This is a genomic window from Streptomyces sp. NPDC002588, from assembly GCF_040295925.1.
Lineage (GTDB): Bacteria > Actinomycetota > Actinomycetes > Streptomycetales > Streptomycetaceae > Streptomyces.
Map to the genome: position 1 here is coordinate 1 of NZ_JBEOWF010000049.1, position 57,331 is coordinate 57,331.

General features: G+C 71.2%; 50 protein-coding genes (1 of these 50 cut by a window edge). 22 read left to right on the top strand and 28 right to left on the bottom strand.

All coding sequences use genetic code 11. From position 1 onward, the window contains the following. The first annotated feature begins 228 nt into the window (after positions 1-228). Positions 229-1,707 carry an aldehyde dehydrogenase family protein gene (locus ABT057_RS39765; protein WP_352348804.1) on the top strand — a complete coding sequence of 493 codons (1,479 nt, stop codon included), beginning with the start codon at positions 229-231 and terminating at the stop codon, positions 1,705-1,707. A 31-nt stretch (positions 1,708-1,738) separates the two neighbouring features. Here ABT057_RS39765 and ABT057_RS39770 read toward each other — a convergent pair whose 3' ends face one another. Both ABT057_RS39770 and ABT057_RS39775 read right to left on the bottom strand, forming a co-directional pair. Then, positions 1,739-2,500, bottom strand: a complete 762-nt coding sequence (locus ABT057_RS39770; protein ID WP_352348805.1) for an enoyl-CoA hydratase — start codon at positions 2,498-2,500, stop codon at positions 1,739-1,741. Between the two features lie 6 nt (positions 2,501-2,506). Continuing rightward, positions 2,507-3,679, bottom strand: a complete 1,173-nt coding sequence (locus ABT057_RS39775) for a thiolase family protein (protein ID WP_352348806.1) — start codon at positions 3,677-3,679, stop codon at positions 2,507-2,509. Positions 3,680-3,777: 98 nt separating this feature from the next. Between ABT057_RS39775 and ABT057_RS39780 the strand changes: the two genes are divergently transcribed. The 3 genes from ABT057_RS39780 to ABT057_RS39790 are packed head-to-tail and all read left to right on the top strand — an operon-like array spanning position 3,778 to position 6,463. Next, on the top strand, positions 3,778-4,905 hold the full coding sequence (locus ABT057_RS39780; RefSeq protein ID WP_352348807.1) for an acyl-CoA dehydrogenase family protein: 1,128 nt from the start codon (positions 3,778-3,780) through the stop codon (positions 4,903-4,905). Between the two features lie 24 nt (positions 4,906-4,929). After that, the gene (locus ABT057_RS39785) at positions 4,930-5,694 is read left to right on the top strand and encodes an SDR family NAD(P)-dependent oxidoreductase (protein WP_352348808.1); all 765 of its coding nucleotides are present in this window, start codon (positions 4,930-4,932) and stop codon (positions 5,692-5,694) included. A 7-nt stretch (positions 5,695-5,701) separates the two neighbouring features. After that, a complete protein-coding gene (locus ABT057_RS39790) occupies positions 5,702-6,463 on the top strand; it encodes an SDR family NAD(P)-dependent oxidoreductase (protein WP_352348809.1) in 762 nt (253 codons plus the stop codon). A 70-nt stretch (positions 6,464-6,533) separates the two neighbouring features. On the opposite strand, the gene ABT057_RS39795 is transcribed toward ABT057_RS39790, so the two are convergent. From ABT057_RS39795 to ABT057_RS39810, 4 genes are all read right to left on the bottom strand, one after another. After that, on the bottom strand, positions 6,534-7,274 hold the full coding sequence (locus ABT057_RS39795) for a hypothetical protein (protein ID WP_352348810.1): 741 nt from the start codon (positions 7,272-7,274) through the stop codon (positions 6,534-6,536). Positions 7,275-7,303: 29 nt separating this feature from the next. Next, positions 7,304-7,876: a flavin reductase family protein gene (locus ABT057_RS39800; protein ID WP_352348811.1), complete on the bottom strand. Its 573-nt coding sequence runs from the start codon at positions 7,874-7,876 to the stop codon at positions 7,304-7,306. After that, a complete protein-coding gene (locus ABT057_RS39805) occupies positions 7,873-9,054 on the bottom strand; it encodes an acyl-CoA dehydrogenase family protein (RefSeq protein ID WP_352348812.1) in 1,182 nt (393 codons plus the stop codon). The genes ABT057_RS39800 and ABT057_RS39805 overlap by 4 nt, the downstream gene beginning before the upstream one ends. A 368-nt stretch (positions 9,055-9,422) precedes the next feature. Next, entirely contained in the window at positions 9,423-9,977 is a 555-nt protein-coding gene (locus ABT057_RS39810; RefSeq protein ID WP_352348813.1) for a cysteine hydrolase family protein, read from the bottom strand. Positions 9,978-10,117: 140 nt separating this feature from the next. On the opposite strand from ABT057_RS39810, the gene ABT057_RS39815 reads away from it, so the two are divergent. After that, positions 10,118-10,789 carry a TetR/AcrR family transcriptional regulator gene (locus ABT057_RS39815; protein WP_352348814.1) on the top strand — a complete coding sequence of 224 codons (672 nt, stop codon included), beginning with the start codon at positions 10,118-10,120 and terminating at the stop codon, positions 10,787-10,789. An 88-nt stretch (positions 10,790-10,877) separates the two neighbouring features. Beyond that, complete coding sequence (locus ABT057_RS39820; RefSeq protein WP_352348815.1) at positions 10,878-11,918, top strand: LLM class F420-dependent oxidoreductase; 1,041 nt, start codon at positions 10,878-10,880, stop codon at positions 11,916-11,918. A 254-nt stretch (positions 11,919-12,172) separates the two neighbouring features. Here ABT057_RS39820 and ABT057_RS39825 read toward each other — a convergent pair whose 3' ends face one another. From ABT057_RS39825 to ABT057_RS39845, 5 genes are all read right to left on the bottom strand, one after another. Beyond that, positions 12,173-12,790 (bottom strand): GTP-binding protein, encoded by a 618-nt coding sequence (locus ABT057_RS39825; RefSeq protein ID WP_352348816.1) that lies wholly within the window; start codon positions 12,788-12,790, stop codon positions 12,173-12,175. Next, positions 12,771-13,145: a DUF742 domain-containing protein gene (locus ABT057_RS39830; RefSeq protein WP_352348817.1), complete on the bottom strand. Its 375-nt coding sequence runs from the start codon at positions 13,143-13,145 to the stop codon at positions 12,771-12,773. Before ABT057_RS39830 ends, ABT057_RS39825 begins: the two co-directional genes overlap by 20 nt. Then, on the bottom strand, positions 13,142-13,579 hold the full coding sequence (locus tag ABT057_RS39835) for a roadblock/LC7 domain-containing protein (RefSeq protein ID WP_352348818.1): 438 nt from the start codon (positions 13,577-13,579) through the stop codon (positions 13,142-13,144). Before ABT057_RS39835 ends, ABT057_RS39830 begins: the two co-directional genes overlap by 4 nt. After that, the gene (locus ABT057_RS39840; RefSeq protein WP_352348819.1) at positions 13,576-16,032 is read right to left on the bottom strand and encodes a sensor histidine kinase; all 2,457 of its coding nucleotides are present in this window, start codon (positions 16,030-16,032) and stop codon (positions 13,576-13,578) included. The genes ABT057_RS39835 and ABT057_RS39840 overlap by 4 nt, the downstream gene beginning before the upstream one ends. A 581-nt stretch (positions 16,033-16,613) precedes the next feature. Next, positions 16,614-17,438, bottom strand: coding sequence for an SDR family oxidoreductase (locus ABT057_RS39845; RefSeq protein WP_352348820.1), 825 nt, complete (start codon positions 17,436-17,438; stop codon positions 16,614-16,616). A 224-nt stretch (positions 17,439-17,662) separates the two neighbouring features. On the opposite strand from ABT057_RS39845, the gene ABT057_RS39850 reads away from it, so the two are divergent. The 4 genes from ABT057_RS39850 (at position 17,663) to ABT057_RS39865 (ending at position 24,154) form a co-directional block, all read left to right on the top strand. Continuing rightward, positions 17,663-18,364 carry a TetR/AcrR family transcriptional regulator gene (locus ABT057_RS39850; RefSeq protein ID WP_352348821.1) on the top strand — a complete coding sequence of 234 codons (702 nt, stop codon included), beginning with the start codon at positions 17,663-17,665 and terminating at the stop codon, positions 18,362-18,364. Positions 18,365-19,397: 1,033 nt separating this feature from the next. Then, positions 19,398-20,609 carry an ABC transporter substrate-binding protein gene (locus ABT057_RS39855; RefSeq protein WP_352348822.1) on the top strand — a complete coding sequence of 404 codons (1,212 nt, stop codon included), beginning with the start codon at positions 19,398-19,400 and terminating at the stop codon, positions 20,607-20,609. Between the two features lie 30 nt (positions 20,610-20,639). Continuing rightward, a complete protein-coding gene (locus ABT057_RS39860) occupies positions 20,640-23,426 on the top strand; it encodes an ABC transporter permease subunit (RefSeq protein ID WP_352348823.1) in 2,787 nt (928 codons plus the stop codon). Then, the gene (locus ABT057_RS39865; RefSeq protein WP_352348824.1) at positions 23,423-24,154 is read left to right on the top strand and encodes an ABC transporter ATP-binding protein; all 732 of its coding nucleotides are present in this window, start codon (positions 23,423-23,425) and stop codon (positions 24,152-24,154) included. The genes ABT057_RS39860 and ABT057_RS39865 overlap by 4 nt, the downstream gene beginning before the upstream one ends. A gap of 128 nt (positions 24,155-24,282) precedes the next feature. Here ABT057_RS39865 and ABT057_RS39870 read toward each other — a convergent pair whose 3' ends face one another. From ABT057_RS39870 to ABT057_RS39925, 12 genes are all read right to left on the bottom strand, one after another. Continuing rightward, a complete protein-coding gene (locus ABT057_RS39870; protein WP_352348825.1) occupies positions 24,283-25,629 on the bottom strand; it encodes an ABC transporter permease in 1,347 nt (448 codons plus the stop codon). Then, complete coding sequence (locus tag ABT057_RS39875; RefSeq protein ID WP_352348826.1) at positions 25,626-26,348, bottom strand: ABC transporter ATP-binding protein; 723 nt, start codon at positions 26,346-26,348, stop codon at positions 25,626-25,628. Before ABT057_RS39875 ends, ABT057_RS39870 begins: the two co-directional genes overlap by 4 nt. Further along, positions 26,345-27,742: a peptidoglycan-binding protein gene (locus tag ABT057_RS39880; protein WP_352348827.1), complete on the bottom strand. Its 1,398-nt coding sequence runs from the start codon at positions 27,740-27,742 to the stop codon at positions 26,345-26,347. The genes ABT057_RS39875 and ABT057_RS39880 overlap by 4 nt, the downstream gene beginning before the upstream one ends. A 52-nt stretch (positions 27,743-27,794) precedes the next feature. Then, entirely contained in the window at positions 27,795-28,733 is a 939-nt protein-coding gene (locus ABT057_RS39885) for a hypothetical protein (protein ID WP_352348828.1), read from the bottom strand. Between the two features lie 51 nt (positions 28,734-28,784). Then, complete coding sequence (locus ABT057_RS39890; RefSeq protein ID WP_352348829.1) at positions 28,785-29,744, bottom strand: DUF3152 domain-containing protein; 960 nt, start codon at positions 29,742-29,744, stop codon at positions 28,785-28,787. Positions 29,745-29,912: 168 nt separating this feature from the next. After that, complete coding sequence (locus tag ABT057_RS39895; protein WP_352348830.1) at positions 29,913-30,641, bottom strand: alpha/beta fold hydrolase; 729 nt, start codon at positions 30,639-30,641, stop codon at positions 29,913-29,915. 43 nt (positions 30,642-30,684) lie between these two features. Next, entirely contained in the window at positions 30,685-31,380 is a 696-nt protein-coding gene (locus tag ABT057_RS39900) for a maleylpyruvate isomerase family mycothiol-dependent enzyme (protein ID WP_352348831.1), read from the bottom strand. Then, positions 31,377-32,210, bottom strand: coding sequence for a fumarylacetoacetate hydrolase family protein (locus tag ABT057_RS39905; RefSeq protein ID WP_352348832.1), 834 nt, complete (start codon positions 32,208-32,210; stop codon positions 31,377-31,379). The genes ABT057_RS39900 and ABT057_RS39905 overlap by 4 nt, the downstream gene beginning before the upstream one ends. After that, positions 32,207-33,337, bottom strand: a complete 1,131-nt coding sequence (locus tag ABT057_RS39910) for a cupin domain-containing protein (RefSeq protein ID WP_352348833.1) — start codon at positions 33,335-33,337, stop codon at positions 32,207-32,209. The genes ABT057_RS39905 and ABT057_RS39910 overlap by 4 nt, the downstream gene beginning before the upstream one ends. Then, positions 33,327-35,000, bottom strand: a complete 1,674-nt coding sequence (locus ABT057_RS39915) for a (2,3-dihydroxybenzoyl)adenylate synthase (protein WP_352348834.1) — start codon at positions 34,998-35,000, stop codon at positions 33,327-33,329. Before ABT057_RS39915 ends, ABT057_RS39910 begins: the two co-directional genes overlap by 11 nt. A gap of 11 nt (positions 35,001-35,011) precedes the next feature. Further along, complete coding sequence (locus ABT057_RS39920) at positions 35,012-37,054, bottom strand: acetate--CoA ligase family protein (RefSeq protein WP_352348835.1); 2,043 nt, start codon at positions 37,052-37,054, stop codon at positions 35,012-35,014. Continuing rightward, positions 37,051-38,547 carry an FAD-dependent monooxygenase gene (locus ABT057_RS39925; protein ID WP_352348836.1) on the bottom strand — a complete coding sequence of 499 codons (1,497 nt, stop codon included), beginning with the start codon at positions 38,545-38,547 and terminating at the stop codon, positions 37,051-37,053. The genes ABT057_RS39920 and ABT057_RS39925 overlap by 4 nt, the downstream gene beginning before the upstream one ends. Positions 38,548-38,748: 201 nt before the next feature. On the opposite strand from ABT057_RS39925, the gene ABT057_RS39930 reads away from it, so the two are divergent. After that, positions 38,749-39,555 (top strand): PaaX family transcriptional regulator, encoded by an 807-nt coding sequence (locus tag ABT057_RS39930; protein WP_352348837.1) that lies wholly within the window; start codon positions 38,749-38,751, stop codon positions 39,553-39,555. Between the two features lie 90 nt (positions 39,556-39,645). On the opposite strand, the gene ABT057_RS39935 is transcribed toward ABT057_RS39930, so the two are convergent. Continuing rightward, positions 39,646-40,428 (bottom strand): IclR family transcriptional regulator, encoded by a 783-nt coding sequence (locus ABT057_RS39935; RefSeq protein WP_352348838.1) that lies wholly within the window; start codon positions 40,426-40,428, stop codon positions 39,646-39,648. A gap of 323 nt (positions 40,429-40,751) precedes the next feature. Here ABT057_RS39935 and ABT057_RS39940 point away from each other — a divergent pair, with 323 nt between their 5' ends. Genes ABT057_RS39940 through ABT057_RS39960 form a run of 5 tightly spaced genes read left to right on the top strand, consistent with a single transcriptional unit; the run spans position 40,752 to position 46,583 of the window. Next, positions 40,752-41,738, top strand: a complete 987-nt coding sequence (locus ABT057_RS39940) for an amidohydrolase family protein (protein ID WP_352348839.1) — start codon at positions 40,752-40,754, stop codon at positions 41,736-41,738. A 16-nt stretch (positions 41,739-41,754) separates the two neighbouring features. Further along, positions 41,755-43,305, top strand: a complete 1,551-nt coding sequence (locus ABT057_RS39945; RefSeq protein ID WP_352348840.1) for a bifunctional 3-(3-hydroxy-phenyl)propionate/3-hydroxycinnamic acid hydroxylase — start codon at positions 41,755-41,757, stop codon at positions 43,303-43,305. Next, a complete protein-coding gene (locus tag ABT057_RS39950; protein WP_352348841.1) occupies positions 43,302-44,594 on the top strand; it encodes an MFS transporter in 1,293 nt (430 codons plus the stop codon). Before ABT057_RS39945 ends, ABT057_RS39950 begins: the two co-directional genes overlap by 4 nt. Continuing rightward, on the top strand, positions 44,591-45,703 hold the full coding sequence (locus ABT057_RS39955) for a maleylacetate reductase (protein WP_352348842.1): 1,113 nt from the start codon (positions 44,591-44,593) through the stop codon (positions 45,701-45,703). Before ABT057_RS39950 ends, ABT057_RS39955 begins: the two co-directional genes overlap by 4 nt. Further along, positions 45,696-46,583, top strand: a complete 888-nt coding sequence (locus tag ABT057_RS39960) for a hydroxyquinol 1,2-dioxygenase (protein ID WP_352348843.1) — start codon at positions 45,696-45,698, stop codon at positions 46,581-46,583. The genes ABT057_RS39955 and ABT057_RS39960 overlap by 8 nt, the downstream gene beginning before the upstream one ends. Before the next feature lie 73 nt (positions 46,584-46,656). Here ABT057_RS39960 and ABT057_RS39965 read toward each other — a convergent pair whose 3' ends face one another. The 4 genes from ABT057_RS39965 to ABT057_RS39980 form a co-directional block, all read right to left on the bottom strand. Beyond that, positions 46,657-47,772 carry a substrate-binding domain-containing protein gene (locus ABT057_RS39965; protein WP_352348877.1) on the bottom strand — a complete coding sequence of 372 codons (1,116 nt, stop codon included), beginning with the start codon at positions 47,770-47,772 and terminating at the stop codon, positions 46,657-46,659. 162 nt (positions 47,773-47,934) lie between these two features. Further along, complete coding sequence (locus ABT057_RS39970) at positions 47,935-49,149, bottom strand: ABC transporter permease (protein ID WP_502974042.1); 1,215 nt, start codon at positions 49,147-49,149, stop codon at positions 47,935-47,937. Further along, on the bottom strand, positions 49,149-50,717 hold the full coding sequence (locus tag ABT057_RS39975) for a sugar ABC transporter ATP-binding protein (RefSeq protein ID WP_352348844.1): 1,569 nt from the start codon (positions 50,715-50,717) through the stop codon (positions 49,149-49,151). Before ABT057_RS39975 ends, ABT057_RS39970 begins: the two co-directional genes overlap by 1 nt. Before the next feature lie 202 nt (positions 50,718-50,919). Next, positions 50,920-51,714: an IclR family transcriptional regulator gene (locus ABT057_RS39980; RefSeq protein ID WP_352348845.1), complete on the bottom strand. Its 795-nt coding sequence runs from the start codon at positions 51,712-51,714 to the stop codon at positions 50,920-50,922. Positions 51,715-51,895: 181 nt separating this feature from the next. Between ABT057_RS39980 and ABT057_RS39985 the strand changes: the two genes are divergently transcribed. From ABT057_RS39985 to ABT057_RS40010, 6 genes are all read left to right on the top strand, one after another. After that, positions 51,896-52,855: a cyclase family protein gene (locus tag ABT057_RS39985; protein ID WP_352348846.1), complete on the top strand. Its 960-nt coding sequence runs from the start codon at positions 51,896-51,898 to the stop codon at positions 52,853-52,855. Further along, entirely contained in the window at positions 52,855-53,943 is a 1,089-nt protein-coding gene (locus ABT057_RS39990; RefSeq protein WP_352348847.1) for an NAD(P)-dependent oxidoreductase, read from the top strand. Before ABT057_RS39985 ends, ABT057_RS39990 begins: the two co-directional genes overlap by 1 nt. After that, positions 53,940-54,893 carry an NAD(P)-dependent oxidoreductase gene (locus ABT057_RS39995; RefSeq protein WP_352348848.1) on the top strand — a complete coding sequence of 318 codons (954 nt, stop codon included), beginning with the start codon at positions 53,940-53,942 and terminating at the stop codon, positions 54,891-54,893. The genes ABT057_RS39990 and ABT057_RS39995 overlap by 4 nt, the downstream gene beginning before the upstream one ends. 3 nt (positions 54,894-54,896) lie before the next feature. After that, on the top strand, positions 54,897-55,793 hold the full coding sequence (gnd, locus tag ABT057_RS40000; protein ID WP_352348849.1) for a phosphogluconate dehydrogenase (NAD(+)-dependent, decarboxylating): 897 nt from the start codon (positions 54,897-54,899) through the stop codon (positions 55,791-55,793). A gap of 177 nt (positions 55,794-55,970) precedes the next feature. Beyond that, entirely contained in the window at positions 55,971-56,855 is an 885-nt protein-coding gene (locus tag ABT057_RS40005; protein ID WP_352348850.1) for an NAD(P)-dependent oxidoreductase, read from the top strand. Further along, positions 56,852-57,331, top strand: partial view of an SDR family oxidoreductase gene (locus tag ABT057_RS40010; protein ID WP_352348851.1) — the 5' portion only. The gene runs 294 nt beyond the window's last position; only the first 480 of its 774 coding nucleotides appear in the window; it begins with the start codon at positions 56,852-56,854; its stop codon lies off the right edge, out of view. Before ABT057_RS40005 ends, ABT057_RS40010 begins: the two co-directional genes overlap by 4 nt.

The following is a 57,331-nucleotide window of genomic DNA, read 5'->3' on the forward strand; positions in this document are numbered from 1 at the left end:
CCTCTTTCGAACCTCGTCGTTCGCGCCAGAACCCGACCCGCGGATGAGGCCGAAGTTAGCTGTACCGACCGGTCCAGTCAATGATTCAGCATGCGGATTACCGCTCCAGCCGCACCCGAAAGCCGTCAGACCCCTGACATGAAGCCGACCACCCGCCACAGCTTCCACGAGGGGCATAATTCAGTACACTCAAATGGACAGGTCGGGCAGGCGATCAGGAGACGGCACATGACGACGGCGTACGCGTTCTCTTCGCAGCTCTACATCGACGGGCGCCGGACCGACGGCCGGTCGGACACCCCGATCCTCGTTCGCAATCCTGCGACCGAGGAGACGGTCACGGAAGTCCCGGGCTCGTCACCGGCAGACGTGCGGCAAGCCGTCGAGGCGGCCCGGCGCGCCTTCGACGAGGGCCCCTGGCCCCGGATGAAGCCGGCGGAGCGGGCCGCGGTCCTGCTGCGCATGGCCGAGGAGATGGAACGCCGGCTGCCCGAGCTCGTGGCGGTCAACATGGCCGAGGCGGGCTCGGTCCGGTCGCTGGCCGAGACCCTGCAGACCCGGGTCCCGGTGGCGCATCTGCGCGACATGGCGGAGCGGGTCATGCCGGCCTTCGCCTGGGAGCACCCGATGGACCCGACGATCACACCGGGTATCGGCGTCTTCCAAGGGGTGCTGCGCCGCGAGGCGTTCGGCGTGTGCGCCCTGATCTCCGCCTACAACTTCCCGTTCTTCCTCAGCATGATGAAGGTGATCCCGGCCCTCGCGGCGGGCTGCACCGCCGTACTGAAACCGGCGCCCGCGACTCCCCTGGAGTCCCTGCTGATCGGCGACTTCGCCGATGCCGCCGGCCTGCCGCCGGGTGTGCTCAACATCGTCACCGGTGACATCGAGGCGGGCCGGGAGCTGACCACGCACCCCATGGTGGACCTCGTCAGCTTCACCGGCTCGGACGCGGTGGGACGTGCGGTGTACGCGCAGGCCGCGGCCTCCCTGAAGAAGGCCGTCCTCGAACTCGGCGGCAAGTCCGCCAACATCGTCCGCGCCGACGGCGACCTCGCCGGCGCCGTGCGCTCCGCGCTCGCGGGCATCACCACCCACGCCGGACAGGGCTGTTCCCTGCTCACCCGCACCCTCGTGCACGCGTCCGTCCACGACGAGTTCGTCGACCGGCTGAACACGGCGCTCGACGCGGTCAGGGTCGGTGATCCGGCTGACGCGTCCACCACCATGGGTCCGTTGATCAGCGAGGCACAACGGGACAAGGTCGAGAAGCTGATCCGGGTCGGCGAGGAGGAGGGCGCGCGTCTCGTCCGCGGCGGAAGACGCCCCGCAGGACTCGATCGGGGCTACTTCGTCGAGCCCACCCTCTTCACCGGCGTCGACAACCGCATGGCCATCGCACGCACGGAGTTCTTCGGACCCGTGGGTGTCGTCATCCCGTTCCGCACGGACGAGGAGGCGGTACGGATGGCGAACGACAGCCCGTACGGCCTCGCCGGCGCGGTCTGGAGCGCCGACACCGTGGCCGCGTACGAGATGGCCTCCCGCATCCGGGCCGGCGGAGTCACGATCAACGGCGGCAGCGCCGGGGTGAACCCCAGGGCCGCGTTCGGCGGATACAAACAGAGCGGACTCGGCCGGGAGTGGGGGCGGTTCGGGCTCGACGAGTACCTGCAGACGAAGACCGTCAGCTGGGCCGCGCGCTGAGCGGCCGCCCCGTCCGGTCGGTGCGCACCGGTCACGGCCGGTCCGTTCGCGCCGCGAAGCGTCGCGCCACGTCGGCCACGTCGTGACGCCGCCGCAGCTTCGCCTGCGCCTCCAGCGCGAGCGCGTGGGCGAGGCTGGTGTCCTCTCCGGCCGCGAGCAGTCCGAGCGTCTCCGCGACGGCGCCGGGGTGCGCGGCGCGGATGAGACCGGCGATCTGACGCGCCCGGTCGAGCAGACTGCGGTGCGCCACGACTTCGGTCACCAGGCCCGCACGCAGCGCCTCTCGGGCATCGATCGGCTCGCCGGTCAGCATCATGCGGCGCGCGAGGCGCACGCCGACCGCTCGCGGCAGCAGCGCGCTCATCCCCCAGCCGGCGGTCAGCCCGATGGCGGCGTGGGTGTCCGCGAACCGGGCCCGGTCGGAGGCGATGAGGAACGAACACGACAACGCCAGCTCCAACGCGCCTGTGTAGCAGAGGCCGTTGACCACCCCGAGCACGGGCGTCCGGCACGCCCGCACCACCTCGGCGGGGTCGGTGCGCGCGCCCCGGGGGGAACCGGTGCCGTTGCCCAGCGCCTCCTTGAGGTCGATGCCGGCCGAGAACGCGGGATCGGTGCCCGTGAGGACGACCAGCCGGGTCTCCGCGTCCGCGTCGGCCGCCCGCACCGCCTCGATGAGCCCGCGTCGCATGGCGATCGTGAGTGCGTTGCGTGCCTGCGGCCGGGCCAGCGTCACCCACAGCACGCCGTCCGTCCAACGGCAGTCCAGTCCCTCGGCTCCGGTCTCGATCACCGTCGTTCAGACCGTGAGGACCATGGCCGAGCCCATGCCGCCGCCCGCGCACATGGCGGCGACCGCGGTCCCGCCGCCCCGGCGGCGCAGTTCGTGGGCGAGGGTGACGACCATGCGTGTGCCGGTGGTGGCGATCGGGTGGCCGAGGCTGCAGCCGCTGCCGTACGGGTTGACCCGCTCGGGGTCGAGGCCCAGTTCGCGGGTGGTGGCGACGGCGACCGCGGCGAAGGCCTCGTTGACCTCGAACAGATCGATGTCGTCGATGCCGAGCCCGGCACGGTCGAGGGCCTTGCGGATCGCGGCGATCGGCGCGAGCCCGGTCTCGACGGGGTCGACGCCCACGCTCGCCCAGGACCGTACGGTCGCGATGGGGGTGAGTCCGTGTGCGGCGGCCACGTCCGAGCCGGCGACGACGACCGCGGCCGCGCCGTCGTTGACGCCGCTGGAGTTGCCCGCCGTGATGGAGAAGCCCTCGATCTCGGGGTGCAGCACCTTCAGAGCGGCCAGCTTCTGCGCGCTGGTGTCCCGCCGTGGATGCTCGTCCGTGTCGAAGACCGAAGTGGCTCCGTCCCGGCCGGTGACCTCGACGGGCACGATCTCGTCGCCGAACCGCCCTTCGTCGATGGCCCGTACGGCCCGCTCGTGGGAGCGCAGCGCCCAGCCGTCCATCTCTTCTCGGGTGAGGCCGGTCAGCCGGGCCGTGTTCCAGCCGACGAGGACGGCCATGTCGTCGTTGGGCGCCTCGTAGGTCGGGACATGGGTCGGCGCCATCCAGGGGTCCTGCCAGTCGTCGGTGCCGGGGATCCGGCGCCGGGCCACCGGTGCCGTCGACGACGAGTGCGTCCCGCCCGCGATCACCGCACGGTCCATCCCGGCCCGCACGCTCGCGGCGGCGGTGGCCACGCTCGCGAGTCCGGAGGCGCAGTGCCGGTTGTGCGCCAGGCCGGGGACGTGCGTCAGCCCCGCCCGGAGCGCCGCGTACCGGGCGATGTCGCCGCCTCCCGCGAGGGATTCACCGAGGACGACGTCGTCGATCGTCTCGGGAGGCAGTCCACTGCGCCGCAGGGCCTCACGGACGACGGTCGTGGCGAGTTCGAAGGCGTCGGTGTCCCGAAGGGTTCCTCGGCGGGCGGTTCCGATCGCGGTTCGGCACGCGGAGAGAAGAACGGCATCAACCATGTAATTCAGAGTACTTAAATAAGAGAAGCAAGAACAGACTAGCCGCCTCTTCCGGCCAACACCTCGACCAGGCAAGGAATAGAGGATACCTTGTTCTGGTGAACTTCGAGCTCAGTGAGGAGCAGGAGATGCTGCGCGAGGCTTCGCGCGACCTGCTGTCGGACCGGGCCCCGATCGAGCATGTACGGACGTGGGCGGATCGGGACGAGGACGTCGACCCCGAGGTGTGGCGGCTGACGGCCGACCTCGGCTGGCCCGGTCTGGGGCTGCCCGAGGAGTACGGCGGCACCGGCCAGGGCCTGGTGGAACTCGCGCTCGTCGCCGAGGAGATGGGGCGAGCGCTCGGGCGGGGTCCGTTCGCGCCGACCGCGATGGTCGGACGGGCGCTCGCCGAGACCGGGCCGCCCGAGCTGCGGGCCGAGGTGCTGCCCGCGCTCGCCGCGGGATCGGGCTGGGCCACCTGGGCTTTCGCCGAGCCGCACGCGCCCTGGTCCCTCGACGGTGTCCGGGCCACCGCCCGAACCGACGGGGACGCGGTCGTCCTCGACGGGGTCAAGACCGCGGTGCAGGATGCGGGGGGCGCCCGCTGGCTGCTCGTCACGGCACGCCACGACGGCGTCCCGGCGTCCTTCCTCGTCGACCGTACGGCCCCCGGCGTCGCCGTACGCCGGCAGCAGGTCCTGGACCTGACCCGCTCGTTCCACGAGATCCGGTTCGAGGGCGTACGCGTCCCGCGCGAGCGCCGCCTGACGGCCGCCGGACCCGACGAGATCCAGCGGCTGCTCGACGAGGCGTCGGTGCTGCGCTGCGCAGACGCGCTCGGCGTGATGCAGCGCATGCTGGACCTCACGGTCGAACACACCAGGTCCCGGGTGCAGTTCGGGCGGCCGATCGGAACGTTCCAGGCCGTCAAACACGCGTGTTCCGACATGGCGATGCTCGTGCACGGCACCCGCGCGGCCACCTACTACGCGGCGATGGCCGCCGACGCGGGCACCGACGACGCCGCCCGCGCGGCCTGCGCCGCCGCCGCGTACACGGCGGCGGGGGCCGGCGAGGTGGCGGCCCGGGCGCTCCAACTGCACGGCGGCATCGGCTTCACCTGGGAGCACGACCTCCACCTCCATCTGCGCCGCGCCCGGACCGACAGCGTGCTGTACGGCGACGCCGCCGTGCACCGCGACCGGCTGTGCACCCTCCTGCGGCAGTCTCCCGTGTCCGCCTGAGCGACAAGATCCGAAAGGTTCCCGATGGAGATCAAGGGCAAGAAGGCCGTGGTGTTCGGCGGCGCCTCCGGCATGGGCCGGGCCACCGCCGAACTGCTCGCGGCCCGCGGCGCCGACGTCGCCGTACTGGACCGTCCGGCGTCGGCGGGGGCGGAGGTCGCCGCCTCGCTCGGCGGGAGCTTCCATCCCGTCGACGTGACCGACTTCGAGGCGACGCAGAGCGCGCTCGAGACCGCCGTGGACGCCCTCGGTGGCCTGCACGTGTCGGTCACCACCGCGGGCGGCGGCAGTGTACGCCGCACGCTCGGCAAGGACGGTCCGCACGACCTGGAGACCTTCCGCCGGGTGCTCGACCTGAACGCCGTCGCCACCTTCAACATCAGTCGGCTGGCCGCCGCGCACATGAGCCGCAACGAGCCGGAGGAGCCCGACGGTGAACGGGGGGTGATCGTCAACACGTCGTCGATCGCCGCGTTCGAGGGGCAGATCGGCCAGGTCGCCTACTCGGCGGCCAAGGCGGCGATCGCCGGGATGAGCCTCACCATGGCCCGCGACCTCGGCTCGCTCGGCATCCGCGTGGTCGCCATCGCGCCCAGTCTGTTCGAGACGGGCGCCACCGAGAAGATCCCCGCCGAGACGCGGGCCGCGCTGGTGAAGGACGCCGCGTTCCCCAGGCGGCTCGGCCGCCCCGAGGAGTACGCGAAGCTCGCCCTCGCCGTCGTCGACAACCCGATGCTGAACGGCCAGTGCCTCCGGCTCGACGCCGGCCAGCGATTCGGCCCGAAGTGAGGTTCTGATGCGGAACGACACCACAGAGCACCAGGGCAGGGTGGCCCTCGTCACCGGGGGTGGCCGGGGCTTCGGCAAGGCGTTCGGGGAGGCCCTTTCGGCTCTCGGCGCACATGTCGTGCTCGCCGACATCGACGGGGACGCCGCGGCCGAGGCGGCGGCGGACCTCACGGCGAAGGGCCTGAGCGCGACCGGAGTCGCCTGTGACGTGGCCGACGAGGCGCAGGTCGGCGAGGTCGTCGGCGAGATCGCCGAACACCACGGCGGACTCGACATCCTGGTCAACAACGCGGGCCTGCACGCCGCCTACAACAAGCCGTTCACCGAACTCGGCCTCACCAAGGTGCGACGAGTCCTCGACGTCAACGTCATGGGCACCGTCATCTGCTCACTCGCGGCGCACGAGGCCATGCGGGGACGGCCCGGTGCCGGCATCGTCAACATCTCGTCGTCGGCGGCCTATGCGAACCGGAGCATCTACGGCGTCTCCAAGCTCGCCGTACGGGGTCTGACAGTCGCCTTCGCCCGCGAGTTCGCCGCCGCGGGCATCCGGGTCAACGCGATCGCACCGGGCCTCATCTTCACCGACACCGTGCGGGCCCAGTTGTCCCCCGCCGAAGCGGACCGTGTCCTCGGGGAACAGATCCTGCGGCAGGAGGGCCAGGAGCAGGACATCGTCGAGGCGCTGCTGTTCCTGGTCTCGTCGAAGGCCTCCTTCGTCACCGGCGAAACCCTGCGTGTGACGGGCGGGTTCGCGCTCTCCGTCTGATCTCCGCAATGCCTGTGGCCGTGCCCCGCGACGTCGATCGCGGGGCGCGGCCACAGGCGTTGCGGCTGTCCTACACGGTCGCCGGCTGGGCCTCCGGCTGCTCGGCCAGTTCCTTCTTCTCGGAGGTGATCGCCTTCAGCAGCACGTACGGTGTGGCGATCTTCCAGAAGACGTACGCGATCGAGGGGATCAGGTACGCGAACAGTCCGTTCCAGGCGAGCGGGCCGCTCGTGTTGAGGAAGACGAAGGCGCCGGGGATCAGCAGCACTCCCAGCAGCATGCTGAGCCAGCCGTACCAGCGCGGAAAGACCGGCACCGCGCGGCGGTGGTCGATGAACGCCGCGTACCCGATCGACCAGACCTGCAGCACGAAGATGCAGGCGTTGCCCACGAACATGAGCCAGAAGGTGTCGGTCATCGCGGACAGGACGTCGGCGGAGTGGGCCTCCGGCCGCCAGGCCGCGGCGGCGAGGATCGCGAGCGGGAAGAAGAACCCGAGCGGGGCCACCACGCCCGTGGTGAGCTGGATCATGGAGAGCAGTCCCCAGCCGCCCTCGACCCGGCGCAGCTGCATGCTCGTCACGACGACGTACGGGTACTCGAACGGGACGAGCAGGACCATCAGGGCGACACAGGTGAGTATCCCTGTGCGGTGGTCCTTGAGGAACGTGACGATGTCGTCGGGGCTCTCCGTCGGACTCATCGGCGGGGTGAGGTGCCCCACCGCGAAGGCGGCGAAGAATCCCACGAACAGGATGACTCCGCACCACGCGGACACGCGTTGCAGTCTTATGTGGAGGTCTTGATTCATCTGCGGCTCCCTATTCTGCCGGCCGGTGTCTACCGGCCGATCTCGTGCCAGCCCACGAGGGTGTCGAGCAGCGGTCCCGCGCTCGACAGGTAGTCGCCGTATCCGCCCCGGAAGAACAGCAGCGGGGTCTTGGGCGACTCGACGCGCAGGTCACGGACCCGCCCGACGACCAACAAGTGATCACCGATCTCGACGACCTGCTCCACCCTGCAGTCGACCCACGCGACGACCCCGTCCAGCACGGGATTGCCCAGGTCGGACGGCCTCCAGGTCGTGCCCTCGAAGCGCTGTCCGGCCGGGCCGGTGGCGAGCTTCCGCGAGAGCCGTTCCTGGTTGCCCGCGAGCGAGTTGGCGCAGAAACGGCCGGCGGCGCGGATCGTTCGCAGGGTGGTGGAGGAGCGGTCCGCGAGGAAGGACACCAGGGGCGGGTCCAGCGACACGGATGTGAAGGTGCCGACGACCATGCCGTGCGGCCGCTGCTCGGCATCCGTCGTGGTGATCGCGACCACGGAGGTGGGGAAGTTGCCCAGGACGTCGCGGAACCGTCGGCCGTCGATCGCGTCGGTGTCCGCCGTCCGGGAGTGCGTCGCTCCCTCGCTCATATCAGGATGCGCATCGGCTCGGGCAGTTCCAGCCCCATCCGGGCCAGGGCGTTCGCGTGATAGGCCGAGCCGGGCACATGGATCATGTGCTGCAGACCCACATGCGCGTCCCGCCAGAACCGCTGCATCGGATTGCCCCGCCGGATCGCGTTGCCACCGGACCGCGCGAAGATCTCGTCCAGCGCGGAGACCGCCCGCCAGGCACACCGCACCTGATTGCGCCGCACATCCGCCCGGTCCTCCAGCGTGACCCGCTCACCCGCCTCCACCTGGTCGTACAACCGGCTGATCCCATCGATCAGCTGCACCCGCGACGCAGCGATCTCCGCCGCCGCCTCACCGGCCGCATACAGCACATACGGATCGTCACGCACCTGAACACCGGTCACCGCCACCCGGTCGCGCTGCTGCGCCAGATGGACGGCGAGCGCGCCCTCGCAGATGCCGACGACGGCCGCCGTGATCCCGAGCGGGAACATCGAGCTGAACGGCAGCCGGTACAGGGTGTCGGTGAGTCCGACGGCCTCCGCGGCCGTGCCCTCCTGGACCGATTCCTGCCGGATCACCCGGTGCTCGGGGATGAACGCCTTGTCCACGACGACATCCTTGCTGCCGGTCCCCGACAGCCCGATCACGTCCCACGTGCCGTCGACGATCTCGTAGTCCGAGCGCGGCAGGACGACGTGCAGCACGGTGATGGGGCCGGCGGGCCTGCCCTTGCCGTCCCCCAGCAGCGCGCCGAGGAAGTCCCAGCGGCAGTGGTCGCTGCCCGAGGAGAACGGCCAGCGTCCGCTGAGGACATAGCCGCCGTCCACCGGTTCGGCGATACCGTTCGGCATGTACGGCGAGGCGATCCAGGTGTCCGGATCGTCGTCCCAGACCTCATGGGCCAGCCGGGGATCCATCTGCGCCAGCTCCCACGGGTGCACCCCCACCACACCGCACACCCACCCCGCGGCCCCGTCATACCGCGCGACCGCCATCACCGCCTCCGCGAAATCCCGGGGGTGGGCGCCGAACCCCCCGAACTCCTTGGGCTGCAACAGCCGCACGACCCCCGCCGAACGCAGCAACTCCACCGTCCGGTCACTCAACTTGCCGAGTGACTCGTTCTCGTCGGCCAGCCCGGCCAGTTCGGCACCCAGCTCCTCGACACGACCGACCACCTCATGCGTCACGCCGCACACCTCCCGGTCACTGATCCCTCGCACATGCCGCGCGTCACCGGCGGCCGGACGGCCTCAGTGTCGGGGCGCGCGACCAGCACCCGCTGGGCGCTTTCCGCTGACCGGGACAGGGCGGCTTCAGTGCGTGACGCGGGGGCGCGGCGCTGTGGTGGAGCGGCCCTCGATGGCGGAGGGCCACACGCCGGCGCCGCGGGCGAGGTCGTCGAGGCGGTGTGCGACACCGTGGCGAACGCGATCGGAGGTGGCCTGATCTCGCCGGTGTGCGAGCAACGCGGCCGCGAACGCCATGTTCCACGGGGCGAACACGGCGGGTGTGACGTACCGTCCGGCGCGGCCGTACGCGAGGGGCTCGCGGGAGGTCAGGGTGCCGCTGCCCAGTCGGCCACGGTCGTGACGTCCGCCTGCTGGGGGAACACCTTCTCCGTGAGAACCCGGTGCACTTCCGGGTCGGCGTCGAGGCATGCGTCGGACAGCACGGCGAGGCCGTAGTCCAGGTCGGCCGCCTGGCGCAGCGTGGACAGCACGACGCCGCTGGTGGCGATGCCGGTGAGGACGAGGCGATCGATGCCACGGGCCCGCAGAACCATGTCGAGGTCGCTGCCGGCGAAGGCGCTGACGCGTCGCTTGGTGACGACGATGTCGCCGGGTTCGGGAGCCACGTCGGGATGGATCCGCGTCATCCGCTCGTCACCGGCCGGGGCCGCCGGTGCGCTCGCCAGCGCTCCGAACATCTTGTTCCGGGCGCTGACTTCCGGGTATCCGGGGCGGAACCCGACCACCACGTAGATCACGGGGATGCCGCCCGCCCGGGCGGCGTCGATCGCCTTGCGCAGGCGCGGAAGGTAGTCGGGGGCGGGGTAGCGGTCGACCACGACCTGCTGGACATCCATGACGAGAAGCGCTTGCTGGGGCACTGCCATCGTTCCTTCCACGCCGGAGCATAAGTCATCAAGTGATTACTTGGTAACGTAGCTCCGCCCCGGAGCGATGTCAACGAGTGATTACTTAGCGGCGGCCGGACGGGCCGGGCAACGCGAGGAAGGGGTCCGAGGTGGTGACGACGAGAGGAGCCGGTGTGCCGTCGGAGGACGTGCCGGATACGCCCGATCGAACCGATTCCCCCCTCGGCTCCCGGCCTGCCGGCAGACCACGGCGGCGGGACGCGGCGGCGACTCGTCAGGCGCTGCTCGAGGCCGCCCGCGGCCGGTTCACCCGCCTGGGGTACGACCGCACGACGCTGCGGGACGTCGCCGCCGACGCGGGGGTCAACCTGGCACTCATCAAACGGTACTTCGGCTCCAAAGAAGGCCTGTTCAAAGCGGCCCTGGCAACGGCACCCCGATTCCTCGGCGGCGAAGGCGGGTTCCCCGGCGACCCCGCCGCCCTGGCCGAGGCCCTCAGCCGTCAGCTGGCGGCCGGGGCATGGGCGGAGTTCGGCGAGCATCCCGTGCTGATGCTGTTGCGGGACTCCGGCGACGAGCAGGTGGACGAGCTGCGCCGGCACGCCCTCGAGGACTTCAGCCGCCAGGTGCTCGCGGCCTCGGGCGCCCGGTCGGCTCCGGAGGCCGAAAACCTCCTGCGAGCGCAACTCCTGGTCGCCCTGGGAGTCGGCGTCGCCGTCCTGCGCTCCACCGTCGGCCTTCAGCCCTTGGGCGAGGCGACGTCCGAGGACCTCCTCGGTCCACTCGGCGACATCGTCGCCGGCCTGCTCACGCCCCCGCGGTGAACCGGATGCGGTCCGCGAACCCCGCCGATCCCCACGGAAGCCTATAGAGTGCACTTTATTTGTCGGCCAGGGAAGGGTGGAGGTCGCCATGCGCATCGGTATGCCCTTGAGCTACAGCGGCGGTTTCAAGGAGACCGTCGCCGTCCTCCGTGACTACGAGAAGGCCGGGCTGGACATCGTCTTCGTCCCCGAGGCCTACTCCTTCGACGCGATCAGCCAGCTCGGCTTCATCGCCGCGCACACCGAACGTCTGGAGATCGCCTCCGGAATCCTCCAGATCTACACCCGCACCCCCACCCTGACGGCGATGACGGCGGCCGGCCTGGACTACGTCTCCGACGGCCGGTTCACCCTCGGCATCGGAGCCTCGGGACCGCAGGTGATCGAGGGCTTCCACGGGCAGCCGTTCACCGCTCCCCTGGCTCGCACCCGTGAGATCGTGGAGATCTGCCGGTCGGTCTGGCGCCGGGAGAAGGTCGTACACGAGGGCCGTCACTACCGGATCCCGCTCCCGCCCGACCAGGGCACCGGCCTGGGCAGACCGCTGAAGCTCATCAACAGCCCGGTGCGCGAACGCGTCCCGATCGTGCTGGCCGCCATCGGACCCAAGAACGTGGCCCTGGCGGCCGAGATCGCCGAGGGATGGATGCCGATGTTCTTCCACCCGGAGAAAGCGGACGGCGTGTGGGGCCCTGCGCTGGCCGAAGGATCCGCGGTGCGGGACCCTGCCCTCGGACCACTCGACGTCGTGGTCTCCCCGCCCCTGGCCATCGGCGAGGACGTCGACGACCTGATCGACCTCGCCCGGCCTCAACTCGCCCTGTACATCGGCGGCATGGGCGCACGGGGCCACAACTTCTACAACGACCTCGCCTGCCGCTACGGCTACGAGTCCGCCGCGGCCGCCGTCCAGGACCTGTACCTGTCCGGCCGCAGGGACGAGGCCGCGGCCGCCGTACCCGCCGACCTGCTGCGGGCGACCTCCCTGATCGGCCCCGCCTCCTATGTCGCCGAACGCCTCGCCGCCTTCCGGGCCGCCGGGGTCACCACTCTCCAGGTCCGCCCGCTGGCCCACACCACGGCACAGCGCCTGACCGACATCGAGAACCTCAGGACGATGGTCTCCTGAGCCGGCCCACGAACTCCGGCCGGCGCCGGGTACCGGCTGTTAGTGCCGCGGCAGGCAACGTTCGCCCCGTCGCGACGCCCGGCACGCTCCCCCACTCTCGACTTCGCTCGAGCGGGAGGGGCCCCCACCGCCGCACCGGGTGCAAGCCCAAGTACATCCAGTACGAGGGCTTCCACCCGGCACGCCGAGAGCACGCGCCGGACGCCGCTCCTTGACGGGCGAACGTTGCCTGCCGCGGCACTGGGGCGAAACATCTAGACCGGCTGGCGGGCCTGAGATGCCTCGGCCGCCAGTCCTCGCATCACATGTTCGAGGAGGGCGAGCAGCACCCCCTTCACCGACTCCCTGTCGCGGGCGTCGCACAGCACCAGAGGCACATCGGGATCGAGGTCGAGTGCGGTGCGGATCTCCTCCGCGTCCTCGTCGCACCGGCCGTCGAAGCAGTTCACGCCGACGGCGAACGGTATGCCGCGGTGTTCGAAGAAGTCGACGGACGGGAAGCAGCTCTCCAGCCGCCGCGCGTCGGCCAGTACGACCGCGCCGAGTGCGCCGCGCGACAGGTCGTCCCACATGAACCAGAAGCGGTCCTGCCCCGGGGCTCCGAAGAGGTAGACCACGAGCGCCGGACCGAGGGTGATCCGGCCGAAGTCCATGGCGACCGTCGTCGTGGTCTTCTGTTCCACGCCCGCCAGGTCGTCCACGCCGACACTGGCCTCGGTGATGAGCTCTTCGGTGCGCAGGGGCTCCGTCTCGCTGATCGCACCGACCAGGGTGGTCTTGCCGGCACCGAAGCCACCGGCGACGAGGATCTTGGCCGTCGCCGCGTCGGGCGAGAGTGCGTTGCGGCCGGGGTCAGATTCTGCGAATGCCATCGATCACTGCCTGGACGAAACGGGCGTCGGAGGATCCGACCGCGGAGGGCTGGGAGACGGAGACGAGCCGGTGGCCCAGGAGGTCGTCGAGGAGCACCCGGACCACCGCGACCGGCAGGTCGAGACGGGCGGCGACCTCCACCAGGGCCGTCGGTTCACGGCACAGTGCGAGCAGCCGGTTCTGTTCGGGCTGCAGCCGCTGGTCGCGCGTGGGCGGCCGGACGGTGCTGATCAGTGAGATCAGCTCGATGCCGGGGCGGACGGACGAGGTCCGGCCGCCCGTCACGGTGTAGGGGCGGACGAGCGGACCGGGGTCGTCGTCCGCCCAGGGGTCTTCCTCGGACCAGTGCCTCATCCATGCTCACCCGCGAACTGTCCACCGCTGTACTCGGGGAATCGCGGGGCGGCGCTGAGGAACTGACCCACCTGACGGACAAGCATCGTCATCTCGTAGCCGACGTTGCCCACGTCCACCGCCGAGGTGGCGAGCACCGCGAGCCGGGCACCGCCGCCCGCGGTGGTGACGAACAGGAACAGGTCGTCCATCTCGATGACGGTCTGCTGCACCCGGCCCCCGCCGAAGTGCCGACTGGTGCCCTGGGCCAGGGAATGGACACCCGAGGCGATGGCGGCGAGCTGCTCGGCGTCGGCTCGTTCGAGGGACTGCGAGGAACCGACCAGCAGACCGTCCTCCGACAGGACGATGGCGTGCAGGGTCTCGGGGATCCGTTCGATCAGGCTGTCCAAGAGCCAGGCCAGTCCGCCGTGCGTGCTGTTGATCGCTGTCATGGCGTGTTCCTTGTCGGACGGGGGCGTGCGGGCAGCGGGTGCCGCTCGGTCGGGGCCGAGGGCCAGACGGGTGCGGGGACCTCCTCCTGGGCCCGGGCCCGGCGGGTGCCGTCCCGGAGCGCGGCGAGCATCGAACGTGCCTGCTCCGGCCGACGTTCCACGGTCTCCCGGCCGCGACCGGGGTCCCCGTCCGGTTGCCCGGGCCGCTCCCTGAGCTGAGGCGCGAGGCTGGCCTGGCGCACGCGCCGCGGGAGGCGACCGGAACCATCCGCGCGGGGGCCCACGGAAGGAGCGGCCGTTCGGAAAGGTACGGCCTCGCGGAGGGGCCCGGTTTCGCGCAGCGGCGGGGCCGCCCGGGGAGGCACGGTTCCCGAGGAAGGCACGGCGGGGGCGGTGGGCGGCGCCGGAGCGGGAGGAGTCTGGGGACGCGGCGCCTTGCGGGTGCGCATCGGCATACCGCCGCTCGTGACACCCGCGCCCGCCGGGTGTGCGACAGAGGCCAGATGACGCTCCGCGCGGGCGTCCGACGCCGGCGGCGCGGTGGCGGTGACCGGTTCGGTGAGGCTCTGCGGGAGCACGACGACGGCGAGCGTTCCGCCGTACGACGAGGCTTGCAGAGTCGGTGTGATCCCGTGCCGCCGCGCGAGGTGACCGACGGTGAAAAGTCCGAGGCGAGGGTCTTCGCCCAGCGTGGAGAGGCTGAAGTCCTTCGGGTCGTGCAGCAGTTCGTTGGCCGCTTCGTACTCCGCCGCCGACAGGCCCAGGCCCCGGTCCTCCACCTCGATGGCGTATCCCTGGGCCACCGGCAGTGCCCGGACGCGTACCTCGGTGTGCGGTGGGGAGAAGATCACGCCGTTCTCGATCAGTTCGGCCATGAGGTGGATCGTGTCGCCGACCGCTGGACCGGCCACCGCTGTCGGTGGCATCGGTTCGACCACCACACGGGCGTAGTCCTCGATCTCGGACACCGCGCTGCGCAGGAGGTCCGCGAGCGGCACGGCCTGCTTCCAGCGGCGCCGCGGCGCAGCACCGGACAGGACCGTCAGGCTCTCCGCGTTGCGCCGCATCCGGGTGGCGAGATGGTCGACACGGTAGAGATCGGCGAGGAGCTGCGGATCCTGCTCCTTGCGTTCCATGCCGTCGATCACCGTGAGCTGACGGTGCACCAGGACCTGGATGCGGCGCGACATGTTGTGGAACACCTGGCGTGCTCCCTCACGCAGGGAGGCCTGCTCCAGCGCGACACTCACCGCGGTCCGCTGGGCGCTGTTGAAGGCTTCCGCGACCCTGCCCAGCTCATCGGACCCGTAGTCGAGTTCGGGCAGCCCGTCGAGCCCGGCCCGGCTGCCCTCGGTCCGCAGCCGGGCGATCAGCTCGGGCAGCCGGTCCTGGGCCAGTTCCAGGGTCGCCGCGCGCAGGCCGGCCATCCGGCCGATGAGCGATCGTGTGATGCGCCAGCACAGCACCGCGACCGCGAGCACCGCCACCAGGGCGAGCGCGCTGCCCACCAGCACCCTGTCGAGCAGCATGCGGTTCCGGTCCGCGGCGTTCTTGGTGACGGTGGGCAGGTACTGGTTCTGCACGTCCTGCACCTCGGCCGACACATGCCCCGGGGCGGCTGCCCGGGCGGTCGTGGCACGGGCGACTTCGACGGTGCCGTCATGCGGGGCCGCCGTGGTGAGAGCTTTCTCGTAGGCCGCCGTGGCAGCCCAGTCCCGGCCGCCCATGACCTTTTCCAGGGCAGCTCGTGAGTCCTCGGGCAGGTACGGCGCCACTTCGTCGGACAGGACTGAGACGCGGACGGCAGCGGCGCCCACCAGGTCGGTCCGCTCCTGGACCGTCAACCGGCCGGAGGCGGTGACACCGTCCAGGAGCGCCTCTTCCCGCGACAGCGCCTCCGTCGCCCGCATGAAGGCCAGAGCGTGGCCGGCTTCGGCCGCGGTGGCCCCGCTGCCGTTGTCCGTGCTCAGCATCCCGAAGAGATTCAGCACGGACGACACGGCCTTGGAGTAGACGTCATAGGCGTGCCGTCGGGTGGTCTTCCCGCCGTCGACCGCGGCCCGTTCGGCGGTCAGATCGTCGAGCCTCTTTCGCACGACGCCCAACTGGTCTTGGTATTGCGCCGACCCGTCGCCCGCGGAGGAGGAATCCGCCTTGTGGAAAGCGGCGAGCGCGAGATCGGTCCGGCGTCGCTGCGCGTCAAGGTCGGCACGGCTGCCGTCCGAGGAGAGAAAGCGGACCGTCAGCTGCCGTTCTTTCTGGAACATGCCGATGCCGGGCACCAGGGCGTAGGTGGTCTTCGCCGGATTCCCCTCCTCGCTAGCCTTGTGCCACTGGTCGAGCTGTACGGCCGCACCGGTGGCCCACAGCAGGATCATCGCCACCGCCGGAGCCACCGCGAGGGCGATCAGCGACGCCCGGATGCTGCGGCCACGGCCGGTGGTCGATCTCATCTGCACGGGCTTGAAGCGGTGTCGGCTCACTCCGTCCACCCGCATTTGACGGCAAGGCAGTTGAGGTGAGCTGCGGTGGGGAACGGGGGCACCGGCGATTTCCTTTCCGGGGTGGCGCTTTGACGCGTCGGAGCGATGGGCATGCGGGAGCGCACCGGCGCAGCCTGGGGAGTTGGTGGAACACGCCGGGAGACACGGGGAGAGAGGATCCGGATTACGGCAGAGTCCCCGCCTCGCCGCACAGCCGATTAGGTATGAAACCGAGCCGTCCGACCCGGGTCAAGAGACCCCGCAACAGAATCTGTTCATCCGTTTAGGACAACCAGTCCACTATGCGCGTAGAAAATGGCCACGCCCCCCGCCGGCTCACCCTGGCCACTAAGCCGTTTCAGCTGATTACACAGGGTGAAGCGGGATGGGCGGTGCGCTCCCCCGCCACCGGGAGGCCTCTGGCGGGCGTCGGGGCAGGGCCGGTCGGCACGATGTGAATGTGACCTAGATCACGACATGGTGCGGTCCCGGCGGGCGGCGCCGGGTGCGCTGCATGTACGTCGTCGCCGGCGTGCAGCCGGCGTACGGGATCAATCGTCCTGGACCGCCGCGCACAGGCCTCCGTCGACGACGAGGTCGATGCCGTTCACGAAGCTCGCCTCGTCCGACAGCAGGAACGCGGCCACGGCGGCCACCTCCTCGTACCGCCCGGTGCGGCCCAGCGGTGTGCTCCGGATGAGTTGTCGTACCGACTCGTGCCGCGCCGCCTCCAGTCGGGTCTCCGGGGTGTCGATCGCACCGGGCGACAGGGAGCACGCGCGAGCGCCCACCGGCCCGAGCCTGACGGCCTCGGCGCGAGCGAAGCGGTGCACTCCGTAGGTGGCCCACGGGTACGCCCACGCGGGATCCTCGACGGCCGGGCCGACCACCTCGCGGAGCAGGTCGAGGAATCCCTCCTGCGCCGGGTCGTCCAGGACTGCGGCGACCGCCGGGTCGGGGTCGATGTGCGCGATCAGCGGGGACACCGAGGCGCAGTACACGAAGGCCGTCCCGGCGGTCGCCAGAGGGCGGAGCGCCTCGGTGAGCAATGCGGCTCCGACGAGGTCGACCTCGATGATCCTGCGCCAGTCGGCCTCCTCCGGCGGGAGGTTCTCGGCATGCGCGACGGCCCGCAGTGTGCCGAGTTCACCGACCCGCCGGGCCAGCCGCTCGAGGTCCTCCCGGTCGGCGACATCCACGCCGAGCGGCTCGGCGACGGCCCTCTTGCCGGTGCCGGACAGCTCTTTCGCCACCGCGGCCGCGGCCGCTTCGTTCCGGTCGACGAGCAACAGCACGTCCACCATGTCGGCGAGGCGCCTCGCGCATGCCTCCCCCGTCCCGCGACCGGCACCGGTGGCAATACCTACCGTGGTCATGCGCCACTCCTCACTCGAAACCCTCCGCGCAGGACGAGTGTCCCGCGTGTACAGGTGTCCTGGCCCACCCGGACACACATGGGCCCACTTCTTAACGTACCGTTTGGTCCAGCAAACCAAGTGCTACCCCTGAGTCCACTTCCCCCGGATGCGCGGAACGCCGTCCGACGTGGTCGGGGGCGGTCTTGGCCGATACTTCGCCACGTCAAGCGGGGAGAGAAACCATGCCACGACCGCCGGGCCACGGACCGGGCTTCGAGGTCAGACGACAGAAGATCATCGATGTCGCGGCGGAGCTGTTCGCCCGGCAGGGATACGCAGCGACGTCCATCAACGACCTGGGCCGGGCGGTCGGGCTCGCCAAGGGAGCCCTGTACTACTACATCGGTTCCAAGGAAAACCTTCTCGTCGAGATCCAGTCGCGGGTGATGGGGCCCCTGCTGTCCCGGGCGCGGCAGATCGCGGAACTGGAGGGGGACCCTCTGCTGCGGCTGCGCCTGCTGTCGGAGTCACTGCTGACGATCATCTTCCGCAGGCTCGACCACATCTGGGTCTATGAGCACGACTACCGCAGTCTGAGCGGTCCGGAGTTGAAGACCCTGCTGGGCCAGCGTGCCGATTTCGAGCAGTTGATCTCGGGGCTGCTGGAGGAGGCCGTCGACCGGAGCACCTTCCGGGCGATGCCGCCGAGGCTGGCCACCCTGCAGTTCCTCAACCTCCACAACCACACCTATCAATGGGTCAATCCGGGCGGTCAGTGGGACGCGGCCTTCCTGGCCCGTGAGTACTGCGCGACGCTGTTCCGCGGATTCGGCGCGCCCGACCATGCCCTGCCCAAGGTCGAGGAGCAGGCCGAGGCGTTCAAGCGCGACCGGCCCGAACTGCCTCTGGACCCCGAGGCGGAATGGGGCACCGCCACCGGCTGACGGACGCGCGTGCGGTGCGGACACGCCCGCACGCGAAGCCCGCCAACCGGCGTGCCGGCACAGGGCGCCGACGCGTGCGCCCGTGGGCATCCGTCCGGCGTCGAGCGCCGCCGATCGACAGTCGGCCGGCCGGCACCGGGCCACGATCAACGGTGACCATCCGCAGTGGTTGCGCCTGCGGCTCTCCTGACTGATCGAATCTATTCCGCATCCTCATTCCAGGCTTGGGTGTCGTCCGCCCATCAGGGCCGCCACCGTCGGCAGCGGTCGAGGCGCGCTCCCGGACGGCGCCGCCGGGCCCGACGACGTGCGGCTTCGAGGCGTATCCCCTTGCGGCGGTGGAGCAGACCCGCCATGCCGACGGCGGCCCACGCCGGAAGGCTGTCACGCAGCAACAGCCAGGCCTCGCCCGCGCCGGATGCCAGAGGCTGTGCAACGTATTCCGATAGACGGCAATTACGTATACTCTTCTGCTCGCAGGCCGGATACTACACGGAGTGACCGCACGACATCGGCCTGCAGAGCCGCAGCATCTTCTCGCGAAGGAGCGGAGATGAGCGCACTGCCCGGTGGTGACGTCGTCTCAAGTCCGAGCATGGCGGGCAGAGGTCCGGCGATCGCTGTCACACAGTTCCCGGTCGTCGCTCGTCCCTTCCATCGAAACACCGAACTCCGCTCGGGCCGCTTCGCACTGAGCCGCCCGGCGAACCCGTTACCGCTCGGAAGGATCGGCTGACCCGCTCCGGAGGAGCGGACCACCCCGATCGCCGGTCATGAGGGCCTTGCCACGTCGGGGCAGGGTTGCCGCAGCATGCCGCAGCGCCTGGCTCACATGCCGTTGGACATCGGTCTGCGGCTCTCTCTTCACCTTCTCAGGCGGCAGCGCAGCCGTGGCTCCGAGCCGCTGCGCCGCCGATCACTGATCGCTGATCGCAGCGAGTGCCGGGCACTCGCCGACACTTTGGAAGCAAACATGATTGAGTCGGTCAGACGAGTCTTCTCCTCACCCCGGTCACGGGCATCGGTCGCTCTGATGTCAACCGCGGTCCTGCTCGCGGGATGCTCGGACGACGGTGGTGGCGCCACCACCGCGAACAGCACCGCGATACCGACCGCGCTGACGAGCGCGTTCCCGGGCACGAAAGCCACCGGCGAGCCGGTCAGGATCGGCCTGATCACCAACGAGGGCGGCGCCGCCACCAGTCAGCCCGAGAACAGGGAGGCGGCCGAGGCGGCCCGGAAGTACGCCAACGACAACCTCGGCGGGATCGCGGGCAGACCGATCACCTTCGTGATCTGCAAGACCAAGGAGGAGCCGGCGACCGCACGGGACTGCGCGAACCAGATGGTCGAGCAGAAGGTCGACGCCGTCGTGCTGACGAGCAGCGGTCTGGGTGACTCCATGGTGCCGATCGTGACCCAGGCGGGCATCCCCTGGACGACCGCTGTGGGCGCCAGCAACGCGGAGGCCACCAGTGCCGACTCCTTCTCCTGGACGGGCGGGTTCCCGGCGAACATGACGGCGATGGCCTCGTACTCGAAGGAGAAGGGGTACAAGAAGGTCGCCGCGTTCGTGATCGACGTGCCGGCCGCGGTCAGCGGTATGCAGGCCATCGGCAAGCCGTTCTTCGCCAAGGCCGGCATCGACCTGCAGATCGTGACGATAGCGGCGGGCACGCCGGACGCGTCGCCTCAGGTGAGTGCCGCGCTGCAGAAGAAGCCCGATGCCGTCGCCGTCATCGGCGAGTCGACCGTGTGCACCTCCGTGCTCCAGGCGATGGGCACACTCGGCGGCGACACCCCGCGGGAGGTCGTCCAGTCGTGTGTGGCCCCTGAGGTCATCGAAGCCGTGGGCGCGGGCATGGACGGCGCGCAGGTGTTCAGCGGCTTCGACACGGCCAGTGACGACATCGAGGCCCAGCTCTACCGGCAGGTGATGAAGCGGTACAGCCCCGACACACCGACCCAGGGGTACGCGGCGGTCGGGTACCAGGGTGTGCTCGGTCTCGTCCGGGCGCTGCACGGTCTGACCGGGGAGGTCACACCGAAGACGATCGCCGCGGCCCTGCGCTCGGCCAAGGACGTGCCGCTGCCCGCGGGCCACGGCTCCACGTTCACCTGTGACTCCTCGGCGGTGCCGGGCATGAAGGCGGCCTGCTCGGCGAAGGTGGTCACCGGCACGATGTCCGGCGGCAAGCTGGACGAGGTGCGGGTCATCGATCCCAGTCCGTTGTTCGCGCGGTAGCCGGAACAACCGGAAGGAACGGTCTCGCCGATGAGCCAGTATGTCGTGTTCCTGTTGCTGGGACTGGGGAGTGGGGCGGTGTTCGGCGCGCTCGCGCTGGCGCTGGCGCTGACCTACCGCAGTTCCGGAGTGGTCAACTTCGCGACCGGGGCGACCGCGCTGTACAGCGCCTACACCTACGCGTTCCTGCGCCAGGGTGAGTTGCTGGTGCCGATACCGGGACTGCCGACGACCGTCGGGCTCGGCGGACCGCTCGGGCTGGTCCCGGCGCTGGTGATCTCGCTGGTGCTCGCCGCGGTGTCGGGGATGGTGCTGTACGGGCTGGTCTTCCGGCAGTTGCGGTCGGCACCGCCGGTGGCGAAAGCCGTCGCCTCGATCGGGGTGATGCTCGTGATCCAGGCCGTGCTCGCCGCACGGGTGGGCACCGCGGCGATGTCGGTCAAGGCCATCCTGCCGAACGACCCGGTCGATTGGGGCGGTTCGCGTATCCCCGGCGACCGGCTGTGGTTCGCGGCGGTCATCGTCGTCCTGACCGTCGCGCTGGCGCTGGTGTTCCGGCTGACCCGGTTCGGCCTGGCGGCCAGGGCGGTGGCGGAGTCGGAGAAGGGTGCACTGGTCAGCGGGTTGTCACCGGAGCGGATCGCGGTGGCGAACTGGGCGCTGAGTTCGGCCATCGCCGGTCTGTCCGGCATCCTGATCGCACCGATCGTGCCCCTGGTCCCCATTTCGTACACCCTGTTCATCGTGCCGGCCCTGGCCGCGGCGCTGGTCGGCAACTTCACCGCGCTGGTCCCCGCGGTGGGAGCCGGCCTGGTCATCGGGATGCTGCAGTCGGAACTGCAGTTCCTCCAGGGAAAGTGGTCATGGCTGCCCCAGACCGGCCTGGCGCAACTGGTGCCGCTGGCAGTGATCCTGGCCTATCTCGTGGTCCGCGGGAGGCCGCTGCCCACCCGCGGCGCGCTGATCCAGCAGGCCTTGGGCCGTGCACCGCGGCCCGACCGCGTCCTGGTACCGGCGGTCGTGAGCACGGGCCTGGGCGTCGTCGTTCTCCTCGCCACCCAGGGAAGCATCCGCGCCGCGGTGATCACGTCACTGACCCTGGCGGTGATCTCGCTGTCGCTGGTGGTCGTCACCGGGTTCGCCGGCCAGGTCTCGCTGGCCCAGCTGACCTTGGCCGGGGTCGGTGCGTTCAGCCTCAGCAGACTGAGTGCGGAGTGGGGGGTCCCCTTCCCGTTCGCCCCGCTGCTGGCGGCCTCTGCGGCCATGGTGATCGGCGTCGTGATCGGGCTCCCCGCCCTGCGGATCCGCGGTCTGCCGGCCGCGGTGGTCACGGTCGCCCTGGCGGTGGCTCTCGAGGCCTTCTGGTTCCGCAACACCGAACTCAACGGCGGCCTGGACGGCTCGAAGATCCCTCCACCGCACCTGTTCGGGATCGACCTCGGCATCGGTGCGGGCGAGGACTATCCACGCATCCCGTTCGCACTGCTGTGTCTGGTGGTGCTGTTGCTGGTCGGCCTGGGCGTTGCGTGGCTGCGCCGCAGCCGGCTCGGTGCGGCGATGCTGGCCGTGCGCGCCAACGAACGGTCGGCCGCCGCGGCGGGTATCGACGTCGCCCGTACGAAGATCGTCGCCTTCGCGATCGGAGCGTTCATCGCCGGGCTCGGGGGTGCGCTGTTGGGCTACCAGCAGTCCGTCGCCGACGCCGAGATGTTCACCGCGATCGGCGGCCTGGGCTTGTTCGCCACCGCGTACCTGGCGGGCATCACCGCCCTGTCCGGCGGCATCGTGGCCGGGGTGATGGGGGCCGGGGGTCTGCTGCCCGTCCTGCTGGACCGGGCCCTGTCCATGGGCGAGTGGTACGGCGTGGTCATGGGCGTCGGCCTGGTGCTCACCGTGATCACGAACCCTGAAGGCATCGTCGGTCCGGCGCACGAACTGATGGACCGGCTGCGGCGGAGGAGCCGGCCCGCCACCGACGCCGTCGACGACCAGGACGCCGAGGCCCTTGCCGGGGCGGCACCGCCCGGCCGCCCGCCGGTTCCCGATCCGGGCGACGTGGTGCTGTCGGTGCGCGATGTCTCGGTGCGTTACGGCGGTGTGGTGGCCGTCGACTCGGTGTCCTTCGACGTGCGCTCGGGTGAGATCGTCGGCGTGATCGGCCCGAACGGTGCCGGGAAGACCACTCTGCTCGACGCGATCAGCGGATACAACCGCTGTGCGGGAACGGTCGAGTTCGACGGGCGGCCGATCTCGTCGCTGAAGCCGCACCGGCGGAGCCGGGCGGGCCTCGGGCGCACCTTCCAGGGCATCGAGCTCTACGAGGACCTCAGCGTGGAGGAGAACGTGCTGGTCGGGGAGGCCGCGGCCCGGCACGGCGGCGACCATGTCGGCAGCATGCAGGGGCTGGATCTACGGAACCGGTTGTTCGAGACGTTGCACCTGAGCCGGTTCCGGGCCCAGTCCGCGCGTGAACTGTCCCAGGGAAGGCGGCAGTTGGTGTCGATCGCGCGCGCCCTCGCCGGGCGTCCCCGGATGCTTCTCCTCGACGAGCCCGCGGCCGGCCTGGACAGCTCCGAGAGCCGGTGGCTGGGCGACCGCCTGCGGGCCGTGCGGGCCGACGGTGTGACGATACTGCTGATCGACCACGACATGGGGCTGGTGCTCGAGGTGTGCGACCGGATCGTCGTGCTGGACATCGGGAAGGTGCTCGCTGAGGGAACCCCCGCCGAGATCAAGGCCGATCCGCGGGTCGCCACCGCCTACCTGGGTGCGGCCCAGGTCGATGCGCGCGAAGTACCCGGGGAGGTCGTCCAGTGACCGGGCGGGAACTACTGACATGTGAGGGCGTGGACGCGGGCTACGCCAAGGGACGGCCCGTGGTGCGCGCGTTCGACCTGAGGCTGCTCCCCGGCGAGATCACCGCTTTGCTGGGGCCCAACGGCGCCGGGAAGACCACCTTGTTGATGACCCTGGCGGGCCTGCTGCCACGCCTGGGCGGGTCGGTCACGCTTGACGGCCGGCAGATCCACGGTGGGCGGGCGCGAGAGGCCGCCCGGACGGGAATGGTCCTCGTACCCGACGACCGGTCGCTGTTCACCCAGCTGACCGTACGGGACAACCTGACGCTCGCCCGACGGCGCCACGGCAGCACCGTGGACCGGGTGCTCGACTACTTCCCGGCGCTGGGAAAGCGGCTGAGGGTCGCGGCCGGCATGCTCTCCGGCGGAGAACAGCAGATGCTCGCCCTGGGCCGTGCCATGATCCAGGATCCGCGGGTGCTGCTCATCGACGAACTCAGCATGGGGCTGGCGCCGGTCATCGTCGAGGAGCTGCTGCCGATCGTCCGGCAGATCGCCGAAGGCACCGGCACTGCGGTCGTACTCGTCGAGCAACATGTCCGGCTGGTACTGGAGTTGGCGGACCGGGCGGTGGTCCTCGTGCACGGTGACACCGTACTGAGCGGGTCCGCCGCGAGGCTCGCGGCGGACCCTGGGCTGCTGGAGCGGGCGTATCTCGGCGAGCGGGCGCCGGAGCCCGCTTCGTGACCGGCGATGAGGATGCTCGAGGGCGACCAGGCCCCCTCCGCCTGGTCGCCCCCGCAGGCCGGCCACCGGTGCCGGCCGAGGGAGCGGACCGGTGTCCGGACTCACTCCTGCCCTGAGGGGTTCTCGCACTATGCGCGCAGGGCGTCGACGGGTTCCATGCGGGAGGCCCGCAGTGACGGGTAGAGACCCGCCAGGAGTCCGACGAGGGCTCCGGCGACCGGGGCTCCGAAGGCGAGGCGGACGTCCAGGACCGGAGTCCAGTCCCTGACGGCGGAGACGGCCACCACGACGACCATGCCCAGGACGGCGCCGATGACGCCGCCGAGGAGTCCGATGGTCGTCGATTCCACCAGGAACTGGCCGGCGATCTGCCGTCGCGAGGCGCCGAGGGCGCGGCGCAGCCCGATCTCACCGATCCGTTCCATGACCGTCACCAGCGTCACGTTGGCGATACCGATCGCCCCGACCACCAGCGAGACCAGTCCGAGCACCAGGAACAGGCCGTTGACGTCGCCCTGCACTCCCTTGCGTGCCTTGGTCGGGTCGGACGGTGCCGTGACGACGAGGGCGGTCTCGGATCCGGGGGCCAGCGCGATCGGCGCCTGGTGGGCGACCTGCTTCGCCGCGCCGAGCGCGGTGTTGATCACCACCCGGGTCACCGCTCCCAGGCCCAGTCGGTCCTCGGCCGTCGTGGGCGGCAGGATCACCGCGGTGGCGAGCTGCTGTTCCCGCTCGGGTCCGCCGAGGATCCCGATCACGGTGTAGGACTGGCCCTTCAGGAAGACCGCGGGGGAGTCCTGTACCGAGTCGATACCGAGAAGCCGTGCGGCCTGGTCGCCGAGCACCGCGACCCGGTCGCGCCGGGCGATGTTGCCGTCGTCGAAGAAACGCCCGACGGTCATCGTGCCGCGCACCGCGGCGGGCAGTGTGGGGGACGCGGCGATCACCGCCATGGTCTGGCCGGTGACGTCCCCGGGGGCCACCACGTCGTTCGCACGGACCTGGATGCTCGCGGTTTCGGTGGAGTCGCCGAGGGCCGCCACCGACTCGACGCCGGCCAGCCGCCGGACCGCGTCGACACCCGACCAGCCGACGAGCGGCTCGGAGTCGACCGCCTGGGGCACTTCCACCGTGACAGAGGTGGCGCTGAGGGCGTCGAACCGGCCGACGATCTGGTTGCCCGCCGTGGCCGAGACCCCGATGGTGATGACCAGGGTGGTGATGCCCAGAACCGTTCCCAGCGTGGTCAGGGCGGAGCGCATCGGACGGGCGAGTACTCCCGCCAGCGCCTCGATCCACAGGTCCCTGAAGTCCATCCAGGGACGCTCGGTGCCCCCGGACTTGCCGCGGCGCCGTCCACGTCCCCGGCGAGCGGTGCGCCGTCCGCCGCCGTGCGGGTCTGCGACCGGTGGATCCGCCGGTTCTGCCGGATCCACCGGGTCCGCCTTCTCCAGGACACGTGCTCGGGTCCTCATCGGGTCTCCTCGGTGAGCCGGCCGTCGCTGATCCTCACCCGTCTGTCGGCCCGCTTGCTGACCGCCTCCTCGTGGGTGATCACGACCAGGGTCATGCCCTGCTCGGACAGTTGGTCGAAGAGGTCGAGGACCGACTCGGTGTTCTCGCTGTCGAGGTTGCCGGTGGGCTCGTCGCAGAGCAGCAGAGCAGGCTCGCTCATCAGCGCCCGGGCGATCGCCACCCGCTGCCGTTCACCTCCGGAGAGCCGGTCCGGCCGGAAGCCGGACCGGTGCGCCAGGCCCACCCGTTCCAGCGCCTCCTCGGCCCGGGTGCGGCGGCCGGCCCGGCCGCGCCCGGGGCGCGGCCGACGGTAGGCCTCGGCCAGCATGACGTTCTCGTCCACCGTCCGGTAGGGCAGCAGATGGAAGGACTGGAAGACGAATCCGATCCGGCCGCCGCGCAGCGAGGTGCGTTCCAGGTCGCCGAGCGTGTTGGTCTCCACCCCGTCGAGCCAGTAGGCGCCCGAGGTGGGGCGGTCCAGCAGCCCCAGGGTGTTGAGCAGCGTCGACTTGCCGGAACCGGACGGGCCGACGATCGACAGGTGCTCCCCGCGCCGGACGGTCAGGTTCACGTCCCGCAGGGCGTGTACCGGCGGTTCGGAGTCGAAGGTCCGGTCGACGGAGACCAGTTGGATGACCGTGTCCGCGTCGGGCGTGGCGGACGCGGGGAGGCCGGTCACTGCCCGATCACCACTTGGTCGCCCGCCTTCAGGGCGGCACCGGACGGTGTGACCTCCACCTTTCCCTCCGCGGACAGGCCCGCCTTGACGGAGACGTCCACCACCTTGCCGCTGCGCCGGACCTGCACCTTGGCCTGTCCGTCGGCCGTGGTGTGGAGCGCGGCGATGGGCACCGTCAGCACCTCACCCTTCGAGGCGCCCACCTTGATGGTCACCTTCGCGGATCCGCTGGCGTTCTTGGTCAGCTTCCCCACCGGCAGGGAGATCTGGACCGGTACGGGAGCCGACGCGTCGGTGCTCCCGCCACCCGACGTCCCCGACGAGGCCTGCCCGTCCTTCGCGTCGGTCGACGGCACGTCGTCGCCGAGTGCCACCAGTTCCCCCTCCACCTTCTTGCCGTCGGTGGTCTCCACCTGCGCTGTCATGCCCTTGTGGAGCAGTTTGGCGTCGTTGGCCTGCACCACGGCCTGCACCACGACTTCGGAGCTGGTCACCGTGCCGATCGGTCCGGAAGGGGTGTCACCGACCTTCACCGACACCTTGTCCATCCGGGCCGGCAGATCCGGCAGGAAGACCACCTCACCTGCGGGAACCTTGGTTCCGTAGCTGTCCTTGAAAGCGGAGAGCGCGGTGTTGGCAGCGTCCAACTGCTGCTGCGCCGACTTGAGTTGGAGCGCCGCTGCTTGGCCGCCGGAGCCGGTGCCGCTGCTGGGCGACGCGGATGCGCCGGCACTGGTGGGCTGCGCGGCGAGGAGGCCCTGCTGTGCGGTGGTCACAGCCGCTTCGAGCGTTGCCAGCTGCTGCTTGTCCGCGATGCTGGGCTCCTGGGCCTGGAAACCCTTGCTCTTGTACCAGCGGCTCACCGCCGAGGCGAGCTGCTGGCCGTACTGCCCGGTGACCGTACCGGAGCTGAAGCCGAGCCGGGACAGGGCCCGCTGCAGCTGCTTGACGTCGTCTCCGGACGTGCCGGGGGCCAGCGTGCGGTACATCGGGACGGATCCACGCAGCACAATCACCGGCCGGCCGCTCAGCTGCATCAGCACGTCGCCCTCCTTCACCTCCGCCCCGGCGACCGGCGCCTTGGTGACGCGCTGGCCGACGGCCTCGGCGGACCCGGAACCCCCGGAGCCGGAATCCGGGGGGCCGACAGGACCGCCCAGGGCCACACTCTGCGGTGAGGCGAACTCCACCGTGCCCTGGGCCACCACACTCGCGGTCAGCGTCCGCCGCTCGACCGCGACGGTGACCGGTCCGGCCTTCGGTGGCTCATGTGCGGCAGCCGCGTCGGCCGGCGACTGCATCCGCGATCCGGCGAACCACCCGCCTGCGCCCACCAGCACCACAGCGGTGACGATGATCCCCAACTGCTTGGGACGACTGCGGGATCCAGACATTCTCTTCCTTCGATCGCGGGAGTGGGCGTTGCCCGGTTCCGGGAACGGTTGCTCATCCGGCACCGGTGGACCCCGGGTTCTTGAAGAACTTCGGGAAGTAGGCGGCCCGGAAGTCCTTGCCGCACGCCAGGTCCTTCATCGCCAGGTCGATCTCCTTGGCGAGCAGCGGCAGCGCCTCGCTCTTGCTCATGGTCTGCGCGGTGGGAGCCTCCTCGGGCTTCGACCCGTCCGCGTTGGGCTCCACCGACGTGGCGACGGCGCTGGCCGACTGCAGCTTCACCATGTCCCCGATGCTGGTCGGCTGCGTGGTCGTGACGTTGATGCCTTCCTTCTGCAGGCACGAGGCGTACGACTGCGCCAGGCCCACCAGTTCCTGATCACCGTTGAGCGCCTGGGCGTTCTTCTCGTTCTGTGCCGAGGTGTCGGTCAGCTCCTTGGGCGACGTGGAGCCGTAGACCTCCTTGTTCGCCGTTGCCATGCAACCGGTCCAGTCGTTCTGCCCGCTCTTCCCTTCCGGGGGGCCTCCCAGCGCCTTCTCGTAGGCGGTCTTCTGCGTGGGCGTCAGCGTCTCGACGTACTTCGAGTTGGCCGAGGGCTCGCTCGCCTCCTTGCGCGACACCTGGGGATCATTGGGGTAGACCGCGGGCGCGACGTAGCCGAAACCGTACTTCTGCCGGAACTTCTTCGTGAGGTCGTAGTCGGCCCCGTCGGTGGCATAGCTGTCCCTGAAGTCCTCGGGGGCTTCGGGGGTGTAGACGAAGCCCTGCTTCTTCATGCAGACCGCGATCGCGTTCTCCACGAGGTACTCCTTCTTGAGCTCCGCGCTGGCGTCCGCGGGAACGTCGAGCTGCCCCGACGACTTGGACCCGGCGGAGGCGCTCGTGCCGTCGCTCGCCGAGGAGGATTTCGACTCGCCTCCGCCGCAGGCCGCCAGCAGCGGCAACAGGCTGACCGCCACGGCCAGTTTCAGGACAGTGCGGGATGCAGACATTGATTCCATCCGTTTCAAAGGGTTGAGGTGTTTCGGGACGAGCCCGCCCCGCTACGCGGGCGGCCCGGTGACCAGCCGACCGTTCTTGTCGTAGGGCCAGGCGTTGGCGACGCATCCGTGCAGGCCCTTGATCTGCTGCATCATCACGGGGGCCAGCTGCCCGGGGCCCCCGCAGGTCTGGTGCGTGTAGTCGAGGAAGTGACCCATCTCGTGGTTGACGATCAGCGCTCGGTAGTCGTGGATCGGGCCGTCGAACGTGGGCGAGCCCTGGACCCAGCGCTTGAGGTTCACCACCACGCCGCCTGGAACCTCGCAGTTGTACTCGCCTTGCGTGTCCTGCTGGATGCCCGCCCAGCACAGGGCGTCCGCCGTTCCCGGGGTCGCGATCTTCACCACGAGGTCGTGCGGCTCCCCCGCGCTCACCAACTGGAACGAGGACACCCCGTTCCGGGTCCAGCCCCGGGGAGCGCCGAGGATGTCGGCGATCTCGTTCGCCGCCTGGTCCGGCGAGACGTCGAGTCCGGTCTCGACCTGCACCTCGTAACGGAGCAGATTCCCGCCCTGACCGACCTTCGCGCCACTGGCCTGCGCGGTGACGAACGTGCCGGAGCCCGTCGCGGGGACGTCGATCGTCGTAGAGCTGGGCGCCGGGGTCGACGACGGGGTGGACGACGGGGTGGACTTGCGCGTGGGGGTGGAGGAGGGCGTGGGAGTGGAGGAGGGCGTCGGGGTGGAGGAAGGCGTGCTCTCAGCCGTGCGCCGCGTGTGCGGTGCAGCGTTTGACGCTTCGCTTCGTCCGCCGTGCAGGAAGTACACCGTGGAGCCGAGGACGCCGGCGACCACCAGTGCGCCGACCAGGTAGGTCCGGCCCCGGCGGCGCGGACGGCCCCTGCGGTGGGCGGACCGGTGCCGGCCGCCGCCCTGGGAGGACCGCTGCGGACGGTCATCGCGGTGGGATGCCGCGGCGTCGTCGTTGGGCGGTGCGGATTCCCGCTCTCGTACCGATTGCATGACAAGTCAAGGTGGTCATTCCAGATGATGACCATGAGCTCGGACGGTCACGAAAAGATAACGAATGATCTCCCGACGGCTCTGGATGTTTCGCGGCACGAGAAGGGCACCCGATCCACGCCTGGCGTGGATCGGGTGCCCTTCTCCGCGGGTGACGCCGTGGCCCCGTTATGCCGCGCAGGCCCGGATGAACGCGTCGGCCAGTTCGGCGGGGCGGGTGAAGAGAGCCTCATGGCTGCCGGGGGTCTCGATCATCAGCGGGTTCTTCAGACGCTGGGGGAAGCGCTCGGCCCAGTGCCACTCGCCGGGGAGGGAGAGGTCCTCCTCGGACAGGACGTACGCGGTCGGGATGTCCAGCGCGTAGAACCCGCTCGTGTCCGGCTTCTCCGTGAACGTACCGAGCGGCTGCGGCACGAGAAGGGAGTGGACGATCCGCTGTGTCTCTTCGTCGGCGTCCTGCATGAACGCCTGCTGGAACACCTCGAACGGGAATGTCACTCCGTTGTTGCCGGAAGCGGCCGCCACGGCGCGGAACATCTCGCCGTAGTGCGGCGGGCACGCGTCGATCAGCGACTCGCCGTCGCTCGGCACGAACGCGCTCCAGAAAACCAGCCGGCGCAGCCGGGAGGCCAGCCGGGGTGCCGCGCCCACCAGCACGTAGCCGCCCCAGCTGTGGCCGACCAGCGTGATGTCCGTCAGACCGGCGCGTTCGACGTACTCCACGAGGCTGTTCACACAGTCGGTCAGGGTCACGTCGCGCGGGTCGTCACCCTCGCCCAGTCCGGCCAGCGTGGGGGTGTACACCTGGTGCCCGGCGGCCCGCAGCTCGTTCGCGACGGGGCGCCAGGCCCAGCCTCCGTGGCAGGCGCCCGTCACCAGGACGAAGGTCTCGCTCATGCCGATCTCCTTTGATCGTTGACAGTCACTGACAACCACTCGGTCACATCCAGCGCGGGAGCTTCGGCAGCTCGCCGTGCAGTTCTTCGGTGCCGCCCCGGCCGGTGAGCCAGGCGGCGAGGGCGTGCGGCGGCCCGGAGACCGTGGCACCGCTCGGAGGGGGCGTTCCCAGTACGACGGTGCCGTGGCCGTCCGCCGTCAGCTCGGCCCCGGTGTCCGGCGCCAGGCGGGCCGACATCCATCCGGCGACGTCCCGTACGACGGCCCAGGCCAGGTCCGGCGGCAGCACGTCCATGCCGACGCCCACCCGCAGGTCGACCAGGTGGATCCACACCTCGCGGGCCCGTAGCCACGGCACTTCGGACGCCGGGATCTCGCGGCCCTGTCCGCTGGTGACCGTGGCCGACCAGGCGTCGTCCGTCAGCGCCGCAGCCGCCTCGGCGAACCGGGCGGCGGATTCCCGTACGTCCGCCCGCTGTTCGGCGAGCGGACGTCCGGCGCCCGCCTCGATGTCCGTCGCGCGCTGGTCCGGCGAGGTGTACATCGGGGTCGGGGTGCCCGTCCGGGCCCAGGTCAGCAGGTTGACCAGGGCGTCGGCGTTACGGGCGAGGTGGGTGAGGAGGTGGCCGCGGGTCCAGCCGGGGAGGGCGGACGGTTCGGCCACCGCGGTCGGGGGCAGCGCGTCGGTCGCCTGTTGCAGCCGGCGTTGCCCGTCCTCGACCCAGCCGAGGACCTTCACGGCTTGTCCTCGACGACCGTGTTCACGCACTCCCCGATGCCCTCCACCACGGTCCGTACGACCTGGCCCGGCTTCAGGAACACCTTGGGATCGCGGGCCGCGCCGACCCCGCCCGGAGTACCGGTGAGAACGAGGTCGCCCGGCTCCAGCGTCGTGAACGTGCTGAGATAGGCGGCGACGTCGGCCGGGGTGAAGAGCAGGTCGGACGTGCGCGAGCGCTGCATGACCTCGCCGTCCACCTCCAGGCGGAGCTCCAGGTCGGCCGCGTCGTCGATCTCGTCGCCGGTCACCAGCCAGGGCCCGGCCGGGGTGCTGGCCTCCCACGCCTTGCCCTGCAGCCACTGCGGGGTGCGCCACTGCCAGTCCCGCATGGAGATGTCGTTGACGACGGTGTAGCCGGCTATCGCGGCGGCCGCCTCCTCCGTGGTCGCGCGGCGGCGCAGCCGGGAGCCGACGACGAAACCGAGTTCGGCCTCCCAGTCCAGCTCCTGCGTCTCGCCGGGGTGGACGATGTCGTCGTGTGCGCCGAGCAGGACGTTGGCGAACTTGCCGAAGAGTGCGGGGTACGACGGCATCTCCCGGCCCATCTCCGCGATGTGGGTGCGGTAGTTGTGGCCCACGCAGAAGATCTTGGCCGGGGTCGTGACGACCGGGGCGAGGTCGAGTGCGGCCACCTCGTGTGCCGGGCCGTCGGCGGCGGCCGCGTAGGTACGCCAGTCGGGACGGCGCAGCAGGGCGGCGACATCGGGGGCTCCGGTCTCCACGGCCCTCCCGCCGTCGAGACGTACGGCCGCCGTGCCGTCGGCGGTGCGGATGGTGGCGAGCTTCATGAGGTGGTGCTCCCGTTGTTCTCGGCCTTTTCCGGCCTCTGGATCGTTTCGGTGCGGGCGAGGTTGAGCGCCTCGTACAGGGGCGCGTCACTGAAGGTGAACAGGTCGAGCCGGGTATGGGCGGTGATGGTCAGCGCGCACCAGGAGGGGACGGCGATCAGGTCGCCCGCGGTCACCTCGATCACACGGTCGTCGAGGGTGGCGGTGCCGCTGCCGCGGAACACCTGCCAGACCGAGGAGCCCACCGTGCGGCGGGTGGCGGTGGCGGTGCCCGGGCGCAGCCGGTGCATCTCGGTGCGCAGGCTGGCCAGGGCGTCGCGGCCGGTGGCGGGGTTGGTGAAGCGGATGCCGGCGTGGCCGGGCTCGATGACGCCGGGGTGTCCTTCGTCCGCCAGTTCCAGCTGGGCGGTGAGCGCGTCGTCGGTGTCGGCCCAACGGTAGGCCATCAGAGGGGAGTTGACGCTGTCCGGCACCCCGATCGGCCGCAGTCCCGGGTGGCCCCACAGCCGCTCGTTGCGCGACCGGGTCGGGGTGGACCGGTCCGACACCCCGTCCTCGCCGAACTCGAAGAACCCGGCGTCGAGGCGGTGCACGAGCGGGATGTCGAGACCGTCCAGCCAGACCATCGGCGCGTCGCCGACGTGGTGGTGGCCGTGCCAGTGCATCGACGGGGTGAGCAGCAGGTCGCCGGGCCGCATCTCGACGGCGTCGCCGTTGACGACCGTCCACACTCCCTCGCCCTCCAGGATGAACCGGAACGCGCCCTGCGAGTGGCGGTGGGCCGGGGCGACCTCGCGCGGGCCCAGATACTGAATCGCCGCCCAGAGATTGGGAGTTGCGTACGGCCGTCCGGGCAGGCCGGGGTTGGCGAGGGCGATGGCACGGCGCTCGCCGCCGCGCCCGACCGGCACCAGGTCCCCGGACCGGCGGGCGAGCGGCAGCAGGGTGTCCCACTGCCAGACGTGCGGGACGGCCTCGGGCTGCGGGGTCATCGGCATGAGGTTGCCGATCTCGGTCCACAGCGGGATGAGCCCGGCAGCCGCGAATCCGTCGTACAGCTTCCGGAGTTCGGGGTCCGTCTCCTCCGGGGCTATGACGGGCACCATCCCGTCGGTGTCACTGGTCATCGGAGGTTCCTTCGGCGTCGAGCCGGCGCGTGATGTCGGCGCGCAGCGCTTTCTTGTCGATCTTTCCGACCTTGGTGGCGGCGAGTTCGGGGACCGTCACCAGCCGGTCGGGAAACTTGAAACGCGCCGTGCCCGCGCGTTCCATGACGTGGTGGACGTCGTCGAGGGTCACGGTGCGGCCCGGTTCCGGTACGACGTAGAGGCAGACCCGCTCGCCGAGTCGGGCGTCGGGCATCGCCACGGCGGCGGCGCGCGCGACGCCGGGGGTCTGGTAGGCGAAGTTCTCGACCTCCTCGGCGGAGATGTTCTCCCCGCCCCGGATGATCATGTCCTTGTCGCGGCCTTCGACGACCAGGTTGCCGTCGGGCAGCAGCCGCACGATGTCGCCGGTGCGGTACCAGCCGTCCTCGGTGAAGGCGCGGGCGTTCTGCTCCTCGGCGCGGTAGTAGCCGCGGGGGGTGTACGGGCCGCGGGTGAGCAGCACCCCCGGGGTCCCCTCCGGGACGGGACTGCCCAGCTCGTCGACGACACGGAGTTCGTCGTCCTCGCACATGGGGCGTCCCTGCGTCGTGCAGATGACGTCCTCCGGGTCGTCCGGACGCGTGTAGTTGAGCAGGCCTTCGGCCATGCCGAACACCTGCTGGAGCGTGCAGCCCAGTTCGGGGCGCACCCGGCGGGCGACGTGGTCGGCGAGCCGGGAGCCGCCGACCTGGAGGAGACGCAGCGAGCTCAGGTCTGTTCCGGGGTGTTCGCGGTGGTGGTCGAGCCAGCGCTGGGCGATGGCCGGGACCAGCGCCGAAGCGGTGACGCCCTCCTGCTCGATCAGCGGGAACGCCTTCTCCGGGTTGGGGGAGCCCAACACCACCCGGCCGCCGTTCAGCAGCGCGCCCAGCAGGCCCGGGCAGGCGAGCGGGAAGTTGTGGCCGAGGGGCAGCGCGGCGAAGTAGACCGTGTCGGCGCCGAGTTCACACACCTCGGCGCTGCGGCGGGCGTTGTAGACATAGTCGTCGTGCGTGCGGGCGATGAGCTTGGGCAGGCCGGTGGTGCCGCCGGAGAGCAGGAAGACGGCGATGGAGCGGCTGTCGGGCCGGTACGCGTCCACGGCGGCGCGGTCCGTCGGCGTGCCGGGCGCGGCACACAACTCCCGCAGGTCCACGGCGTCGTCGCCGACCTTGTCGCCGAGTACCAGGATGTGCCGAAGGGTCGGGGAGTCGCCGGCGACCTCGAGGGCCATCGCCTGGTGGTCGTGGTCCTTGAGGAAGTCCGGCACCGCGATGGCCACGGCCTCGCTGTGCCCGACCAGGTGGCCGATCTCGTGTCTGCGGTGCCCGGGCAGTGCCATCACCGGGATGACACCGAGGCGCAGACAGGCGTAGGTCAGGATCACGAACTCGGCGGTGTTGGGGAGTTGCACCACGAGCCGGTCGTCCGGGCGGAGCCCGAGGGCGGCCAGGCGCAGGGCCACGGCGTCAGCGTGCGCGGCGAGTTGACGGTACGTCAGCCGTCGGTCGCCGTCGACGAGCGCGACCGCGTCGGGAGTGGCGTCGGCGGCGGCGTGGAGCCGGTCCCCGATGGCGTGTCCTTCCCAGTACCCCTTCGCGGTGTAGCGCTCGGCGTACTCCGCGGGCCAGGGGACAGCGCCGTTGCTGCTCGGCCTTGGCATGGTCGTTCTCCTCAGGTGCGGTCGGCGGTGCGCACGATCACGGCGTCCAGGGCGATCAGCCCGTCGGCGGTGAGCCGCAGGGGGTTGATCTCGATCTCGGCGGTGTCCGGACTCGCGGCCAGGGCGGCGGCGAGCGCCGAGACGACCCGCCCGAACTCGGCCCGGTCGAGCACCGGTCCGCCGCGCCAGCCGTCGAGCAGGGCGCGGGCCGCGAGGTCGTCGGGCATCCCGGCGGCCTCGGCCTCGGACAGCGGGGCCAGCCGGATCGCCACGTCGGCGAGCACCTCGGCGGCCGTACCGCCGAGCCCGGCGAGGACGACCGGCCCGAACACGGGGTCCCGTCGTACGCCGAGCACGAGGTCCACACCGGCCGGGGCCATCGCCTCCACCAGGTAGCGGCGGCCGGGGCCGATGGCGTCCAGCGCCGCGTCGAGCTCTTCGGGGGTGCGGACGCCCAGGTGGACTCCGCCGACCTCCGTCTTGTGGAGGATCGAGGCGTCGAGCACCTTGACCGCGACCGGCTCGCCCAGCAGGCGCAGGGCGTAGTGGGCGTCGGCGCGGGTTTCGCAGGCGACGCGGTCGGGGGTTCGGATGCCGAGCTCCGACAGGAAGGTCTTCGCGGCGTCCTCGTGCAGAGGGCCGGCGGGCACGGAGGCCGTCGTCTCCGGCGAAGCCGCCTCGGCCCGCACCGCCCGCTGCCGGGCATGGGTCACGAGAGCCCGTACGGCATTGGCAGCCGATGCCGGTCCGGTCAGTGCCGGAATCCCCGCCTTGTGCAGCCGCGCCCGCTGCTCGGCGACGTCCTCGGGCAGGCCGCCGACGACCACCACGGCCGGGGAGTCCGCACCGAGGCCGGCGTCCTGCGCGGCCGAGGCGAGGTCGACGCTGTCGGGCTCGGTCAGGGCGTAGACGGCGAGCAGGTCCACCGCCGGATCCGCGGCCGTGGCGTCGAGGACACGGGCGAAGGTCTCGGCGGGCCGGCCGGTGTCGACCGGGTTGCGCTGGTAGGTGAGCGGGGGAAGGAGCTCGCTCAGCGTGCGCCGCGTGGCCTCGGCCAGCTCCGGCACCTGGATGCCGTCGCTGCCCGCCCGGTCCGCGAGCAGCAGACCCGGCCCGGCCTGGGCGGTCACGATGGCGAGCCCCGGGTCGGGGTCGGGGCGCAGCCGGATGCGCGAGAGCGCGGTGAGGGCGTCCACCATCTCCCGTTCGTCGTCGACGACGACCGCCCCCGCCTGCCGCAGCGCGGCACGGGTCGTACGCCAGGAGGTGGCGAGCGCCCCGGTGTGCGACCGGGCGAAGTCACCGACGTCGGTGCGGCCCACGACCAGTGCCACGACCGGCTTGACGGCGGCCACCAGCCGTACGGCCTCGACCATGCGCGGCCCGTCGGGCACCGTCTCGAGATGCAGCGCGACGGCCGTCGTACGGTCGTCCTCCGCGAGGTGTTCCAGGACGTCGGCGGCGGTGACGTCGAGGCCTGCCCCGATGCCGACGCCGACGCTGATCCCGTTCCCGGCGGCGACCAGGTCGAAGGAGAGCGCGTGGTTGACGCCGCCGCTGGCCGCGACGACCGCGATGTCCCCGGCCGGCAGCTGCCCGGCCGCGGGTACGAAGCTGGCCGTCAGTCCGAGGTGGGGGGCGAAGAAACCGGAGGTGTTGGGACCGAGCAGGCGGATCCCCGTCTCCTGGGCGACGCGGCGCAGTGCCTGCGCGTACTGCTCGCCCTCCGGGCCCGCCTCGCCGAAACCGCCCGCGCAGACCAGCGCCGCACGGCAGCCCGCGGCGGCCGCCTCGGCCAGTGCCTGGGCGCAGCCTGACGCCGGTACGCAGAGCACGGCGAGGTCGAGTCGTCCCCCGGTGTGCGCGGCGGCTTTCGCGACCGAGGCGTACACGCCCTCGTCGGGCTCCGGGCGCCGCGCGTTGACCAGCGCGCGGGCGCCGGGGAAGGGGGCCAGCGAACGGGCCATGGCGGCGCCCAGCTTGCCGCTCTGCCGTGAGGCGCCGATCACGACCACGCCCTCGGGCGCGAGCATCGGCGTCAGGTCGGTGCTCATACGCGCTCCCCCGCCACCAGGTCGGCGCGCCCGGACAGCAGCAGTGTCTCGGCCCGGTCGTCGTCCATCCCGTCCTCCACGATCAGTGCCGGTACGCCGTGCACCAGCCGGGCCTGTTCGGCGAGCAGCGACCGCGTGAGCGGTGTTCCGCCCTGTACGGCGACCAGGCGCGGGGGTCTGTCGGGGCTCAAGGCGTTGGCCAACTCGTCATAGATTCCGGGCAGTTGCGCCTCACCTTCCGGTGCGGTGAGCCACAGGCACCCTTCGGAGCGCACCGCCGCGAGTTCCGCCGCGGTCAGCCGCCGCCCGTTGAACTCCCGGAACGGCGTGTCCAGGGGGGCATGCCCGTCATGTGCGGCCCGCCAGCCCTGGACGACCCGCTCGACGAACTCCGGGTCGCGGCGCGCGATCCGTTCCTTGCCGATGCTGCGGGAGATGAAGTGGAAGGCGAACCGCGTCGGTTCGAACGCGTCGTGGTAGCGCCCGAAGTGCTCCCACCACGACAGGCTCGGCCGGGCGGCGCCCTGGATCTTCGCCACCGAGGGCTGCCGCACCGCCTCGTACGCCTCCAGGGCGCTCGTCAGGTCGTCGCGGTGGGCGATGAGGCTGTCGGCGAGCGCGACGGCGTCCTCCATGGCCATCTTGGTTCCGGAGCCGACCGAGAAGTGCGCGGTGTGCGCGGCGTCGCCGAGCAGGACGACGTTGCCGCTGTGCCAGCGCCGGGTGCGCCGGGTGCGGAAGTTGCCCCAGCGGGAGTTGTTGACCAGCAGTTCGTGCCCGTCGATCTGGTCGGCGAAGAGCTTCTCCAGGTACTGCTTGGTCTTCTCGTCGCTCGGGCCCGGCGGTTGCGCGGTGTCGAACTCGTCGAGCCCCGCCCGGCGCCAGGACTCCTCGTCCGTCTCCACGATGAAGGTGCTGACGCTGTCGCTGATCGGGTAGCCGTGCACGGCGAAGGTGCCGTGCGGTCCGTGCTCGTGCACGAAGGTCAGGCCGTCGAAGAGGTAGTCCGTGCCGAACCAGATGAACTTGGCGGTCGCGACCTCCACCTCGGGCACGAGTTCGTCGGCGAGACGGTCACGCAACCGGGAGTTCGCCCCGTCCGCGGCCACGACCAGGTCGTAGCCGGCCAGCTGCGCCGGATCCGCGGGAACCTCGTGGCTGAACCGGAGCTCGACCCCGACCTCCTCGGCCCGCCGGTGCAGCAGCTGGAGCAGGGTCTTGCGGGTGATGGCCGCCATGCCGTTGCCGCCGCACCGGATCCGCTGCCCCTTGAGCCGCACCTCGATGTCGTCCCAGTGCCGGCCGTGGTCCGCGAGAGCCGTACGCAGGACGGGATCCGCCGCATGGATGGCGGCCAGCGTCGCGTCCGAGAAGACCACGCCGAAGCCGAAGGTGTCCTCCGCGCGGTTCCGTTCGAAGACCGTCACCTCGACCGACGGATCGGCCTGCTTGACGAGCGCCGCGAAGAACAGCCCGCCGGGGCCGCCTCCCACGCAAGCGATCCGGAAACCCATGGTTCCTGCCTCTACGTCGGGTACAGGCCCAGACTCAGCCCCGGACGCATCCCGTGTCAACAGATGCACGGGCGTCAATAATTTGTTTCATGTCCTTGGGCCGGAGCCTCGCGGGAGCATGGGTTTCCCGGCCGGATGACTCATCTTCACGACGGCCGTCCGTGTGACATAGTCGGTTTCGTGAAGCCTCGATCGATCGTCTTCGACCTGTTCGGCGACTACGTGCGCTACCGCGGCGGCGCCGCCAGACTGCGCACCCTCAGCACACTCATGGGCTGTTTCGGTGTCGGCGAAAGCACGGTGCGGGTGGCCCTCGCACGCCTGCGCAAGGAGGACTGGTTCGACGTCCGGCGCGAGGGCAGGGAGACGATCTACGCGCTCAACAAGCGCAGTCTCCAGCTCCTCGACGAGGGCCGCTCACGCATCTTCGACCGGGCGCCGTCCGACTGGGACCGGCACTGGTACATGGTCATCTACTCGGTCCCCGAGACCGAGCGCGGCGTACGCGACCGCATCCGCAAGGAGCTCGCCTGGCTGGGCTTCGGCCCCCTGGCCCCGTCCACGTACGTCTCCGCGCACGACCGGCTCCAGCAGGTCCGGGAGAAGTTCGCCGATGAGCCCGCCATCCGTCTGGACACCCTGCGCTGCCAGTCCGGCGGGCTGCCCGTCGACCGCGAGATGGCGGCACGCAGCTGGGATCTCGCCGCCCTCAACGAGGACTACCAGGAGCTGCTGCGCACCTACCGCAGCCGGATGCCGTCCTACCGGGCCGGACACCTCAGCCCCGAGGAGGCGCTGGTCGAGCGCATGCGGCTGACGTACGACTACCGCAAGTTCCCCTTCCGCGACCCGGACCTGCCGACCGAGCTCCTGCCGGCGGGCTGGGTGGGCCACGAGGCGCACGAGATGTTCCTGGAGGCCCACGAACTCCTCGGCCCGTCGGCCGAGTCCTACTACGACGAGGTGGCGGGCACACGCCGGCACTAGGTGTATTGATCACGAGCGTTGTTGACACTGGCGGCGTCTGGTGCGTGCGTGCCAGGCGTCGCCAGGCAGGCGGGACTTTCGAAACACGCCCTAGGACAAGTGCCCCAGTTCGTGGGACGCCGCGGCCGTCGTGTCGCGCAGCTCGCGGGTCAGCTCGGCAAGGTGGTCGGGTGTGCCGAGACTCTCGGGCAGGACGACGGAGACGGCGAGCGGCAGCGGGTCGCCGGCCGCGAACACGGGCGCGGCGACGGAGATGATGCCCGGGATGACGCCGCTGTGCGTCACGACATGCCCCTGCTCGCGGATCTGAGCCCGTAGGGCCGCGAGGCGCTCGCCCGTCCATTCCGTCTCCCGGCCGTGCAGCTCTCCGCCCAGCACCTCGTCGGTGAGGCTCTGCGGCAGGTGGGCCAGGAAGACCTGGCCCACGGACGACGTGAGCAGCGGGAGCGTGGCGCCGACGCGCACCGTCAGGGGCAGCGGCCGCGTGCCGTACGCCCAGCTCACCACGATCGGGCCGCGGTCCCCCCACACCGCGAGGTTCACGGAGTGGCCCGTGCGGTCGCGAAGCTGCATCGCGTGGCCGCTCGCCACCGCCACCTCGTTGGTGCGGCGCAGCGACTCGGCGCCCATGCGGCGCATCGCGGCGCCGAAGTCGTAGAGGCCCGAGGCGGGGTCCTGCGAGGTCAGCCCGATGCGGCCGAGGCTGACGAGATAGCGGTGCACCTTGCTGGGCTGCATACCGCTGGCCTGCGCGATCGCGGACAGGCTCAGCGCTCCGCCGCCGTTCTCCAGCGCCAGCAGGACCCGCATCGCGGTCTCGACGGACTGGATGCCCTGACGCTCCCCGTTCTCCCTGGGGTCGGTCTCGGTCACAGCGCAGCTCTCTTCCCGCAGGTGAATGACGGTGCTCAGCCTATCGACGCGACGAGCGCCGATCTCCGATCACGAACCGATCCTACATTCACTATTGCGGAACGCGTTACGTTCTGGTGAACTGCGACAGCGGTGGCACTCACTCCCCGACTGCCCCGGTCAAAAATCGGCGGCCCGTTCCGCAGCCGCCCGGAGCCGCTCGTCCTTCGGCGCACACACCCGCGCATCTCATACCTCCCGGCCGATCACACCGAGCCGGGCGTCGCCGCACCCCCGAACGGGACATCGACCTCAAACGCAAACCCCCCGAGGAGAACTCCGCAATGAAGCTGATAGGCCTCGAAGAGCACTTCGTGACCCCCGACCTGGTGGGCCATGGGGCGTCGACCGCGTCCATCGCCCAGCCGGGCGCCTGGGCCGAAGCCTCCCGCCGCCTCCTCGACCTCACCGGCGAACGCCTCGACGACATGGACGCGGCCGGACTGGACATGCAGGTGCTCTCGCTCAACTCCCCCGGCCTCCAGGCGGAGAAGGACCCGGCCGCCGCCGTGCGCCAGGCGGTCACGGTCAACGACTTCCTCGCCGGTGTCATCGCCGAGCACCCCGACCGCTTCTCGGGCTTCGGCGCACTGCCCCTGCAGGACCCCGTAGCCGCGGCCGACGAACTGGAGCGCGCGGTCACGCAGCTCGGACTGCGCGGCGCCCTCGTCAACGCGCACACCCACGGCAGGTACCTGGACGACCCGGCCCTGCGCGTCGTCTGGGAGCGCGCCGAACACCTCGACGTACCGCTCTACCTGCACCCGGCCAACGGCGTCGACACCGCGCACGTGCTGTCCGGGCACCCCGAACTCGTCGGACCGATGTGGAGCTGGGGCATCGACACCGCCACCCACGTCCTACGGCTCATCTTCGGCGGCGTGTTCGACGACTTCCCGAACGCCAAGCTGCTGCTCGGCCACATGGGAGAGGGCCTGCCCTTCGTGCTGTGGCGCATGGACTCCCGCTGGGACTTCCACGCGCACCACGGAATCGAGCTCAAGCGGGGCCGTCCCTCGGAGTACATCCGGAACAACCTCTACATCACGACCAGCGGCGTCTGCTCCTCCGCCCCGCTGCTCACCGCGCTGCTCTCGATGGGCGCCGACCACATCCTCTTCGGCACCGACTACCCCTTCGAGGACATCGGGACGGCCACGAAGTTCCTGCGGGACGCCCCGATCAGCGACGCCGACCGGCTCAAGATCGGCCACCAGAACGCCGAGAAGCTGCTCGGCCTCACCACCGCACCCGCGTTCGCGGGCGTCTGAGCGGAAGGGAACGCACGTGTACGACGTCGCCGTCATCGGTTACGGGCCCGTGGGCATGGTCACCGCGGCGCTGCTCGGGCAGGCGGGCCACGACGTGGTGGTGCTGGAGCGCTACCCGACCCTCTACAACCTTCCGCGCGCCGCGATCTTCGACGACGAGACGATGCGGACCTTCGACCGCCTCGGCATCTCCCACGATCTGCTGCCCACGCTCCACGTCCAGCGGAACTACGAGTGGCGCAACGGCGCCGGCGAGCTCCTCATCGAGCACGACTTCGCCACCGTCGGGAGCCAGGGCTGGGCGGAGTGGTACATGATGTACCAGCCCTACCTCGAGGACGCCCTCGACGGCCTGGTCCGCGGTCTCGGGAACGTCGAGATCCGGATGGGCTCCCGCGCCACCGGCCTGCAGAGCACGCACCACGGCGTGGACATCCAGGTCGAGGGGAGCGGCCCGGCCGTCTCGGCCCGGTACGTCGTGGCCTGCGACGGCGGCAACAGCTTCACCCGCGGCCGGCTCGGCGTCGAGCAGGAGGACTACGGGTTCTCCGAGCCGTGGATGGTCTGCGACTTCCGCCTGACCGGTCCCTCGGACGTCCCGAAGGCCCGCCAGGTCTGCGACCCCGAGCAGCCGACATCGATCATCTCGCTGGGCCCCGAGCACCACCGGTTCAGCTTCATGCTCGACTCGGCGGACTCCTTCCCCGTCGAGCGGGAGCCCGACCGGGTGTGGGCCCGGGTCGCCGCCTACCTGGACCGCTCGCGGGCCGACCTCGTCCGCGTCGCCACGTACACGTTCCGCTCGCTCGTCGCGGAGCGCTGGCGCGACGGCCGGATCCTGCTCGCCGGGGACGCGGCCCACCAGATGCCGCCCTTCCTCGGGCAGGGCATGTGTTCCGGCATCCGCGACGCCCAGAACCTCTCCTTCAAGCTCGACGCGGTACTGCGGGGCGCCGACGACGCGCTCCTCGACACGTACCAGAGCGAACGCGAGCCGCATGTGCGGGCCATCATCGCCAAGGGCATCGAGCTCGGCCGCGTCCAGACCATGCGCGACCCGGTGGCCGCCGCCGAGCGCGACGCCCGGCTGATCGCCCAGCGCGAGGCGAACGGGCGCCCCGAGAAGATGCGCTTCCCGGGTCTCGGCCCCGGTCTGCGCGACGCGTCCCCGCAGGCGGGACACCTGATGCCGCACGGCCGGGTGGAATCGCACGGCACCCGGGGACTCTTCGACGAGGTCCTCGGCCGCGGATTCGTCCTCCTCGTCGACGGCCGCGAGGGCGCCGCGCTCGACGCCTCGGCCGTCGAGCCGGCCGCCGGGCTCGGCGTGGCCGTCCACCACCTCACCGACCGCCGCCTCACCACCGAAGGGATCACCGATGTCGGCGGCGTCTACGGGCGCTGGTTCGACGAAACCCGCTGCGCCGCCGTTCTGTGGCGGCCCGACTTCTACATCCTCGGCACCGTGGACTCGCTGTCCGACGTCCCGGCGCTCCTGAAGACACTTGCCACGGCAGTCCAGCCGGTACAGGCTCCTGCCACCGTCGGAGAAGGGATCCGGCCATGACCGCACCGTCCGTCATACGCCCAGCCGTCCGCAGAGTGCCCGCGAACACGTTCATCCTGGTCGCGGCCTGGGTCGTCGCGTCCCTCGAGGGCTACGACCTCGCCGTGTACGGCGTCAGCGTGCCCGCGATCCTCGGCGACCCCTCGCTCGGCATCGACAAGGCCGAGGCCGGGACCGTCGGCTCGTTCGTCGGCATCGGGATGCTGATCGGCGCGGCCCTCGCCGGGGCCCTCGTCCACCGCACCGGCCCGCGCCGGCTCCTGCTGCTGGGCACCACCGTGTTCTCGCTCGGCATGGCGGGCTGCACGTTCGCCGGTGGCGTCCCGTCCTTCGGGGCCGGACGCCTGGTCGTCGGTCTCGGCCTGGGCGTCGTACTGCCGACGATCAACGCATACGTCGCCGACCTCAGCGAGCCGGGCCGCCGCAGCCGCAACGTCTCCCTGATCATGAGCGGCTACGCGGCCGGCGCCCTGCTCTCCCCGCTGCTCGGCACCGCCCTGCTGCCCGACGTCTCCTACCGCTGGCTGTACGTGATCGGCGTGATCCCGGTGTTCCTGGCCGTACCGCTGGTGCTCCGGCTCCCGGAGAGCCCGTTCCACCTGGGCCGTACGGGCCGGACCGCCGAGGCGAGGATGGTGGAGGAGCGGTTCGGTCTCGCCCCGTCGGACGCCTCCCCGGCGTCGGACCCGGGCCGCTGGCTCGGTATCGGCTCGCTGCTGACCGGCGGGCTCGCGGTCTCGACCGTGCTGTTCTGGGCGATGTCCTTCTGCGGACTGCTTCTGGTCTTCGGCATCAGCACCTGGCTGCCCAGCATCATGCAGGCCGCGGGCTTCTCCCTCGGCTCGGCGCTGCTGCAGACGGCGGCCATGTGGCTCGGCGTCGGCGTCGGGGCCGTCGTCGGCGGCCGGGTCGCGGACGCGCTGGGCGCGAAGCGTGTGGTGGTCGTCGCGTTCCTGGTCGGCACCCTGAGCCTGGTCGCGATGAGCACCCGCCCGCCGACGCCGGTCATGTTCGTGCTCATGTTCATCAGCGGGTTCGGGTTCATCGGCTCGCAGATCCTCGGCAACGCGTTCATCGTGACGCGCTACCCGGACGCCCTGCGCGGCAACGGCCTCGCGTGGGCCCTGTCGATCGGCCGCTTCGGCGCGATCGCCGGCCCGTCCCTGGGCGCGTTCGTCCTCAGCTCGGGCGCCGACGTCCAGTGGGCCTTCTACGCCTTCGCCGTACCGGCGCTGATCGGGGCGTTCGCGGCGGGCGCGGTGCCCCGGGGGCGAGCGGTGACGGCATGACACGAGTCGTCCACGAGTCCTGGGGCCAGCGGGTCGTCTTCGGCTCGGGCACCGCACGGGAGGACGTGGCGGCCGAGGTCGCGGGACTCGGCGCGAGCCGGGTCCTGGTGATCGCGGCCGAGGGGGAACGTGCCCTTGCCGAGGACATCTGCAAGGACGTTCCCGTCGTGGCGACGTTCGGCGCGGTCAGGCCGCATGTGCCGGCCGAGGTGGCGGGGGCCGTGCGGGCGGCGGCCCGCGAACACGCGGCCGACCTGCTGCTGAGCGTCGGCGGCGGCTCCACGACGGGCACCGCCAAAGCGGCCGCGCTCACCACCGGTCTGCCCATCCTCGCGGTCCCCACGACATACGCCGGCTCCGAGGCGACCCCGGTCTGGGGTCTCACCGAGGACGGTCACAAGCGCACCGGCGTCGATCCGAAGGTGCTCCCCCGGGTCGTCGTCTACGACGCGGCACTCATGCTGTCGCTGCCGACCCGCCTGTCGGTGACGTCGGGGCTCAACGCGCTCGCCCACTGCGTCGACGCGTGGTGGGCCCCCCGGCACAACCCGATCAGCTCCGCCCTGGCCGTCGAGGGTGTCCGCTCGCTGGCGTCCGCGCTGCCGCGCATCGTCGCCGACGGCCAGGACGTCGCGGCCCGCCGGGAGATCCTCTTCGGCACCTACCTCGGGGCGGTCGCCTTCGCGGGAGCCGGCTCGGGACTGCACCACAAGGTGTGCCACGTCCTCGGCGGTGCCTACGACCTCGAACACGCCGCCCTGCACTCGGTGGTCCTGCCGCACGTGGTCGGCCTCAACCTGGCCGCGTCACCCGAGGCGGCGCGGCACCTCGGAGCCGCGCTCCACGCCGGCTCCGACCCTTTCGGCGCGCTGCTCGCCCTCTACGCCCGGCTCGGACCTCCGCGCTCCCTGAGCGAGCTGGGACTCGCCGAGCAGGAACTCGACCGGGCCTGCGACCTGGTCATGGCGCAGGTGCCGGACACCAACCCGCGGCGCGTGACACGCGACGAGATGCGCGAGCTGCTCGGCCGGGCGTACCGCGGGGACACCCCGGTGCCGGTGCCGGTCCCTCTCACCGCCCTTCGCACGGAAGAGCCCCCCGATGACTGAGACGACTTTGACGACTGAGACGACTGAGACGACTGAACAGGAACTGACCGACAAGGTCGTCGCGAGCTTCGACGCCGCGAAGGACGAGCGGTTCCGCCAGGTCATGCGGGCCCTCGTACGGCACGCCCACGCGTTCGTGCGCGAGACCCGCCTCACCGAGGGCGAGTGGGGCGCGGCGGTCGAGTTCCTCACCGCGGCCGGTCGCATCACGACCGACACCCGTCAGGAGTTCGTCCTCCTCTCGGACGTCCTCGGCATCTCCATGCTCACCGTCGCGGTGAACGAACCGGGCCCCGACGAGTCGACGGAGTCCACCGTCCTCGGCCCGTTCTTCGTCCAGGACTCGCCCGGGATCGAGCTCGGCGGGGACATCGCGGGCGGTGCGACCGGTGAGCCGGCGTGGGTCGAGGGCCGGGTCACGGACGCCGACGGCAACCCGGTCCCCGGCGCCCGCGTCGAGGTGTGGGAGGCCGACGACGACGGCATGTACGACGTCCAGTACGGCGACGCGACCCTCGCGGGGCGCGCGCACCTGTTCACCGACGCCGAGGGCCGCTACCGGTTCTGGGGGCTCACCCCCACGCCGTACCCGATCCCGGACGACGGCCCCGTCGGCCGGCTCCTCGACCACGCCGGCCGTTCACCGATGCGTGCACCGCATCTGCACTTCATGGTGACGGCACCCGGCTTCCGGCGTCTCGTCACTCACATCTTCGTGGCGGGCGACGCCGGTCTGGAATCCGACTCCGTGTTCGGCGTGAAGCAGTCGCTCATCCGCCCCTTCGACCGTCACGGGGCCGGTACCCCGACGCCGGACAGCCGTCGACTGGAGGGCCCGTGGACCTCGACGGCCTTCGACATCGTCCTTCGGAAAGAGTGAGAGGGGCACGGCGGCGCCCCTCCCGCCGGGGCCGGCGGGAGGGGCGGCCTGCGGTCGGCTCGGGTCGCCCGGGTCACTTCCCCCAGATCTTCCGGTACGCCTCCCGGTACCCGCTGGGGTCCCAGGACGACTTGCCGCCGCTGTTGTCGGCCGTGGTGATGTGGACCGGAGGGACGTAGCCGCTGGCCGGCTCGCCCGCGAAGGCGCGGTTGAACTCGTCGACCATCTGCCAGCCCTGCTCGGACAGCGGCTCGGGAACCGTCGCCGACTGGAACTGCTTGCTGTTGATGCGCTGGAAGGCGGACGGATCGCCGTCGCCCGCGCCGATGTTGAAGGGGGCTCCGGCGCCCTGCTTGCCCGCTGCCCGAAGCGCCGGGGCGGCGTCGGCGAAGTAGAGGTCGTTGATGGCCACCGAACTGGTCCACTTGGTGCCGTAGCGGGACAGCAGCGCCGACACTTCCTGCGGGGTGCGGCTGCTGGCGTCGGCGATGGGGATGTTGGACGTCGTCAGGACCTTGACGTCGGAGCAGGTGGCGAGTTCCTTCACGATCAGGTCCGACTTGCCCTTGGCGAACGGGATGGAGGCGTCGGTGAAGACCACCACGCCGGCCCGGCCGTCCGACTGGCTGACGACCCAGTCGGCGCTGATCTTCGCGACGTCCTGGACCTGGGTGGTGATGTTGCTGAAGAGTTTCGGGTCCTTGCTGGGACCGGGGGCGTCCACGGCGTGCCAGCCGATGAGGGGGATGCCCGCGGCGTCGGCCTGGGCGACCTGCTGCGCGGTCGACTTGGGGTCGAAGCCGGACAGCACGATGCCGTCGGGCTTGACGGCGACAGCCTGGCTGAGCGCGGCCTGGATGCCGGCCGGGGTGCCCTGGCCGTCGATGACCCGTACGTTCCAGCCGATGGCCTTGGCGGCCTCCTTCACTCCGTCGGCCGCTCCGGCCACGCCCGGGTTGGTCATGCTCTGGGCGACGTAGACGATGGTCTTGCCGGTGGCCGCCCTGGGTCCGGTGGTCGGGCCGTCCCAGAGGGCGTCGACGTCCTCGGCGGCCTTGACCGAGGTCTTGGCCTTGGCGAGGACGGCGGGGCAGCCGGCCTTCGTGCCGGCGACGGCGCTGGCGGTGCCGGCCTCCGAGCCTCGGGTGCAGCCTGCGGCGAACGCGGTGACCAGGGCGAGGGTGGCCATGGCTCTCAGGGTCGCCTGGCGGGTGTGGTGGTACGACACGAACGGGCTCCTTGCTGACGTGCGGGGAGGAGGACGGGAAGGCGGCGGGGCGGGGGGTGTTTCGGCGGTGGACGTCCGGGCGAGGGGCCGGCCTCTGCCGCGGCGGGGGCGGCTCCGGGAGACCTAGTCCGTTGTCGTGGACGGCGGCGGGGGCGCTGATTCCGCGGCGGAGACGGAGGTCTGCACGGAGGCGGCCGGTGCGGCCGACGCCGACGGCTCGGACAGCGACTTGCGGGTGGCGCCGGCCCCGGCGCGCAGCCTGCGGCGGGCGGAGTAGCCGGCCAGACCGACGGCGAGGAGAAGGGTGCCGCCGTTGAAGAGGGAGGTGGCCCAGAACTCGGCTCCGAGCTGCTGGATGCCGGCGAGGCCGATGGCGAGGACGGCGACGGCGACGACGGTGCCGGCGGCGTTGGCGCGGCCCGGCTTGATGGCGGTGGAGCCGAGCAGCGCGCCGACGAAGGCGGGCAGCAGGTAGTCCATACCGACGCTGGGGTTGCCGATCTGCTGCTGGGCGGCGAGCAGGACACCCGCGAAGCCGACGACGAGCCCGGAGCCCGCGAAGGCGTAGACGCCGTAGCGGCGGGTGGGGATGCCGACCAGGTCGGCGGCTCGGGCGTTGGAGCCTATGACGTACAGGTAGCGGCCAAGCGGCAGTCGTTCCAGCAACAGCCACAGGACGACGGCGAGACCGAGGACGTAGAACGCGGGCACGGGCAGGCCGAGCAACTTCGAGTCGTACAGGTCCGTGAAGGCCGGGGGCAGTCCCTGCGTGCCGGGGACGATGCGAGCGCCGTCGGTGATCCAGCCGGTGAACGCGTACAGCACGCTGCCGGTGCCGAGGGTGGCGATGAACGAGTCGATCCTGGCGAACTCGACCAGCAGTCCGTTGAGCACTCCGATGACGCCGCCGCCGACGATGACGACGAGGCAGGCCACGGGCCAGGGCCAGCCGTTGTACACGATGAGCTGCATCGTCAGCACGTGGGCGAGGCCGAGGCCGTAGCCGACGGACAGGTCGAACTTGCCGGTGACGATGGGGATCATCGCGCCGAGGGCGAGCATGGCCGGGATCGACTGGTTGGACAGGATCGACGAGATGTTGTCGAGGGTCGGGAAGGTGTCGGGCAGAGCGAGGGAGAAGACGAGGAAGAGCAGGACGGTGAGGGTGAGCAGGCCGTAGGTGCCGATCATGTGGCCGCGCAGCCGGCTGCCGCCGCCCTTGCCGCGGGACTGCCCGGTGCGCGCGGCGCCGGGGGTGCGTGTGCTCCCGGTCGCCTTGCTGCCGCCGCCGTCCGTGGACCCCTGAGCGCGGCGGGAGGAATCGGTCTCGGTGGCCATCAGTGGTTGCCCGTTCCGGTCAGCGCCGGCATGGCCGACGCGGCATGGGTGAGTTCGGTGACGGTGAGGTCCTCGCCGGACAGTTCCGCCGTCACGCCGCCCCGGACGAAGACCAGGGCGCGGTGGCAGACGTCGGCGACCTCCTCGAAGTCGGTGGAGATGAGCAGAACGGCGAGTCCTTCGGCGAGAGCGTCGTCGAGAAGCCGGTAGATCTCGGCCTTGGCGCCGACGTCGACCCCGGCGGTGGGCTCCTCGAGGATCACCACACGACGGCTCAGCCGCAGCCAGCGACCGATCATGATCTTCTGCTGGTTGCCGCCGGACAGGGTGGCGATCGGCGCCTCGGAGTCGGCGGGGCGCACGCCGAACCGCTCGACGAGCGATCTGGCCTCGGCGCGTTCGCGGCCGGGGCTGATCCAGCGCCAGGGGGAGCGGGCGTCGGCGCGGGGATTGGCCAGGAAGTTCTCCCGCACGGTGAGTTCGAGGGCGCAGCCCTCCTCCTGGCGGTTACTGGTGACGAAGCCGATGCCCGCGTCCACGGCGGCGGAGACCGAGCCGGGACGGTAGGGCCCGCCGTCGAGCAGCACCTCGCCGCCGGTGAGGGGCCGGGAGCCGGCGAGAGCGCGGCCGAGGTCCATGTGGCCGGCTCCGGTGAGACCGACCATGCCGAGGACCTCTCCGGCGCGCAGTTCCAGGTCGACGGGACCGGCGCCGTCGGTGGTGACACCCGTCAGGCGCAGCACGGTGGAGGCGGGGGTGCCCGTGTTCCGGGGGGCGGGCGGGCGGTGGCTCTCCGGCTCGTGGCCGACGATGTCGCGCACGATGCGGTCGGGGCCGTGGTCGGCGAGGAGTCCCTGGCTGACGAGGTGGCCGTCGCGCAGGACGGCGAAGCGGTCGGCCACCTGGTAGACCTCGTCGAGGCGGTGGCTGACGTAGACGATGGCGTGGCCTCGGTCGCGCAGGGTGTGCAGGACGTCGAAGAGCCGGGCGCAGTCCGCGGCGGGGAGGCTGGCCGTCGGTTCGTCGAGGACGATGACGCGGGCGCGGGTGGCCAGTGCCCGGGCTATGGCGACGAGGGAGCGTTCGGCGCGCGTGAGGTCGGCGACGGCCGCGTCCGGGTCGAGGTGACCCGCCACGACGTCCAGGGCCTCGGTGCAGCGTCGGCGCACCTGGCGCCAGGAGACGAGCCCGCCGCGGCGGGGATAGCCGGTGCCCAGGGCGACGTTCTCGGCCACCGTCATCCACTCCACCAGACCGAGGTCCTGGTGGATGAAGGACATCTCGGTGGACGCGGCGCCGGAGCCGAGGGGGTGTCCGGCGACGGTGACCTGGCCTTCGTCGGCGCGGTGGACACCGGCAAGGATCTTGATAAGTGTGGATTTTCCGGCACCGTTGTGACCCAATAGGGCGAGGACGCTGCCACCGTGGAGGTCGAGGTCCACATCGGCGAGGGCGAGGGTGCCGCCGAACCGCTTGCGCAGTCCGCGGATCGTCACCAGTGGGCGGGAGGCCGCGTGCCCGTCGGGCGACGGAGGACTGGAGGCTGTGTCGTCGGGAGCGTCGTTCACGGACTTCTCCGAGGGATCTGCAGGCCGAGGACCACTCCATCGGCTCGACCAGAATCCTGAACTCGTTACAGCATCCTGGTCAAGACTCCCGCCGACATTTATTGCCCCAAAGTTAAGGCGGCCGTACGGAGAGATTCCGTACGGCCGCCGTCACACCGCGATCACCCGCCGGGCCCCCACCCGGGCGGGAGCCCGTCCCGCCTCATCCGCCGCCCGCGGACACGCCCCGCGGGAGCATGGGGTTCTCCATCCCCGCCGCGATGGCCCGCAGATCCTTCAGCAGCGCCTCGCGGAACTCCTCGTCGAATCGCGCCTTGAGCACGGTGACACTGATCGCGAACGGCGCCGAGTCGGTGCGGAACCCCGTGACCGGCACGGACAGACAGAGGACACCCGCCGTGGCCTCCTCGTCGTCGATCGCGTAACCACGCTCGCGGGACACCGCCAGGTCTTCCAGCAGGGCGGGCACCGAGGTGATGGACCGCTCACTGAGCGCGGGGAGGGTACGGCCGCGCAGCCGGTCCTCCGCCACCGCCGGATCCAGGGTCGAGAGGATGGCCTTCCCGGTCGCCGTGCAGTTCGCGGGAAAGCGGTCGCCGATGTTGGCGGTGAGCCTCAGCGGCTGGGTGCCGTCGTACCTGGCCAGGTAGAGCACGTCCAGGCCGTCCAGGACGGCCACCCGGGCGGTCTCCCGCGAGATGTGGGCACTGCGGCGGCACAGTTCGTAGAAGTCGCGCAGCTGGTCGACCGTGGACAGGTAGCGGCCGCCGAGTTCCACCAACTTGCGCCCCAGGCCGAAGCCCGTACCGTTGCGCGTGATCATGCCCGCCGCCTCCAGAGAGGCGCAGAGGTTCCCCGTCGAGGACTTCGGCAGCCCCAGGGCGCGCGCGATGTCACTGACCGACAGCGGTCGGCCCTCCGCCTCGCCGAGCACGTCGAGAATCGCCACCGCTCGGGTCACCGCCGGGACAAGGCTTCCCGGGTCGCTTGCGCTCACCGTCGTTTCCACCCATCATTCTGTTCGTCGTTCAGCATGTTGTTATTGTCCCTCGTCTGTCACCGAACGACAATGCCGTCGCCGCGCGCTTTGTCATCGAGATTCGCCGAGTCTCCCGACCGTAGCGCGCCTTCCGGGCCGGCCGACGACACCCTCCGAGCCTTGGAGCGCTGAGCAGCTCATGACCAGCAGCCCGACCGATTCCCCGCCACCCCCTCCGGACAACGGACCCCGCCTGTCGCGCGAGGAGTTCGATTCCCTCTTCGACGCGGTACGGACGTGGGGCCGCTGGACGCCCGCCGACCGCGGCGCGTGGAACCGGGTCACCCCCGCCCACGTCCAGCGGGCCACCGCCCTGGTCCGCACCGGCACCACCGTCCCCATGGCCCTCCCCTGGAACACGACACCCGGCCCGGACAACGGCAAGCCCGCCCTGCACTACATGTCCGACCTCGGCGACGTCGAGGCCCCCGAGCCGTCCTGCCACAAGGACTTCATCGCCGCCGACTACCACGGCAAGGGCGTCAGCCACCTCGACGCGCTCTCCCACATCGCCTACCGCGGGCAGCTCTACGACGGTCGCACCGCCCGCGAGGTCGTCGACGCCGCCGGCGCCCGCTTCGGCGCGGTCTCCGCCCTGGGCCCCCTCGTCACCAAGGGCGTTCTGATCGACCTGCCCGCCGTGCTCGGCATCGACTGGCTCGAGCCCGGCACCGCCGTGCACGCCGAGGACGTGCTCGCGGCGGAGAAGGCGCTCGGCGTGACGATCGGCGAGGGCGACGCGGTGCTGTTGCGCTCCGGTCACTTCCGGCGCCGTGCGGAACTCGGCGCCTGGAACCCGGACAACGCCAGTGCGGGTTTCCACGTGGACGCCGTACCCCTGCTGGCCGAGCGCGGGATCTCCCTGCTCGGCGGCGACGGCGACAGCGACGTACGCCCCTCCCCCGTCGAGGGACTGCACTCCCCCGTGCACGCCCTCGCCCTCACCGCCATGGGCGTACCGCTGCTGGACAATCTCGACCTGGAGGCGCTGTCCACCGCCTGCGCGGCGGCGGGCCGCCACGAGTTCCTGCTCGTCGTGGCACCGCTGAACGTCCCCGGCGGCACGGGCTCGCCCGTCAACCCCGTCGCGGTGCTGTGATGACGGCCTCCCGACCGGCCGGCGGCCGGTTCACCGTCGGCGTCAGCCGCGACTTCCTCCACCCGGACGGACGCAACGTGTGGGGTGACATCAGACTCGGCGAGCTGGACGCCGCGGGAGTCGACTGGCACTACCTGCCGCGCGACACCGACGAACTCCTCGCCCCGGACATCGACGGCCTGGACGCCGTCCTGTTCGCCGCCCCCGCCGTCACCGCCCGTACGTTCGCCGGCCTGACCCACCCCCCGCTCCTCTTCGCCCGCTTCGGCGTCGGCTACGACGCCGTGGACCTCGACGCCTGCACGCGCCACGGCGCCCTGGTCACCATCACCCCGGACGGCGCCCGGCGCCCGGTCTCCACCGCCGCCCTCACCCTGCTGCTGGCCGTCCTGCACAACGTCACCGCCAAGGACCGCCTGGTACGTCAGGGACGCTGGTCGGAGCGGGAGCAGTGGATGGGGCTCGGGCTCACCGGCCGCCGGATCGGTCTGCTCGGTCTGGGCAACACCGCCCGTGACCTGGTCGGGCTGCTGCGGCCGTTCGACACCGAGGTCATCGCCTACGACCCCTACTGCCCGCAGGAGACCGCCCGGGACCTCGGCGTACGTCTCGCCGACGCCGACACCGTGATGGCGGAGGCCGACGCGGTGATCGTGATGTGCGTGCTGACCGAGGAGACCCGCCACCTCGTCGACACCCGGCGGCTGTCCCTGATGAAGCCCTCGGCCGTACTGCTCAACGTCGCCCGCGGCCCGATCGTCGACGAGGCGGCGCTCATCGACGCGCTGCGCGCCGGCCGCATCCGAGGTGCCGGACTGGATGTGTTCGAGACGGAGCCGCCCGACGCCGGCAACCCGCTGCTCGGCATGGACAACGTCGTCCTCAGTCCGCACAGCCTCGCGTGGACCGACGAGATGTCCGCCGGGAACGGCGGCAGCGCCGTGCGAGCCGTCCTGGACGTGGCGGCCGGCCGCCTGCCGCGCTTCGTCGTCAACCGGGACGTGCTGGGTCACGCGTACCTCTCCGAGCGGCTGGGCGCGCTCGCGTCAGGAACCGGTGAGCCCGCGCGGGCGGGGGTCAGGCCGTGAGCCCCCCGCCTCCCCGGTCCGAGACCGTCGGCTTCATCGGGCTCGGCGCGATGGGCCTTCCGATGGCGTCGCATCTGGCGGGGGCCGGCTTCGACGTGCTGGCCTGGAACCGGGGCCGTGCGCCACTCGACGCGGCCGTCGCCGCCGGCTGCCGGCCCGCCGGCCGTCCCGCCGAGGTCGCGGCCGGCGCCCGCACGGTCGTCACCATGCTCCCGGACCTGCCCCAGGTCCGGGACGTGTTGGCCGGCCCCGACGGACTGCTCGCGGCCACGGACTCGGCCGCGGCCGGCCGGGCGATGGACCTCCTCGTCGTGATGGGCACCGTCTCCCCCGTCGCCGTTCGCGACCTGGCCGCGGAACTGCGTCCACTCGGCGTCGGTGTCGTCGACGCCCCCGTGAGCGGTGGGGTGACCGGCGCCCGCGACGCCACCCTGTCGATCATGGCGGGCGGGGCGGAGGACGCCATCGAACGTGTCCGTCCGTACCTGACCGCCATGGGCTCGACCGTCCGCCGGATGGGCGACACCGGAGCCGGGTCGCTCGCCAAGGCGTGCAACCAGCTCGTCGTCGCCGGGACCCTCGTCGCCCTCGCCGAGGCCGTCGTGCTCGGCGAGGGCGGTGGACTCGACCCGACGGTCCTGCTCGAGGTGCTGGCGGGCGGCCTCGCCTCCTCGGAGGTGCTCGCGCAGAAGCGTCACCACCTCGCCGACAGCGACTTCACGCCGTCCGGCCCCGCCCGCTACCTCCACAAGGACCTCGGGTTCGTCCTGGACAGCGCCGCCGACACGCACGTCGAGCTGCCCCTGTCCACCACAGTCGCCCGCCTGTACGCGGCAGTCGACGACCGAGGACTGGGCGACCTGGACAACAGCGTCGTCCTCCGGCTCCTGCGTGAAGGCGACGGGCCCTCGCGCCCGGGCCGTCCGCACCACACCACGACGAAGGACTGAGCAATGCAGACAGGAATCGTCGGCCTCGGACGCATGGGCGGCAACATGGCGGCCCGCTGGCGCGACCAGGGCCACGAGGTGGTCGGCTACAGCCGCACCTCCCCGGACCGCGACGCGGACTCCCTGGAAGAACTGGTGGGCAGGCTCGCCGCCCCGCGCGTGGTGTGGCTGATGCTGCCCTCCGGTGACCCGACCCGCGAGGCGCTCCACCGGTTGGCGGGCCTGCTCTCCCCGGGCGACGTGGTCGTCGAGGGCGGCAACTCCCGCTTCAGCGACGACACCGAGCACGCCCGGCTGCTCGCCGAGCACGGCGTCGGATACGTCGACTGCGGTGTCAGCGGCGGCGTCTGGGGCCGGGAGAACGGCTATGCCGTCATGTGCGGCGGCGCCGACGAGCACGTCCGAAGGGTGTGGCCCCTGCTGGAGTCGCTCGCACCGCAGCAGGACGGCATCTGCCACGCGGGCCCGGTGGGTGCCGGTCACTACGCCAAGATGGTCCACAACGGCATCGAGTACGGAATGATGCAGGCCCTCGCCGAGGGCTACGAGCTGCTGGAGGCCAGCGAGTACGTTCCCGACGTGCCGAAGGTGCTCGCCTCGTGGCGGCACGGCACGGTCGTACGGTCCTGGCTGCTCGACCTCCTCGTCCGTGCCCTGGAACAGGACTCCGGCCTGGCCGGTCTCTCGGGCCGGGTGGACGACTCCGGTGAGGGCCGCTGGACGGTCGAGGAGGCGGTACGCCTGGCGGTGTCCGCCCCCGCCATGACCGCCGCGCTCTTCGCCCGCTTCGCCTCCCGCAAGCCGGACGCCGCCCAGCTGAAGGCGCTCGCCGCGATGCGGCAGCAGTTCGGCGGGCACGCCGTGCACGCGGCGCCGGCAGTTTCCGCGGGCTCGGCCTGACCCCGGCTCCGGCCACCGGCGGACCACTGCCGAGAGGTGGGGCACGGCGCCGCGGCGGCCGGCGGCATGAGTTCGGGGAGCCGTTCACCGGGCGCTCCCGCGACCTCCGGCACGGACGCCGGGACGGTCACGACATGTCGAACGGTTTTCAGCACAGCATTCGGTTCAGGAGGTCAGGTGTCAGGAGATACGGAGGTCGGCGTGGCCGGGCTCGGAGTCATGGGTTCCGCCATCGTCCGCCGGCTGCTCGGGTGCGGACAAGCGGTACGCGTCCACGACATCCGGCCGGAGGCCGTCGCGGAACTCGCCCGGGACGGCGCCGCCCCGGCGCGGTCACCCGCCCTGCTCTCCACGTCGGGTGCGGTGATCCTTTCCCTCAACACCGCGGAGATCGTGGAGCAGGTGGTCTTCGGACCGGACGGGGTGCTGAACGCGGCTCCGGACGGCGTGCTGGTGATCGACATGTCGAGCATCGACCCCGGACGCACCCGCGAGTTCGCCGAGCGCGCCGGGAAGCTCGGTGCCGGCTGGGTCGACGCCCCGCTGTCGGGAGGCGCACCGGCCGCCGCACGCGGCGAGTTGACCCTGATGCTCGGCGGCGAGGAGGAGCACGTCGCACGCGCGCTGCCCGTCCTCGGCGCCCTGGCCACCCGCCTGACGCACCTCGGCCCGGCCGGTTCGGGTCAGCTGGTGAAGGCCGTCAACCAGGTGCTGGTCGGCTGCGGATTCGCCGCGCTCGCGGAGGCGGCCGCGCTGGTGCGGTCGGCCGGTCTGCCACCCCGGCAGGTACTCACCGCGCTCACCGGCGGCAGGGCCGACTCCGCACTGCTGCAGGAGTTCTTCGTGAAGTTCGCCGAGGCCGACCTCTCCCCCACCGGACGGGTCAGCAACATGGTCAAGGATCTCGACGCCGCCCGCGACCACGCGCGCTCCGCCGGGGTGCCGCTGCCGGTCACCGCCGCCGTCGCCGAACTGCACCGCTGGCTCACCGCGGCCGGTCACGGCGACGCCGACAACGCCGCTCTGCTGCACTACTACGCTCCCCTGGAGGTACGGCCGTGAAGGCTCCCGCCCTGTTCGACCTCGCCGGCCGCCGGGCCCTGGTGACCGGTTCCAGCAAAGGCATCGGAGCGGCCCTCGCCACCGGACTGGCCGAGGCGGGAGCCGAACTCGTCCTGAACGGCCGCGATCCCGGGGCGCTGGAGCGCGCCCGGCGGGAACTGGCCGAGAAGACCGGGGCCAAGGTTCACACAGCGGCCTTCGACGTCACCGACGAGAGCGCCGTACGCCGGGCGGTCCGGGAGATCGAGGACGGCGTCGGACCGCTGGACGTCCTCGTCAACAACACCGGCGTGCAGCACCGCGAGCCGTTGCTGGAGGTCTCGGCGGAGAACTTCGAGCGGGTGCTGCACACCAACCTCACCAGCGCCTTCCTGGTCGGCCGCACGGTGGCCGCCGGGATGGTCGAGCGCGGCCACGGGAAGATCGTCAACATCTGTTCCGTCCAGACCTGGCTGGCCCGGCCCGGCATCGCCGCC

Bases quoted from the DNA above. Each gene is read 5' to 3' on its own strand.
- ABT057_RS39775 (WP_352348806.1), bottom strand. From the start codon at position 3,679: ATGGTTGATGCCGTTCTTCTCTCCGCGTGCCGAACCGCGATCGGAACC.
- ABT057_RS39970 (WP_502974042.1), bottom strand. From the start codon at position 49,149: ATGGCCACCGAGACCGATTCCTCCCGCCGCGCTCAGGGGTCCACGGAC.
- ABT057_RS39965 (WP_352348877.1), bottom strand. From the start codon at position 47,772: ATGGCCACCCTCGCCCTGGTCACCGCGTTCGCCGCAGGCTGCACCCGA.
- ABT057_RS39785 (WP_352348808.1), top strand. From the start codon at position 4,930: ATGGAGATCAAGGGCAAGAAGGCCGTGGTGTTCGGCGGCGCCTCCGGC.
- ABT057_RS39985 (WP_352348846.1), top strand. From the start codon at position 51,896: ATGACCAGCAGCCCGACCGATTCCCCGCCACCCCCTCCGGACAACGGA.
- ABT057_RS39990 (WP_352348847.1), top strand. From the start codon at position 52,855: ATGACGGCCTCCCGACCGGCCGGCGGCCGGTTCACCGTCGGCGTCAGC.
- ABT057_RS39765 (WP_352348804.1), top strand. From the start codon at position 229: ATGACGACGGCGTACGCGTTCTCTTCGCAGCTCTACATCGACGGGCGC.
- ABT057_RS39860 (WP_352348823.1), top strand. From the start codon at position 20,640: ATGAGCCAGTATGTCGTGTTCCTGTTGCTGGGACTGGGGAGTGGGGCG.
- ABT057_RS39905 (WP_352348832.1), bottom strand. From the start codon at position 32,210: ATGAAGCTCGCCACCATCCGCACCGCCGACGGCACGGCGGCCGTACGT.
- ABT057_RS39915 (WP_352348834.1), bottom strand. From the start codon at position 35,000: ATGCCAAGGCCGAGCAGCAACGGCGCTGTCCCCTGGCCCGCGGAGTAC.
- ABT057_RS39940 (WP_352348839.1), top strand. From the start codon at position 40,752: ATGAAGCTGATAGGCCTCGAAGAGCACTTCGTGACCCCCGACCTGGTG.
- ABT057_RS39795 (WP_352348810.1), bottom strand. From the start codon at position 7,274: ATGAATCAAGACCTCCACATAAGACTGCAACGCGTGTCCGCGTGGTGC.
- ABT057_RS39880 (WP_352348827.1), bottom strand. From the start codon at position 27,742: ATGTCTGGATCCCGCAGTCGTCCCAAGCAGTTGGGGATCATCGTCACC.
- ABT057_RS39830 (WP_352348817.1), bottom strand. From the start codon at position 13,145: ATGAGGCACTGGTCCGAGGAAGACCCCTGGGCGGACGACGACCCCGGT.
- ABT057_RS39855 (WP_352348822.1), top strand. From the start codon at position 19,398: ATGTCAACCGCGGTCCTGCTCGCGGGATGCTCGGACGACGGTGGTGGC.
- ABT057_RS39950 (WP_352348841.1), top strand. From the start codon at position 43,302: ATGACCGCACCGTCCGTCATACGCCCAGCCGTCCGCAGAGTGCCCGCG.
- ABT057_RS39820 (WP_352348815.1), top strand. From the start codon at position 10,878: ATGCGCATCGGTATGCCCTTGAGCTACAGCGGCGGTTTCAAGGAGACC.
- ABT057_RS39895 (WP_352348830.1), bottom strand. From the start codon at position 30,641: ATGAGCGAGACCTTCGTCCTGGTGACGGGCGCCTGCCACGGAGGCTGG.
- ABT057_RS39955 (WP_352348842.1), top strand. From the start codon at position 44,591: ATGACACGAGTCGTCCACGAGTCCTGGGGCCAGCGGGTCGTCTTCGGC.
- ABT057_RS39960 (WP_352348843.1), top strand. From the start codon at position 45,696: ATGACTGAGACGACTTTGACGACTGAGACGACTGAGACGACTGAACAG.
- ABT057_RS39870 (WP_352348825.1), bottom strand. From the start codon at position 25,629: ATGAGGACCCGAGCACGTGTCCTGGAGAAGGCGGACCCGGTGGATCCG.
- ABT057_RS39840 (WP_352348819.1), bottom strand. From the start codon at position 16,032: ATGAGATCGACCACCGGCCGTGGCCGCAGCATCCGGGCGTCGCTGATC.
- ABT057_RS39920 (WP_352348835.1), bottom strand. From the start codon at position 37,054: ATGAGCACCGACCTGACGCCGATGCTCGCGCCCGAGGGCGTGGTCGTG.
- ABT057_RS39800 (WP_352348811.1), bottom strand. From the start codon at position 7,876: ATGAGCGAGGGAGCGACGCACTCCCGGACGGCGGACACCGACGCGATC.
- ABT057_RS39910 (WP_352348833.1), bottom strand. From the start codon at position 33,337: ATGACCAGTGACACCGACGGGATGGTGCCCGTCATAGCCCCGGAGGAG.
- ABT057_RS39845 (WP_352348820.1), bottom strand. From the start codon at position 17,438: ATGACCACGGTAGGTATTGCCACCGGTGCCGGTCGCGGGACGGGGGAG.
- gnd (WP_352348849.1), top strand. From the start codon at position 54,897: ATGCAGACAGGAATCGTCGGCCTCGGACGCATGGGCGGCAACATGGCG.
- ABT057_RS39850 (WP_352348821.1), top strand. From the start codon at position 17,663: ATGCCACGACCGCCGGGCCACGGACCGGGCTTCGAGGTCAGACGACAG.
- ABT057_RS39885 (WP_352348828.1), bottom strand. From the start codon at position 28,733: ATGTCTGCATCCCGCACTGTCCTGAAACTGGCCGTGGCGGTCAGCCTG.
- ABT057_RS39890 (WP_352348829.1), bottom strand. From the start codon at position 29,744: ATGCAATCGGTACGAGAGCGGGAATCCGCACCGCCCAACGACGACGCC.
- ABT057_RS39790 (WP_352348809.1), top strand. From the start codon at position 5,702: ATGCGGAACGACACCACAGAGCACCAGGGCAGGGTGGCCCTCGTCACC.
- ABT057_RS39835 (WP_352348818.1), bottom strand. From the start codon at position 13,579: ATGACAGCGATCAACAGCACGCACGGCGGACTGGCCTGGCTCTTGGAC.
- ABT057_RS39825 (WP_352348816.1), bottom strand. From the start codon at position 12,790: ATGGCATTCGCAGAATCTGACCCCGGCCGCAACGCACTCTCGCCCGAC.